Origin of the sequence: Myxococcus xanthus (assembly GCF_006402735.1) — a bacterium.
Classification (GTDB): Bacteria; Myxococcota; Myxococcia; order Myxococcales; family Myxococcaceae; genus Myxococcus; species Myxococcus xanthus_A.
Window position 1 is genome coordinate 8678695 of the sequence record NZ_CP017174.1, and the last position, 57369, is coordinate 8736063.

Consider the following 57369-nt stretch of genomic DNA (forward strand, 5'->3'; position numbering starts at 1 on the left):
CCGCGGGCAGCACGTACTCGGCTCCGTCTACCTTGAACACGACATGCAGCACGCTCATACGAGGCGCCCCTCTTCCCGGACGGAAGCCCTGCGCCGGTGCGGCGCGCCGCCACCCCGCGCCAGCCCGAGCGCGGCCAGGTCCAACACCAGCGTGGGCCGCCCATCCCCCAGGTCCGTGGCGCCCGCCACGCCGGGCACGCGCACCAAAGGGTCCTCCAGCGGACGCAGGACGATTTCCTGCTGCCCCACCAACCGGTCCACGCCGAACGCGACGAGCTCACCGCGCTGACGCACGAGGAGCGCCTTGGCCACCGAGCCTCCGCGGCCGTCCGCTTCCCCGCGCCCCAGCAGCCGGGCCAGCCCCATCAGCGGCACCGAGTTCCCCCGGCGCTCCAGCAGGGCCACGCCCCCCGCGCCCGCGGGCCACACCAGCCGCGCGGCGTCCACCTCGATGAGCTCCTCCACGGAGCCCACCGCCACGGCGTAGCGAAGCCCGGCGCACTCGAAGACGAGCGCGTCCAGCAGCGTAATCGTAAGCGGCACGCGGAGCCGGAAGGTGGTGCCGGCGCCGGGCCGCGTCTCCATCCCCAGCTCGCCGCCCAGCTGGTCCACGATGATGCGGTGGACGATGTCCATGCCCATGCCCCGCCCGCTGGTCGCGTTGGCGGCATCCCGGGTGGAGAAGCCGGGCCGACAGAGCACCTCCAGCAGCGCTTCCGGCGTCGGAGGCACGGGCACGCCCGCGCGCGCGGCCACCGCCCGCGCATCCACGCCGCACCCGTCATCCGCCACGGTGAGGTCCAGCAGCCCACCCGCCCGGCCGTGGCTGGCCACGCGCACCACGCCTTCCTCCGGCTTGCCCGCGGCGCGGCGCGCTTCCGGCGACTCCAGCGCATGGTCCACCGCGTTGCGCACCAGATGCACCAGCGCGGGCAGCAGTCGATCCGCCACGGCCTTGTCCAGCTCCGCGTCCCCCACGTCCAGCTCCAGCCGCACCGACTTGCCCGTGCTGCGGCGCAGGCCGCGCACCAGCAGCGGCAGCCGCTCCAGCACGTCCCCCACCCGCACCATGCGCAGGCGGAGGATGGCCGTGCGCATGTCGCGAAGCTGGCGTGCGTTCTCCTGGAGGATGGCCTGCAGCTCGCGCGTGGGCGCGCCGGCCGCCGTCAGCGCCGCCACCGCGCGGGTCAGCCGCGAACGGTTGACCACGAGCGCCGCCAGCCGCTCCAGCGCATCGTCCAGGCGCGACACGTCCACCCGCAGGGAGCCGCCGCCACGCCGCGCTTCCTCGGGCTCCTCGTCCGCCTGCGCCGACTCGGGCAAGGGCGCCAGGGCGGGTGCCCGCGGGGCCACGGCGGCCAGCGGGCGCACCGACGCGGGAGGTCCCCCCGCGGCCTCCAGCAGCGCGGCGTCAGAGGCCTCGGTGAGCAGCAACAGCACGAAGGTGAGCGCCCCACCGCCCACGGCGGGCCCCGACAGGGGCAGCACCTTCACCGTCTCGCCCAGCGGGGCCACGCGCTCGCGCACGCTGTTGATGGTGATGCCGTTGGCGGCGCGGTCCGCGCCGGGGATGAAGTCCAGCCGCATCGCGCGGCGGCCATCGGTGGCGCCCGTGGTGAGCTGCTCCCGCTCCGCCGCGGAGAGCCGGGAGGCCACGGCCTCCTCCAGCGCCAGCGCGGCGGGCGCGGCCTTCGCGGCGCTCCCACCCGGAGCGTCTTCGGCATCCAGCGCCTCCAGCCGAGACAGCAGGCCCGGTGGCACCGGCGCGGCCTGCTTGCCCGCGGCGAGCTGGCGGACGCGCTGCTCGATTTCGCGCAGCCCCTCCATCAGCGGCTCCACGCTGGCCTCGGGCAGGCGGCCCCCCGCCCGGTCGGCGTGGCGCAGGCACGTCTCCATCCAATGGGCGATGTCGACGATGGGCTCCACATCCACCATGGCCGACAGGCCCTTGATGGTGTGCACGGCGCGGAAGAGTTCGCGCACGGCGCGCGGGTGCGGCAGCCCTCGCCGGATGCTGGCCTCCATGGCCAGCAACTGGCGGTGCCCCGTCCCCAGCAACTCCTCCGCCTCCGCCAGATAGGCGGGAAGGAAGTCCGCGAGGTCCACGGACGCGCTCAAGCGCGCCTCCCCTCCAGCAGCCCACGCACCTCCGACAGGATGGCGTCCGGCGTGAAGGGCTTCGTCATGAAGCGGCTGGCCCCCGCCGCCAGCGCCCGCGTCCGCGAGGCCTCGTCCCCGCGCGTGGTGACGATGATGATGGGCAGCTCGCGCAGCCGGTCCTGCCCACGCACGAACTCCACCACCTCGATGCCGCCGATGTCCGGCATGTTCAGGTCCAGCACCAGCAAGTCATACGGCTGGAGCGACAGCCGCTCGATGGCCTCCAAGCCACTGGAAGCATGCGTGAAGCTGAGGCCCGGATAGGGCCGCAGGCACGCGACCACCATGTCGCGCATCACCTTGCTGTCATCAACGACGAGCACATCTGCCATGGCGTCCCCTGGAAACGGCCACCGAACCTAGAGCGATTCCGCGAAGTTGAAAGACATGGCCGGACATGGGGCCGTTGCAGCGCACACTGGCAGACAGTCCACACCAGCGACGGGCCTCGCCTGGGACCCCTGGTGTCAGCCCCAACGCGCTCGCGGTGCGGACGCCGCCGGCCTGGGCGCCCTCACCCGAGCAATGCGAATGCCCGGAAGTCCGGGACACGGGCGAGCGCCCCCTTGCGCACCGTGCCTTCCGGGGGTATCAGGTCACCCGGTTTTGATTTTGACAAACAATTTCATTTTCCGACACCTGGGATGGGTGCTGTGCACGCTGAGCACGCTCGCGTGTGGAGGGGGCTCCGGGAACGCTCTCCCGCCGCCACCACCTCCACCTCCCGAGGAGCCGCCACCTCCGCCACCACCGCCGCCCCCGTATGAATCGGTGGAGGACGGCGAGGACCGGCCCGGGGGAGACACCAGCGTGGCCACGTCGGGAACCCTGTCCTTCACGCGGCCCGCGGCCAACCTGCCCCTGGCGCGGCGCGCGGAGTTCTTCGTGGGCGAGGCCGTCTTCCAGGCCGACTGGTTCCGCGCGCCCCACGCGCAGGTGGAGCGCGACGGACTGGGGCCCCTCTTCCACTCCGTCTCCTGCCTGGCCTGCCACCTGGGCAACGGCCGCGGCCGGCCGCCCGCGGAGGGCGAGGTGGCGGACACGTTGCTGGTGCGGCTGTCCGTGCCCGGCGTGGATACCCACGGTGGTCCGCTGCCCGAGCCGACGTATGGCGACCAGCTCCAACCCAAGGGCATCTCCGGCGTGCCCGCGGAAGGACAGGTGCGCATCCGGTGGACGGAAGTCCCCGGCGCCTACGAGGACGGAACGCCGTACACGCTGCTCGAGCCGGAGCTGCTGCTGGTGGACCTGGCCCATGGCCCGCTGGCCCCGGACACGCGCACGTCCGCGCGGGTGGCGCAGCCCATGATGGGGCTGGGCCTGCTGGCCGCCGTCTCTGAAGACACCTGGCTGGCGTGGGCGGACCCGGAGGACGCGGACGGCGACGGCATCTCCGGCCGGCCCAACCGCGTGTGGAGCCCGCGCGAGGGACGCGCGGTGCTGGGCCGCTTCGGCTGGAAGGCCAATCAACCGGACCTGGAGCACCAGAACGCGGCGGCCTTCCTGGGGGACCTGGGCCTGACGACGTCGCTCTTCCCCGTGGAGAACTGTGGCCCCGCCCAGCTCGAGTGCCAGGCGGCGCCCACCGGCGGACAGCCCGAGGTGAGCGAGCGGCAGCGACGGGCCTTGGACTTCTACTCACACACGCTGGCGGTGCCCGTGCGCGAGCGCGTGGACGCGCCCGAGGTCCTCCAGGGCAAGGCGCTCTTCCACCGCGTGGGCTGCGCGCGCTGCCACCGGCCGTCCGTCACCACCGGCACGTTGGAGGGCTACCCGGAGCTGTCGGCCCAGCGCATCTGGCCCTATACGGACGGGCTCCTGCACGACCTGGGGGAGGGGCTGTCGGACGGGCGCGAGGACTTCCTCGCCACCGGCCGTGAGTGGCGGACGCCGCCCTTGTGGGGCCTGGGCCGCACGCGCGAGGCCAGCGGCCACACCCGCCTGCTGCATGACGGACGGGCGCGCTCGCCCGCGGAGGCCATCCTCTGGCATGGCGGAGAGGCGGCCTCCTCACGCGAGGCGTTCCGCCGGTTGTCGCCAGAGGAGCGGGACGCGCTCATCACCTTCCTGGACTCACTCTAGTCAGCCGAGGGACGCCGTCAGCCCCTCACCGCGGGCGGGCCCTCGCGCGGCAGGCGGACGCGGAACGTGGCGCCCTCTCCGGGGGTGCTGTCCACGGACACGCCGCCCCCGTGCGCCTCCACGATGCGGCGCAGCCGGTACAGGCCCAGGCCCAGCCCGCCGTAGTGACGCACCGGCACGGCGCGCTCGAAGCGGCGGAAGAGACTCTCCAGCCGCGCGGGCGCGATGCCGATGCCATGGTCCTTCACCATCAGCGTCGCCACGTCCCGCCCGGACTCCAGCGCCACCTCCACCGGCTTGCCCGGCCCGAACTTCATCGCGTTGGACAACAGGTGCGTCATCACCTGGGACAGGCGCGCCGCGTCCCACCGTCCCGGCGTGGGCTCCAGCGGGCTGAGCACCAGCAGACAGCCCGCGCGCGCCGCCGCATCCTCCGAACGTGACACCGCCTCGCGCACCACCAGCGCCAGGTCCACGTCCTCCAGGTGCAGCCGGGGCGCGGCGCCCTGGAGCTGCGACACGTCCAGCAGCGACTCCACCAGGTCCGACAGGCGCTGCACCTGCCGGTCCGCCGAATCCAGCGCGCGCTCCAGCCGCTCCGTCCCGCTGCTCAGGCCCGCGCGCAGCACGCCCTGGGCGCCCTGCACGCGCAGCCGCAACGCCGCCAGCGGGGTACGCAGCTCGTGGGCCGCCACGCTGAGGAAGTCGTCGCGCGCGCGCACCGCCTCCTGCGTCTCGCGGTAGAGGCGCAGCTGCTCCGTCACGTCGCCAATGATGCCGGCCATCCGCACCGGGCGGCCCTGCGCGTCGCGCAGCGCCCGGCCGCGGCTCACGCACGAGCGCCAGGTGCCGGTGACGTGCCGCAGCCGCAGGGACACGTCATAGGGCGTGCCCCGCTCCAGGTGCGCGGACAGCGCGGCCATGACGTCCGGCCGGTCCTCCGGGTGAATCAGCTCCAGGAAGGCGGAGAACGTCCCGCCGAAGTCCCCCGGCCCCAGGCCCAGCATGTCCAGCAGCGGCGGGCTCCAGTAGAAGGCCTGGCCGCGCAAATCCCAGTCCCAGATGCCGTCGTAGGAGCCGCTCACCACCAGGCGGTAGCGCGCCTCGCTCTCCCGGGCGGTGCGCTCCGCCTGCTCCAGCAGCCCCACCCGCCGCTCCAACTGGCGCACCATCCGGTACAGGTGGTCCTCGGTGCTCAGGTCCGCGGGCGGCGACGTGTGGGAAGGTCCGCCGGCGCGCAGCTCACGCAGCAGCGCGCCCACCAGTTCGTCGCCCTCCTGCGTCCTGCGCACGAAGCCGTTGGCCCCCACGTTGTGGGCCATGCGCAAGTCCAGCTCGTCGGGCGCGATGGTGTGCGTGAGGATGACGGGCACCCGGGCCAGCCGCGGGTCCTGCCGGAACCCCAGGCACAGCTTGAAGCCGTCCATGCCCGGCATCAGCGCGTCCGCTAGCACCACGTCCGGACCGCGGCGCCGCGCCAGGTCCAACGCCGTGGCGCCATCCGCCGCCAGCACCACGTCGAAACGAAAGGGCGCCAGGTGCAGCTGCGCCAGCTTGCGGGAGACCGGGTCGTCGTCCGCCACCAGCACGCGGGGCCGCCGTGCCTCCGGCCCTCCGCCCGCCTCCACCGGGAAGGCCTGCCGCGCCCCTTCCACCAGCGCCCCCAGCGACAGGGGCCGGCTCAGGTAGCGCTCCACCGGCAGGTCGAGCGGGCGCAGGGCCTCCCGCTCTGCGGGGAAGGCGCTGATTTGCAACAGGGCGCCCGCCAACGACAGTGCGTGCCGCAGTGACTCCAGGTGCGTCCCATCCGATACCAGCAGGCCGGCCGCCGCCACCACCACCTGCACCGACTGCGTCTGCAGCAGCGTCAGCGCGCCCGGAACGTCCGCGGAAACCCAGACTCGCCAGCCCTGACTTTCCAGGGCAAGCACCTGGAGTTCCCTGGAGGCACCGGGGTCTTCGATGAGCAGGAGGGAGGGCGTCATCACGACGAATCGAAGGCGGGCGGGCGGCCAGGGTGTTCAGACACCCCAGATGAAGGAAAGAGTCGCAGTCTGGGCACCGGACGCAGCGAGTCAAGCAGTCCGGCGGCAAGTGTTCTCCGGTGCAAATGACCGCCAGTCGGTCGCCGGCCCTCGACCTCCCCTCCGGAAACGCACTTGCGTGGCGGATGCATCCACGGCGGCAGCGGTATCTCGTCAACAATCGCATCCGGGCAGGCAGGGGCCACCTGTGGCCAGCCCGCCCCCCCCGAGGTCTTCCTCAGTGACATGCCGCGCGGCTTCCGGAAATCCAGCGTCCCGCACCACCCCCGCCGTCGGGTGACGCCGGACACGCCAGCCACCAGGCACCGGTGGGGGACCTTGGACTCACGGTTCACCCGATCACGGCGGCAACGACGATTCTTCTGCATCCAGATTGCATTGGAAGCAGATACAACCGTGCACCGGGAGCACGCGCGGGAGTCGGGGGAGACCCGCTGGGATGCATGACGCGGAGCGTGAGGACTCAACGCTCCAGGTCTCAGCCGGGTGAAAGTGGCCGTCAAATCGGTTATCGAAAGGGCATCATGGGAGCAAAGAGAAGTGCCGTGCAGCCGAAGCTCACTGAGTTCCAGGACCGGATTCGTTCCGCGGGCCTGCGCAGCACCGCGCCCCGCGTGGCGGTGTTGCGGGAGCTGGAGGACGCCACGTCCCCGATGAGCCACGCCGACCTGGTGGACGCGCTGGGTGACGAGGGCTACGACCGGGTGACCATCTACCGCAACCTGACGGACCTCACCGAGGCCGGGCTCGTGGTGCGGGCGGACCTGGGCGACCACGTCTGGCGCTTCGAACTGAAGCGCGCGGGCGAGGAGCACGGCGGCAGCCACCCGCACTTCACCTGCACCGACTGCGGCACCGTGGCCTGCCTCCCGGAGGAGTCGGTCCGCATCGCGTCCTCGAAGGGCGTGCCCCGCGCGGTGTCCCAGCGCTCGGTGGAAGTGCAGCTTCGCGGTCTCTGCGACGGCTGCAACTGAGTGACGGGGCCACCGCGGCCCCAGGAGCGCGCACCGCGCCCCGCCCCGGGAAGATGATCGGAGAGCGGCCTGGCATGCGTCGGGGGTTGAGCATTTGCCCGCCCCCAGGCCTGCCACGCGCTTCCGCCTTCAGGGAGGCGGACACATCGTGGGGACGGCGTCGCGGGGGAGACTGCCCCGCCTTCGCCGGAGGCTTTGGTGCAACCGCTTCAGACACTGCTGGTCGTCGATGACGACCTCGACATCCGTGACGCGCTCCAGGACGTATTCGAGTTGGAAGGCTACGCCGTCCTGCTCGCGGCGGATGGCCTGGAGGCGCTTACACAGCTCCGCCAGGTCGAATCCATGCCGGACCTCATCCTGCTCGACCTGATGATGCCGCGCATGGACGGCTTCGCCTTCCGTGAGGCGCTGCGTCACGACACGAGCTTCAACCGCATCCCCGTGCTGGTGGCCAGCGCGGACCTGGACGTGAAGGGCGCGGCGGAAGGCCTGGGCGTCGCCGGCTGGCTGCGCAAGCCGCTGGACCTGCGCGAGTTGCTCAACGCGGTGAAGCGGCTCAGTCAGCTGCCCAACTGAGCGTGGGCGCCTGCCCGGCTGCCCTGCGGCCAGGGGCGCCCCTGGGGCACTCGGCCTGGATTGGCGAGAGCAGGAAGCGGCCCCACCCTTGCTCCCAGCAGTCGGTCCAACCGAACTGAACCCAGGGAGAGGGATGATGAAGAAGCTCATCGCCGCAGTCGCATTGTGCGTGGGAAGCGCCGCGTTCGCGCAGCAGCAGCCGTCGCAGACGCAGGTACCCCGCCCCGGTACGGAGAAGAGCACCGGCGTGGACGCCACCGAAGTGGGGCCCGCCATCGGCAAGGCCGCCAAGGACGTGACGGGCGTCCAGACGGAGGATGAAGGCACCTTCAAGATGGACAAGGCCATGAGCCTGCAAGGCACCCTCAAGGATGCCACCGCGGACGGCGTGAGCCTGTCCCGCCCGGGCCTGCCCGACGCGGACCTGGACGTGCGCGACAAGACGGTGCTGATGCTGGACGGCAAGAAGGTCGCCAAGACGGATGAGATTCCGGAAGGCGCCTCGGTGCGCGCGAAGTTCCAACTGGAGGGCGATGAGGTCGTCGCGCTGGAGCTGCGCGCCACCAGCCCCAAGGGCGCCAAGAAGAAGCAGCCGGGCACCGGCGGCGCGGGCACGCAGCCACATGAGTCCGTCGACAAGGAGCTCGACGGCACGCCGACGCGGTAGTCCTGGCGACACGCGCATCGTGCCTCGGAACGGGCCTGCTTCCACACCGGAGGCGGGCCCGTTCGTTTTTCGTCACCGCGAGGCCCTCTTCTTCTCCAGACAGGGAAACGTTTTGCCCACGCTGACCCTGTTTCCCGGGCGGCCAGGCGTCCAAGGCCCGGTATGCGAATTGCTGTGCGTCCCGCAGGAGGAGGAAGCGGTGAATCGACGACTGTGGGGCGGGTGTCTCGGAGCAGTGGTGATGACGGCATGGGCATGCGGTGGCTCGAACGAGCCCACGTCCCCCACGACGGACAGCGATATCGACAACATTCCACCGGTGGCGCGGCCAGAGCCCGACGCCGGCACGCAGCCGGATGCGGGGACGGAGCCGGACGCGGGCACGGAGCCCGACGGGGGCTCGGAGCCGGACGCGGGCAGCGGTCCTGTTGAAGGGCCGTGGCCGACGGACGCGGTGACGAACTACTCGTCCCGCTACAACATCTCCCGGGCGCAGGCGGTGGGCGTGGACGCCGCGCACAACATCTGGCTGCTGGATGGCGACCGGATTGGCGTGCTGCGCGCGGACACGCGGCAGGTCGTCTGGACGCGCTCGCCCATTGGCCAGGCCCAGGGCGGCTTCGGTCCGGACCGGGCGGCCACCGACTCCACCGTCATCTGTGGTGGCAGCGCGGGCCGCGCCTACGTGGGCTACGCGACGACGGACCTGCGCACGGACCCGGACTTCCCGGGCCTGCAGCCCAACTACATCGTCAGCCCCAACGAGTGCTACCAGCCCGACCCGACGCAGCCGTGCTTCCCGTACAGCCACCGCCGGCTCCAGTACTACAAGCAGGGTGACGTGGACGTGGTGCGCCTGGACGGCAGCGGGCAGATTGTCTTCGAGGAGCACCTGCACCAGTCGGTGCGCAACACGACGGACGCGAACGGCAATCCCCGCGTGCAGACCGGCCCGCGCCGGCTGGATGACGTGCACAACCTGGGCATCCGCAACAGCAACGACCACCACTTCGACGAGGACCGCAGCATCCTGAGCTGCGTGACGGTGATGCACGGCCGTGACGAGGGCGACGTCTACGTGGGCTCCAACCACGGCGTCACCCGCATCCGCGGCCTGGAGTACAACTCCCACCGGCACCCGGTGTGGCTCAACGAGAAGGGCAGCCAGATGGCGGGCTACACCTACGGGCTCGGCATCGCGCAGGACGGGGACGTCCTCATCGCCAACGAGTGGATGTTCGGCACCGTCACGCCGACGCCCCACCACGGCGACTGGGACAACATGGACAAGCGCGTCAACCTGATGAAGGTGGAGTCCTCCTACCTGCCCCAGCTCAACGGCATCAGTGAGTTCGACAGCTGGCGCGGCTTCCAGCAGACGACCGACGGCCGCTACTACCTGGGCAGCAAGGACCACGGCCTGTGGGAGATGACGATTACGTGGGCCTCCAATCAGGCCCAGACGGGCACCCGGCTGACCGGCGCCAACGCGGAGCAGAACGCCGCGCTCCAGAACATCAACGCGCTGGCGGCCACGGGTGACGGCTCGCTCTACGTCGGCACGGACCGCTCGGGCCTGTGGCGCCTCACGCCGCAGAAGACGCTGGAGAAGGTGGCGGACGTGAGCGGCTCCCGGGTGCGGCAGCTCATCTACGACCCGCGGGTGACGCCGGCGGCGCTGTACGTCCTCACCGACAGAGGCCTGACGGTCCTCCGCGGCAAATGAAGCACGGGGAAGCCCCCGGGGTGCCCCGCACGGGCGCCCCGGGGGGCGCGTCTTGAATCTACCGCGCGCCCGCGGCGGCCTTGGTGGGCACCGGGGGCCGCGTGGGCAGGCGGAGGATGAACGTGGAGCCTTTTCCCTGCGCGGAGCGCACGGTGATGCTGCCGCCCATGGCCTCCACGATTTGACGGGTGATGTAGAGACCCAGGCCCAGGCCGCCGTAGTGCCGCTCCGACACCGCGCGCTCGAACTTGCCGAACAGGCGCGCCATGCCGTCCTCGGAGATGCCGATGCCCTGGTCCTTCACGGCGAGCACCGCCGTGGGGCCCTCGCTGGCCAGCGACACCTCCACTGGCTGGCCTCCGCCGTACTTCACGGCGTTGGAGAGCAGGTTCACCAGCACCTGCTCCAGGCGCAGCGAATCCCATTCGCCCAGCAGCGGTCCGTCCACGTGCAGCGACAACGTGCTGCCGGCGCGGTTGAACTCCTCGGAGAAGGCCTCCGCCATCTGCCGCACCATCTGCGCCAGGTCCAGCTCCCGGGGCTCCAGCGACAGCCGGCCCGCGGCCAGCCGCGACACGTCCAGCAGCGTGTTGACCAGCCCGACCAGCCGCGACAACTGGCGGTCCAGCACGCGGGCCCTGGGCGCCAGCTCCGCGGGCGGCTCGTGGTTCGAGCCGCCCACCTGGCGCAGCAGCAACTGCAGGTGCAGGCGCAGGCTGGTGAGGGGCGTGCGCAGCTCGTGGGCCGCCACGCTGAGGAACTCATCCCGGGCGCGCACGGCCTCCTGCGTCTCGCGCAGGGCCTGCTCGCGCACCGAGCGCTCCCGGGCCGCGCCCGCGTCGCGCTGGGCCTCCACGCGGCGGCGCTCCGTCATGTCCTCCACGTAGATGCACGCGGCGACGATGGCGCCATCGCGGCGCACGGGGTGGTAGCTGGCGCGGTAGACGCGGGTGCGCTCGCCGTGGGCGCCCGACTCGCGGTGGATGATTTCCACGCCCTCCAGCGCCACGCCCGTCTCCAGCACGCGGCGGACGCGGCGCACCACGTCGGCCGCGGAGGGTTCGGCGCGCAGCACCTCCACCATGGACTGGCCCAGGTGGGCCTCGCGCGACACGCCATGCATGGCGGCCATGGCGTCGCTCACCTCGACGAAGCGCAGCTCGCGGTCGATGATGGCCATGCCCAGCGGCACCGTGGACATGAGCTCGGCCAGCTCCACCGGCCGCGAACCGCCGCCGGAAGGGGGCGCGGCGCTTCCTCCTCCTTCTGGCGTTGTCACGTCCGGCCCCGTGTCCTGGGCGGACCCGAGCCTGGGGGTCATCGTCCCCCCGGGTGTAGCAATCCCAACGGTCACCGTCGTCACTGCACGCCCCCCGGACGTCTGTCCAATGAGGGAAGGATGCCTGAGGACGCTTCGGAATCTTCCTGAAATCGCGCGGGTTTTCCCTGCACCCCGAGCGCCGGCCGCTGGCTGGGCAGGCGTGCGAGGGACACCTGCTTCAACCCACCTCGCCTGGCTCGCTACAATCGAGCCCCTACGCCGTCCCCGGCACCGAAAGGAACCGAACCGCATGCGCCTGAGACGTCTCGCCCGTCGTGACGCCCCCCTGGCAGCTCCGGCCAACAGTTTCCGGCGGAACGTGCAGGAGGACGGGCGCAATGCGCTGGTCGCGCGCAGCGGTGCCGACCCCTTCCGCACGGAGCGGCGCCTGCGTTGGCGGGACCACTTCTCCCTTTCGGAGAACGTGCTGATGGTCCAGCACATGCATGCCGAGCATGACGGCCTGCGCATCGCGCAGCTGTCGGACGTGCACGTGGGGCAGGCCACCTCGGCGCTGCGCATCCGCCGCGCGGTGGAGGCGGTCAACGAGGAGAAGCCGGACCTGGTGTTCCTCACCGGCGACTACGTCACGCACAGCCCCAAGCCGTTGCCGCGCGTGCGCGAGCTGCTGGCCGGCATCCAGGGCCCCGTCTACGTGGTGATGGGCAACCATGACCACTGGGTGAACGCGCCATACCTGCGCGAGTCCTTCGAACGGATGGGCTACACGGTGCTGCAGAATGAGCACCGGCAGGTGAACGTGAAGGGCGCGCCGGTGACGGTGCTGGGCATCGACGACGGGCTCACCGGCCGGGACGACGTGGAGGCCACCTTCCGGGGTGCGCCGGTGTCGGGCACGCGGCTGGTGCTGGCCCACACGCCGCCCACGGCGGAGAAGCTGCCGGCGCACGCGGGACTGGTGCAGTTCTCCGGGCACACGCACGGCGGCCAGTTCGTGGTGCGCGGCCTGACGGAGGCCCTCTTCCGCCGCGCGGGCCAGCCGTACATCCGCGGCCACTACCACGTGAATGGCAACCAGCTGTACGTGAACCGGGGCCTGGGCTTCGGCTTCGGAGGCCCCTACCTGCGCCGGGGCAGCGAGCCGGAGGTAGCCTTCTTCACGTTGCGACAGGCCGCCGTCAGCGCGGGGTAGCGCACGCCAGGCTGGCTTGCGAGCCCGCCGCGCATCTCCTAAGCAGGGAGCATGCACCCGAGGCTCTGGTGGCCTGCATCCCTGCTCCTCGTGTGCCTTGCTTGTGAAAGCGCTCCTCGCAAGGCACACGAGACGGAGAACTACGGCTTCATCAGCGACGACTCGGACTATGTCTGGGCGCGGGGGCCATGGTCTGGCGTCGAGCCATCCCGGGACGTGGATGAGGTCATCGACCGCCTGTGCCCCGCCATCATGAAGCTCCCGGGCGCGACCGACAGGAATTACGGACAGGAGTACTGCGGCCTCATCTACTCCCGAGGCGACGGCATCTACCGCGTCAGCCATCCCTCTCCCCTCGGCCGATGGCAACTGCGCAGGGAAGCGACGAAGAAGTCCTGCTTTCCCGTTCGCAAGGTCATCGACCCCGAGGCCCGGTCTCTCTCCATCCTCGCCGACTACCACAGTCATCCCTGGCACCCTTCGCCGCTATCCGAGCCGGACCGGCGCGCAGCCAATCAACTCTGGCTCATCAAGATTCAGTTCGATTCGGCGTGCCACATCCAGAAGCTGATCCCCCACCTGGATGATGTAGACAGGCCCGGCGAGGTCTACTCGCGTCGAGGGAAGCAGTGGGTCCGCATCGGGCTCATCAAGCCCGCAGACAAACCGTTCGGCTTCATCACCCCCGTCGGACGCGAGGACTGACAGGAGACATCATGATGCCAAAGTGGTTGCCCCTGATGTGCCTGTGCACGCTCCCGGCATGCGCCCTCTTCAAGAAGCCGCCTCGTCCTGTCCATGTGCCCGCGGAGGAAGCCTCAAGGTTCGAGTTCCCCGTTGGAATGCCGGAAGAGGGACGCGTCATCATCCGGCGCCCCCTGGCCCAGGCTGTCCAGCTCGCCATGGAGGACTACCTGCCATGGGACCTGAAGCTCCCGCCGGGCGACCGGCCCGGAGGGGAGTGCCTCTATCGGCGAGAGTCCTACGACGTGACAGCGGCTCCGTACGAAGGCGGAATCATCCTCGTGAGCATCTCGCTGGACCCCGACGCATGCGAGAGAAAGGGTGCCCCCTACGACATGGGAGCGCGGTATGCGATTGACTCGAAGACTTGGCGAATCCTTGCGGTCCAGCGCTGAGGATTCCCAACTCAGATGGTGCCGCACGGCCGGAGCAGGTAACATTCGCCGCATGCGCAAATCACTGCTCCGGTGTGCCGTGCTGCTCCTGCCGCTCGTGGGCTGCGTTCCGTCTCACTTCGACTACGTCAAGCTGCCGGAGGCGGGGAAATTCGCCCTCATCAACATCGACGGCCGGAACGCCTATCTCATCGACCCGCGCACGGAGAGCTGTTTCCTCATGACGGCGGGCTCGGACAACCACACGACCGTGCACGTCCCCTGCGACAAGCTGAAGCGGAACCTGCCCGAGGCCTCCGCCTTCATCACCTGGATTCCCGACAGCGCGGAGGCCCCGGCCGTCAGCGCCCCCACGCCCTGAGCCTCAAGACCGCAGCGGAACGCCCAGCCTCCCGCTCCCCAGCCCTTCCGCCTTCTTGCGCCGCAGGCTGAAGGGCCCGGACCCGAAGTAGACGATGAGCAGCGCGCCACCCGCCATGGAAAGGTTCTTCATGAAGTGGGTGAGCTGGTCCTGCGCCTGCACCGGGTCCGTCACCAGCCAGAACCTGTGGACCATGAAGGCGGCGGACAGCAGGAAGATGGCGATGGCCGCCGCGCCCAGGCGGGCGAACACGCCCAGCAGCACGGACAAGCCGCCCACCACCAGCGCCACGCCGGACCCCAGCACCGCCATGCGCGGCTCCGGCACCCCGGACGCCTGGGCCACGCCCGTCAGCGCCTCCAACTGGAAGAAGTGGTTCAGGCCGCTGGTGATGAAGATGGCCGAAAAGAGCAGCCGGCCAATCGGCGCTAGCACGCCCATGAATCCTCCCTGTCGTCCCTCCTCCCAGCCCCACAACGCTGGCAGGACGTCGCCATTCTCAACGTGGGCATCGATTCCTGCGTGACACCGGCCGCTCGCCTGCCTGCTCGCCCTTCGCCGCCAGCCCTCCCTGGCCATGGCACGCTGCGACAACACGCCACACGCGGGCCTCCAGGCCAGCACGTATGGTGCGCGGGCCGTGAAGAACGCCCTGACCGTCAGCCTCCTGTTGTCCAGCGCCCTGCTGCTCGTCCCCACTTCGAGCGCCTGGGCCTGCGCCACCTGCGCTTGTGGCGACCCCACGCTCATGTCCATGGGCACCGAGCAGCCGTTCTCCGGCCGCCTGCGCCTGTCTTCCACCGTCCGGGGATGGGGCCACACGGTCGGTGAGGAGGGAGTGGACGCCCTGCGCCTGCGCGAGGCGCGCATGGACCTGGCGGTGGCCTACGCGCCGCTCCCCTGGCTGTTCCTCTCCGCCACCCTGCCCCTGCAGGCCCGCGAGGTGCGGCACGTCAGCCTCGCCCGGGACCGCGGCTGGGGCATTGGCGACGTGGAGGTCGCCGCGAAGGTGTTCCTCTTCCAGGACAAGGCCTTCTCCGCGGACCACCTGTTCAGCGTGCTGGGCGGCGTGAAGCTCCCCACCGCGCCCGTGCTGCGCGGTCCGGGTGGCGCCCAGTTGGCCCTGGACAGTCAGCTGGGCAGCGGCTCGGTGGATCCACTGGCCGGCCTCGCCTATCAGCACTTCCGCGGCAACTGGTCCTTCCTGGCCAGCGCCACCGGCTTCCTCCCCACGCGCGGCATCCAGGGCTTCCGCGCGGGTGCCTCCCTCCGCACCACGCTCGCCGCGCAGTACCAGCCGTCTGCCCGCTGGGCCCTGCGCCTGGGCTTCGACAGCCGCCTGGAAGCGCCGGCCGACACGGAAGGCGAGCACCAGGGCCACACGGACAGCGAGCGCCATGAGCACACGGGCGGATTCATCGGCTACGCGTCTCCCGACGTGATCTTCAGCCCGGGCATGGACGTCGTCGTCGCGGCGGGCGTGCGCGTGCCCTTCATCAACCAACTGCGTGGCCGCGTCGTCCCCACGCCCATCGCGATGTTGTCCGTCGCCTACGACCTCTGAACCATGCGCTCCTTCCTCAAGCCCGTCACCGTGGGCGCCGCCGCGCTCCTGTCTCTCGCCGGCTGCGGCGGCACCAACGTCCAGGACGGCATGACGCTCGACCTCGCGCTCATCACCGCCCGGGCGCGGCCCATCTCGGGTGCGGCCGGCGCGCGCGAGCTCATGAACGACCAGGGCACCCGCGCCGTCCTCACCAGCGGCTTCGTCACGCTGGGCAGCGTGGAGCTGCTCCCCTGCGCGGAGGTCGGCTGGAAACGCTTCCTGCGTCAGCTGTCCCCCGTGGGCACGGCGTGGGCCCACCACACGGTGACCCACCCCACACGGCTGGACACCGCCCACGTCGTGAACCTGGGCGGCGAGGATGGAACGGTCATTCCGCTGGGCGCGCTGCACCCGCCGCCGGGCCGCTACTGCCACGCGCGCCTCAACTTCGAGCCCGCAGGCAACGACGCGCAAGGCCTGGCCGCCGCCGCCCAGGGCGACGCGCCGGTGGACATGGTCGGCCGCAGCCTGCACCTGCGTGGCACCCTGAGCACCGGACAGGACAGCGAGCCCCAGCCCTTCGAGGTGAGCTTCCAGACGCGTGCCTCGGTGGACGTGCTACTGGAGTGGGTGACGCTGTCGGAAGCCAATCCTCACACGCAGCTCGTCTTTGCGCTCTCGTGGGATACGTGGCTGGATGGCGTCAGCGCCGAGCAGCCGCCCGCCAACGTGGACCTGGTGGGCAACGTGGCCCGCTCGGTGGTGCCTCCCTCCTCCGTCGCACCATGACGCCTCCGCCCCAAGCCGCCCCGCCGCTCCCAGAGCCCGACTCCCGAGCCCGCATCAACCTGGAGTGGCTGCTGCGCTTGCGATGGGGCCTGCTGCTGGGCCAGACGCTCGTCATCGGCGTGGCCGCCTTCGGGTTGGAGCTGGCGCTGCCGGTGTCGGTGTTGTTCGCGCTGCTGGGCCTGGAGGCGCTGACCAACGTGTCGGCGCGGGCGTGGCTGGCGCGCGGCCTCCGGGTGACGGAGGGCACCCTTGGCAAGCTGATGCTGTGGGACACGCTGGTGCTCACCGGCTTGCTGGCCCTCAGCGGGGGCACGCACAACCCCTTCACCACGCTCTACCTGGTGAACGTGGCGCTGGGCACCGTGCTGCTGCCCTCGCGGTGGATGTGGGGTCTGCTCGGCTTCACGCTGACGGCCTTCGGCTCGCTGTTCGTGTTGCAGGACGTGGAGCTGCCAGCGGGCCTGTCGCGGCCGGACCACGCGGAGCTGATGCGGCTGCACATCAACGGCATGTGGGTGGCTTTCGCCGTGGCCGCGGGCTTCATCGTCTACTTCGTCCAGCGCGTCACGCGGGCACTCGGGGCGCGGGAGCAGGAGCTGGCGCAGGCGCGCGCGCTGCACGCGCGGCGGGAGAAGGTGGCCTCGCTGGCGACGCTGGCCGCGGGCGCCGCGCACGAGTTGTCCACGCCGCTGTCCACCATCGCCGTGGTGACCAAGGAGGTGGAGCGCGCGCTGGCCACCGCGGGCACCTCCGAGTCCGTTCGCGAGGACCTCCGCCTCATCCGCCAGCAGGTGGACCGCTGCCGCGACGTCCTGGTGCAGATGTCCGCGGACGCCGGGCAGACGACGGGTGAGCCCTTCCACCCCGTGCCCCTGAGCCGGCTGGTGGAGGACATGCTGGCGGAGCTTCCCGGCGCGGAGCGGGTGAATGTCGAACTGCCCACCGAGGCCCGCGACTGGCGCGTCCACGGCCCGCCCCGGGCACTGGCCCGGGTGCTGCGCGGGCTGGTGAAGAACGCGCTCCAGGCGTCCCAGGTGTCACGTCCCGTGGAGCTGCGCGTGCGAGCGCGCGGCGAAGGTGCCCTGCTGGAGGTGCGCGACGCGGGCACGGGGATGGCGGCGGACGTGTTGTCCCGGGCGGGCGAGCCCTTCTTCACCACCAAGCCACCGGGCGAAGGAATGGGCCTGGGGCTCTTCCTGGCGCGCACGCTGGTGGAGCAGCTAGGCGGCTCGCTGGAGCTGCGCTCGACGCCGGGCCGGGGCACCACGGCGAGCCTCTCGCTGCCGGTGACGGAGGGCGCGCCATGAGCATCGCGAGCGCGGGCACGGAGCAGCGTCCCAGCCTGTTGCTGGTGGATGACGATTCCACCCTGCGCGAGCGGCTGGCCCGCGCCTTCCGCGAGCGCGGCTGGGACGTCACCACCGCGGGGGACTACGACGAGGCCCTGGCCGCCGCGCGCCGCGACTCACCCGAGTACGCGGTGGTGGACCTGCGCATGCCGGGCCGCAGCGGCCTGGAGGTGGTGAGGGATTTGCTCGCGGTGGATGCCTCCACGCGCGTCGTCGTCCTCACGGGTTACGGAAGCATCGCCACCACGGTGGATGCCATCCGGCTGGGCGCGGTGAACTACCTTCCGAAGCCCGCGGACGCGGATGACCTGCTCGCGGCCTTCGCACGTGCGTCCGGCGAGCCCTCCGTCGCGACATCGGAGAGCTTCGAGGCCCCGTCCCTGGCGCGCGCCGAGTGGGAGCACATCAACCGCGTGCTGGCGGACTGCGGCGGCAACATCTCCGAGGCGGCGCGCAAGCTGGGCATCCACCGGCGCTCGCTCCAGCGCAAGCTACAGAAGTACCCGCCTTCCCGTTGAAGCGCTCACGCCTCGCGGGAATTACCGGGCTCGCAATGAGCGAGTGCCCCGTGCCAGTCACTGGCGACCTTTGCTATGGGTGGCGGAATGTCGACCGCACTCCAGACCCGTCCTCCCAGCCACCTCGCCCCCGGCCGCTTCGGCCAGACGCGCTACATGATTCGCCGCAAGTTCTTCAAGCTGTTCGGCGACGCGTTCCACATCTACGACGAGGCGGGCAACCTCGCCTTCTACTCGAAGCTGAAGGCCTTCAAGTTGAAGGAGGACATCCGCATCTACAGCGACGAGGAGATGCGTGAGGAGCTGCTCACCATCAAGGCGCGCGGCATCCTCGACTTCGGCATGACGTACGACGTGACGGATGCCACCACGGGCGCGCGCGTGGGCGCGCTGCGCCGCAAGGGCCTGCGCTCCCTCCTCCGCGACCAGTGGCTGGTGCTGGACGCGAATGACCAGGAGGTGGGGAAGATTGAAGAGGACAGCATGATGATGGCGCTGGTGCGCCGCTTCCTGACCGCGCTGATTCCCCAGTCCTTCACCGGGACGATGGGCCTCAACCAGGTGCTCGCCTTCCACCAGCGCTTCAACCCGTTCATCCAGAAGATTGATTTGGACTTCTCCATGGACACCGACCGCCAGCTGGACCGGCGGCTCGGCATCGCGGCGGCGGTGCTCATGTGCGCCATCGAGGGCCGGCAGCAGTAGTCCCTGAACCTTCTCCCAGACTGGCGGCGGCGGCCTTCCTTCAGGGAGCCGCCCGTCACGTCACGCCGAGAGGGCCTCAGCGGGAGCGCGAGCTTCGACCCGCCAGCAAGCGGCGGTGAACCGCACCTCGTCGCCGTGCACATAGGGGTTGAAGGCGGCGCGGACGGTTTCGATGACGTGAGTCCGGGTCCTCTCGTCGGCTTCGTGAAGAACGCGACCGAGGGGCCCAAGCCGGGTCACGTACTGGACCAACCCCCGCTCGGGCAGGGTGCAGGTGGCATCAATGGGGTGGATGTCGATGTCCCTCCAGCCGCTCTGCTCCAGGATGCGATGGACCCGGTCCCCATCCGCGAAGGCGAACTGGCCCGGCGCGTTCGGCTGGCGGGCGGGCATGTTTGGAAGGAGGGGCGCCGCGGCCCGCTCGGCGGTCGTCATGAACGGGTTCTCCGAGGGGCTTCGCCAGGCGATGAAGGTCAGCCTGGCATTCTCTCTTGCGGAACGTCTCAGGTTCACGAAGGCCTGGACGGCATCGTCGAAGAACATCACGCCGAAGCGTGAAATCACCATGTCGAAGCGCCCTCGCTCGAAGGCGTGGTGCTCCGCGTTGGCCTCGATGAAGCTGGCGGCCACATGCTCCGCTTCGGCCCGGGCCCGCGCCGCCGCGAGCATGGGTGCGGAGATGTCGATGCCGACGCAGTGTCCCTGGGCACCGAGCCGCCGCGCGACGGCGAGCGTCGTGCTGCCCGTCCCACAGCCCACGTCGAGCACCTGACGCGCGCCGCGGGCTTGGACGGCCTCGACGAGCAAGTCCTCGAACGGCTTGAACATCCCTTCGAGCAGGTCCCGGCTATCGACCCAGGCCTGTCCCGCGGGGCCATTCCAAAGTGCTGCCTGCCCCTCCGGGGGCTGGTGACCAGATGCCATCGCGCGTCTCCCTTCACATGCCTTCAAGAAGTGAAGGCCGTACAGTGCCAGTTCAAGTCGACTTGAGGTCAACAGGTGAGAGACCTGGACATCACCGAGGTTGCCCGGCGCACGGGCGTTCCTGCCTCGACGCTGCGTTTCTATGAGGCAAAGGGCCTGCTCTCCTCGACGGGCAGGCGAGGCCTGCGCCGCCTGTTCAACCCCGACGTGCTGGAGCGGCTCGCACTCATCGCCTTGGGACGCGAAGCCGGCTTCTCACTGGATGAGCTGGCTCGGATGTTCGCGCCGGACGGGCAACCGCGCATTGACCGGGAGCTGCTGACCGCGAAGGCGGAGGAACTCGACAGCACCATCCGGCGGCTGAGCGCCATGCGCGATGGCTTGCGGCACGCGGCGAACTGTCCCGCGCCGAGCCACATGGCATGTCCCAGGTTTCGCCAGCTCCTGGCGGCTGCCACTGCCTCCAGACAAAGGCGGGCGCACGCGCCGCACGGGAGCGAAGGCGGTCGCACGCGCCGCCGGAAGCAAGCTCCATAATCGCCATTGCGTTGCAAATACAAGATAAGAACCATATACTCCTCACCCACGAGGAAGAACGGGGATTCTTCCCGCTGCGTTCCTCCTGCATGTGAGACATCCCCCCTGCCATCCAACGCAGCCCCCAAGGGCGCTACCAGGGCAGCAGGCCAGGGCAAGGAGCGCATGCATGTTCCACGAGCCACCGCGCGGATGGCCTTCTCCCCTCGCTCGCGATGACACAACTCGCTCAGACACCACTCCCCGCCTTCGCCGCCCCTCCCGCTGCCTCGTCGCGTGAGACGGTGGGCTCCAAGGGCCGCCGCATCGTCGGCATCGACGCCCTCCGAGGGCTGGTCATGGCGCTGATGATTGTCGACCACGTGCGGGAGTACTTCTACCTGCACGCCCAGGTGAGCGACCCGGTGGTGATATCCACCACGCCGCCCAGCCTCTTCTTCACGCGGTTCGCCGCGCACCTCTGCGCGCCCGTGTTCGTCATCCTGACGGGCGTGGCGGCCTGGCTCTACGGCCAGCGGCACGGAGGGCGCAAAGCGGCCTCCAGCTTCCTGTTCAAGCGCGGCCTCTTCCTGCTCGTGCTGGAGCTGACCGTCATCAACTTCGCCTGGACCTTCACGCTCCTGCCCCGGACCTATTACTTCCAGGTCATCGGCGCGATTGGCCTGTCGATGATGGTGCTGTCCGCCCTGCTCTACCTGCCACGACCCGTGCTGCTCACCTTCGCGCTGCTCGTGATTTTCGGCCACAACCTGCTCGACCCGATTCACTTCGAAGCAGGCCAGCCGGGACAGGCCCTGTGGGCGCTGCTGCATGACCGGGGCTTCATCGCCCTTCCCTGGGGCGCGCAGCTCAAGACGTCCTACCCCGTCCTGCCGTGGATGGGCGTCATCGCCCTGGGCTTCGCGGTAGGGCCGTGGTTCTCGTCCCAGGTCGCCCCAGCGGCGAGGCGCCGCCGCCTGCTGCTGGCGTCAGCATCCTCGGTGGGCCTCTTCGTGCTGCTGCGGCTCATCAACATCTACGGCGAGCCCCTGCCGTGGTCGCCCGGCGCTACGCCGATGGAAACGGCCATGTCCTTCGTCAATCTGACGAAGTACCCGCCGTCGCTCGACTTCCTGCTGCTGACACTCGGCGTGGGCGCGGGCCTGCTGGCGCTGCTGGACAAGGCGCCTGCGTCACTGACATCCACCCTGGCGGTGTTCGGCGCCGCGCCGCTGTTCTTCTACGTCGTCCACCTGTACCTGCTGCACGCGATGAACAAGCTCGCGCTGTTCACCTTCGGCCCCAACCAGGGCGCGCTGTTCAGCCTGCCGAACGTCGGCGAACTCTGGCTCATGGCGCTGCTGACCACGGTGCCCATGTGGTTCGCCTGCCGCGCCTTCGCCGCGCTGAAGGCCCGCTCCTCCAGTCCCTGGATGAGCTACCTCTGACAATCGGCCCTGGGCTCAGGTCCGCGCCATGACGGGAAGGAGGTTCGCCTCACGTGGGGACGTCAGTCCCCGCACGAACAGGTCCGCCTCCGTGTCCTCGCCCGCCTCCACCGCGCCGGGCCACCAGCGCTCCGGCGTGAAGCCGAACTGGATGGACGAAATCGGCCGGTCGATGAGCCGCGGCAGCGCCGCCCGTAAATCAAAGGGCGCACGCGCGAAGATGTCGTCGACGAACAGCGTCTCGCCCTCCACCTCCGCGAACACCCAGGCCTCGTCGCTCAGGGCGCGCAGTGGCCGCGCGAACCCATTCGCCGCATACCAACTGGCGATAGAGGCCGTGCCCCGCGCGCCGAAGCGCTCCGTCACCGGCAACCCCTCGTCAGAGAGCATTCGGAGCCGCGCCCGCACGTCCGCCTCCGCCAGGTCGAGCCGCGGCGCCGCTGTCCCTCCCGGCCGCGCCATGTGCGAGGCGGAGAACAGCGTCTGGCGCCGGGGCTCGAAGCCGAAGCGCGGGTAGAACTCCAGCACGCTCTTGTTGGCGAACAGCAGCACGGGCGCGTCACCACAGTGCGCCAGCGCCGCGTTCATCACCTCGCGCGCCAACCCCCGCCCGCGCTCGGAAGGCAGGCTCCCCACGGCGCCCAGCTGGTAACCCGTCACCTCCCGGCCTTCGAGCAACAACCGCATCCGCGTCACCGAGGCATTGGCCAAAACCCGGCCGTCCTCCACCACCGCGAACGCGCGGTAGTCGTCATTCCATTCACCCCACTGCGTCCAACGCCGGAAGTCGGCGCGAGTGAAGACTTGCGGCACGTAGTCGCAGAACGCGGCCTGGAGCCCCGAGTTGCCGGGCCCGATTTCAGTGACGGAGGGAACGCGCTTCGAAGCCATCCATCCACCCTACGCGATTCCCACCAGCCGCCAACGGACGCGAGCCCGCACCGGGAATCCCTAACGCGCTGCGTATTGTGAGCCTTCACCCGGAAGCCTACTGGTTGCTTGTTGTCACCACGCCAATAAGCAACTGGAGGGTTGCGCGCATGCGACTGCATTGGAGTCGTCCGTTGGCCGTTTCGAGTACCTTGCTCTGGGCCATCAGCGCGGGGCCGGCAGCAGCGGAGCCGTTGCCGCTGTTGGACATGACGCCCCTTCGCGCGCCCTTCGCGGCGGCGTGCCAGGGGAAACCGGATTCCACACCGCTACCGGTGGACCCACGCACCCTGGTGGTTCCCGGCGTCAACAAGCCCGGCGCCGCGGTGCAGTTCAACGCCTACTGGGTGGACCTGCACTCACCGCCGCCGCCGTTCGTCTCCAACCTGCCACCCAACCCGAAGAACTGCGGCGAGTTCCGCGCGAGCGCCCACCGTGGCCGGGTGAACATCGAGACGCGCGCCTATTTCCAGCCCTTCACGACGTCACTGGCCTACTACAACATGTATCTCCAATGGGGCTACCTCTTCCGCCCCTCGGACTTCGACGAGCAGGTCATCAACCGCTTCGGGCTCTCGAAGGCGCCGTTCCGCAATCCCTACCCGATGCCGTGGGAGAACCCCAACCTCACCAACGGAGGCAGCGGTCAGCTCCCACTGGGGCTCGTGCAGGAGCGAGATTCCAATGGCCGCTTCACGGGGATGATTGCCTCCAGTTGCTCGGGCTGCCACGACTCGAAGCTGGGCAACGACCAGGAATCCTCCTTCGTCTGGGGACGCTCCACGGACGCCAGCGATCCGGGCCTCATCCAGTCCGACATGTTCCGCTCCACCGTCGTGGGCAACGTGTTCCAGATTGTGCCCGTGCCCTGGAGCGTGGGCCGCGGCATGAGTGACGCCATCGGCATCGTCGACCTGCTGCCCGCCCTCTTCGACATGGACTCCCTGGCGCTGGCCCCCAGCCTGCTGGAGTACTTCCCCACGCACGCGGGTGGCATGTCCCGCGCGCCCAACTGGTGGTACCGCGCCTTCAAGACGCGCCAGTTCTGGGACGGCGCGCTCACGTCGGACAACGTCCGCTCGGAGATGGCGTTCGGCGTCGCGAACATCGGCCGCTCGGCCTCGGAGCGCCGCGCGCTCACCGCGGAGTTCGAGGACAACGACAACTTCTTCCTCTCGCTCTCGCCCCCCACCTACCCCAAGCCCATCAACACCGCGCTCGCCGAACGCGGCGCCATCCTCTTCCACGAGCGCGACCTCTGGGCCAATGGCGCCAACGCCAACATCCCGAAGACGCCCGGCAACGGCTCGTGCGCGAGCTGCCACGGCGTCTACGCGCCGCGCTACGCGGCCAACCCCGCCTACCTGCCGGACCCGCGCCTCAAGGGCATCTCCGGCGTCATCACGCCCATTGAGACCATCCGGACGGACCCGGCCCGCAAGGACCTGATGGCGGACGAGCGCAAGCGCCGGGCCTGGAACACGTCCTTCCTGGCCTACAACGACATGCACCCCGACCACGGGCCCTTCTACGACGACCCCATCATGAGCGCCCTGCGCCGCGTGCCGCGTGCCGCGTATGACCGGGGGGTGGGGCCCATCTACTCGCCCGAAGGGCCGAACATCTGGATTGAGCCGTTCGGCTACATCGCGCCGCCGCTCTACGGCGCGTGGGCCTCCGCGCCCTACCTCCACAACAGCAGCGTGCCCACCCTGTGGGACGTGCTGAAGCCGTCGGACCGCCCGAAGGTGTGGCAGCGCCAGCAGACGGAGCCCAACAACCGGGGAACCAACGCCGGCTACGCCATGGACTTCGCGGCGTACGACTTCAACAAGCTCGGCTGGAAGGTGACGCGCCTGGCCTGCGGCGACGTGCCCAGCAGGGACCCGTTCATCCCCTGCAGCCAGCACATGGCGACCATCGACATCGCCTTCGCCAACATCGCCAACGTGGTGGCCAACTACAACTCGCTGGCCTACCAGTCACCGCCGCCCATCACCCAGAAGCAGATTCGCTCGCGGATGATTTTCAACTCGCACCTCTACGGGCTCGGCAACGAAGGCCATGACTTCAACCAGTCGCTCACGGACGACGAGCGCTGGGCCATCATCGAATACATGAAGACGCTCTGACTCGCTGAAGCGATGCGGCTCGTGAGGAAGGAAGGGAGCGGGCTCCCTTCCTTCCCAGGACTTCAGCGGCTACGGGCTGAACATGCCGGTGAGCACGCTGGCGCGGCCTCGAGGCAGCGAGCGCTTGAACGGGCTCGTCGCGAGGCTCGAGCCGGGCTGGTACCAGCTCTGGATCTCCGCGAAGTACGTCTGGCCCGCCCGCAGCACGTCCGGGGGCAGGTACACGCTCTGGAGATCCGTGTGCAGCACCGCCACGCGCGTCGCGGTGGTGGAACCGTTGCTCGCGCCCAGCCGGTAGATGTTCACCACGTAGTTCGTGGCCGTTCCGACCAGCGGCTTCGACCAGCGCAGCGAGGCGTCGGTCCCCACGCCCGTGAGGTTCTGGAATGCGCCGCGCGTGTTCACCTGGGGCGCCTGCACCGGCCCGACGAGGGGCTGCACGGGCGCGGCGGTGAACGCGCTCGCCTCTTGCTCCACGCGGATGTCCACGCTCATGGTGTAGGGCGTCGCGGTTCCCAGCGCGTAGCTCTTCGTGAAGCCCGCGACTGCGAACGCCACCTTCTGCCACGTCGCCGGGAGCGGGTTGTTGTAGGTCATGCTCCCCGTGACGATGTCGGTCCGCTGCGTGTCAGGATTGAGCTTCACGAGCAGTGGCGGCCCGCTGATGGACGCGAGCGCCGAGCTCAGCGCGGCCGGCCGGGCGGACATCCAGATCTCGTTGTACGTGCTGACCGCGTCCGGGTTCACCTGGGTGCGAATGGCTTCGAAGGCCGAGCGTCTCCAGTCCACCGCGAAGGTGCCTGTCGCGACGGGCTGGGTGAAGGTTCCGCTGACGGTGACGGGCTGGCCCTCCACCTGCGTCATGCTCGTATCGAGCACCTTGTGCATCGCGCGGTAGGGCACTCCATTCGCGCTCGTCTGCAACCGCATCTGCGCCAGCGAGAACACATCCCCGCGGCTGCTGTCGAGCAGCACCGGGTTGAGCATGTTGGCGTAATCGAAGCTCAGCCCGGAGAGCGACGTGGCGCCCGCCAGGGGGCGCCCCGTGGCGCTGCCGTCGATGTAGCCGAACGCGCCCGGGTTCAACGAATACATGTCCAGGAAGTCCCCCGGCTGCCAGGGAGACAGGCCGGTGGCGGACACCATCACGGGAGTGGGCAGCGAGGCGAAGGTGCCATCGCGTCCCCACTCCGTGGAGCCCAGATCGAACGCGCGGCCGGTGCTCACCAGGTAGCGCGAGCCCAGCTTCAGGTAGATGCGGCCGGAAGGGACGTTCGGCACGGAGATGGTGCCGTCCGCGGAGCCCGTGCCCGGATAGGCCGTGAACGCCCCGGTCGTTGAGTCCCGCATGTATGCCACCACCGACGTGGCGGACTGGTCGTATGGCTTCGTCTCGTTGCCCGACGTGGCGACGAAGGTGACCGGGCTGGTACCGGTGACATGGGTGACCAGGCCCTGGGCGACCTGGGAGGTCGCGTCCGTCGACACGGAGGAGTCCACCGCCTCTGCCTCGTCGAGCCCTGCGCAGCCGACCCCTGTCATGCCGACCAAAAGCCCGAGGGAAATCAATGACATATTCATTGTGAAGACAACCCTTTCGGCGACGCCCTGAATGGCGCTGCGCAGGGAGATTCATACCGGGCCGATCTGACATTTCCGGGAGCGCTTCGATTCCAAATTTCCTTAGGGGCTGTGAAAGCAAACGCGCTTGTCGGCAGGTGAGCCCGGCAACGGACTCCGTGATGACTGGCGCCATCCGCCTGGTGACTGCGGTCACCGCCGGGGGCCTGGAGCGCGTTGCGTGGTGCCATCCCCTCGCTGAGAAATCCACGACTTGCCAAGGCCCGCCTGGGCGGCATGCATCCGCTTCCGGTTTACTCCTACAGCTGGAGTTTGAGTCGCGCTCCTCGGGCCCGATAGTGACATTGCATGGCGACGGCTTGGTGGTGGCGTCGCCAGCGACTCCAGGCCAAAACGTGCGCGAGTGGAGCCACGGTCCGTGCCGTACTCCCCAGCAGAATGGCGAAAGTCGAGTCTGAGCGCGGGCGCCGGCCTCCTGGAGCATCCGCCAGGAGGCCGCGACCTTCGCGTCACAGGAAGCGTTTGAAGAGGTCCAGCTTCCCTGTGTAGGGCGGGTAGCGCAGCTTCATGTCGAGCAGGAAGGGCCGCTTCACCACGCCCTTGCGGTGGCTGAAGGCGTCGAAGCTGGCCTGGCCGTGGTAGCCGCCGGTGCCGGACTCCCCCACGCCTCCGAAAGACAGGCCCTTCGCCGCGAAGTGGACGCACACGTCGTTGGCCACCGCGCCGCCGCTCGACGTCTCCGTGAGGACGCGCTCGTTCACCGCCGCGTCCTTGGAGAAGGTGTAGAGCGCCAGCGGCTTCGGCCTCGCGCGGACGAAGCGGATGGCCTCGTCGATGCTCGGACAGTCCACCAGCGGCAGCAGGGGCCCGAAAATCTCCTCCTGCATCAGCGGGCTGGACAGCGGCGCGTCGGTGATGACGGTGGGCGCGAAGAAGCGGCTGTCCGCGTCCCGCTCACCGCCAAATGCCACGGTCCCGTCCTGCGCCAGCTTCGAGACGCGCTCGAAGTGCCGCGAACTGATGAGGCGGCCATAGTCGCGGCTCTCACGCGTGTTCGCGCCGTAGAAGCCGGTGACGGCCTTCTGGACCAGCTCCGTGAAGCGGCCCTTGAGCTCGGGCGGAATGAGCACATAGTCCGGGGCGATGCAGGTCTGCCCGGCGTTGAGGTACTTGCCCCAGGCGATGCGGCGCGCGGTGACTTCCAGGTCCGCGCTCTTGTCGATGATGCAGGGGCTCTTGCCGCCCAGCTCCAGCACGGTGGGCGTCAGGTGCTTCGCCGCGGCTTCCGCCACCACCCGGCCCACCTGGGGGCCGCCGGTGAAGAAGATGAGGTCCCAGCGCTCGTCGAGCAGGGCCCGGCTCACCTCCGCGCCGCCCTCCACGACGGCGACGACGTCCTCGGGGAAGGCTTCTTTCAGCATCCGCGCGAGCACGGCGGACGTCGCCGGGGACAGCTCGCTGGGCTTCAGCACGGCGGTACAGCCCGCAGCGAGCGCCCCGATGAGCGGAGCAATCGCCAACTGATAGGGGTAGTTCCACGGGGAGATGATGAGCGTCACGCCCAGCGGGTCCGAGTACTGCCAGACGCGCGCGGGTTGGATGGCGAGCGGCGCCGCCCCCTTGCGCGGCGCCATCCACGCCTTCACGTTCTTCAGCGCGTCCTTCAGCTCCCCGTAGATGCTGCCCACCTCCGTGAGGTAGGCCTCCTCGGGGCTCTTGGAGAGGTCCGACTGCAGGGCGGCGAGAATCTCCGCCTCGTACTTGCGTGCAACCCGTTCGAGCACCTGCAACTGCTCCCGTCGCCACGCCAACGGCAGCGTGGCACGGGTCTCGAAACGGGCTCGCTGCTTCTCGACGAGCGCCTTCGCATCGAACGAAGGTGGAACGGCGGCGAGACGGCTGGAGCCCTGACTCATCGGACCTCTCCTTGTGTGAACTGCTACTTCAAGAGTTCGCCTCGTTCGGCCTTCTCGACGAGCGACGCCGGCGGCTCGAAGTGCGCGCCGTAGCGCTGCGCGAGCTCACGCGCGCGGGCGATGAAGCCCCGCGGCCCGTTGCCCGTCCGTCCCTCGTAGCCGTTGATGAACTGCGCCACGCCGCCCGTCCACGCAGGGAAGCCGATGCCGAGGATGGAGCCGATGTTCGCGTCCGCGGCGGAGCGCAGCACGCCCTCGTCGAAGCAGCGCACCGTGTCGATGGCCTCGGCGAACAACATCCGCTCCTTCATGTCCTCGAAGGGGATGGTGTGGCCGGGCCTGGTGAAGTGCTGCGCCAGTCCCGCCCACAGGCCCGTGCGCTTGCCGTCCACGTAGTCGTAGAACCCGCCGCCCGTGGAGCGGCCCTTGCGCTGGTGCTGGTCAATCAGCGCGTCCATCACGGCGTAGCTGCTGTGCTCCGCCCAGGGCTTGCCCTCCGCCAGGGTGGCCGCCTTCGTCTCCTGACGAATCTTGCGCGGCAGCGTCAGCGTGAGTTCGTCCACCAGTTGGAGCGGGGCGGCGGGGTAGCCCGCCTGGAGGCCCGCCTGCTCGATGGAGGCGGGCGAGATGCCCTCACCCACCATGGCGATGGCCTCGTTGAGGAAGGTGCCGATGACGCGGCTGGTGAAGAAGCCCCGGCTGTCGTTGACGACGATGGGCGTCTTCCCAATCTGCACCGCGATGTCGATGGCCTTCGCGAGCGTGGCGTCGCTCGTCTTCTTGCCCGCGATGAGCTCCAGCAGCGGCATCTTGTCCACGGGGGAGAAGAAGTGCATGCCCACGAAGTCCTCCGTCCGCTTCACGCCCTCGGCGAGCACGGAGATGGGCAGCGTGGACGTATTGGACCCGAGCACCGCGTCCGGGGCGACCACGTCCTGGACCTCCTGGAAGACCTGGTGCTTGAGCTTCACATCCTCGAACACGGCCTCGATGACGAGGTCACACCCCTTGAGGGCGGCGGCGTCCGCGGTGGGCGTGATTCGCGCCAGCAGCGCGTCACCCTTCTCCTTCGTGGACTTGCCCTTCTGGATGGCCTTCTCCACCAGCTTGACGGAGTACTCCTTGCCCTTCTCCGCCGACGCGAGGCTCACGTCCTTGAGCACCACGTCGATGCCAGCCTTGGCGCAGACGTAGGCGATGCCCGCGCCCATCATCCCCGCGCCCAGCACGCCCACCTTCTTCGCGGTGTGCTGCGGGTAGTCCTTGGGACGGCCGCCACCGGAGTTGATGTGCTGCATGTCGAAAAAGAACGCCTGAATCATGTTCTTCGCGACCTGCCCCGTGACGAGCTCGGTGAAGTAGCGCGACTCCACGGTGAACGCGGTGTCCACGTCCACCTGCGTGCTCTCCACCGCCGTGGCCATGATGGCGCGGGGCGCCGGCATGTTCGCGCCCTTGAGCTGCTTGCGCAGGTTCGCGGGGAACGCGGGCAGGTTCGCCGCCAGCCCCGGAGACGACGGCGTGCCACCCGGAATCTTGTAGCCCTTCTGGTCCCACGGCTGCTGCGCGGTGGGATTGGCCTTCACCCACGCCTTGGCCGCGGGCAGGAGCGCCTCCACGGAGTCCACCACCTCGTGGACCAGGCCGGCCTCCTTCGCCTCCTGCGGACGGTAGCGCTGGCCCTGGAGCAGCACCTTCATCAGCGCGTCCACGATGCCCAGCATCCGCACCGTGCGCACCACGCCGCCGCCACCGGGCAAGAGGCCCAGCGTGACCTCCGGCAGGCCCACCTGGGCGCCCTTCACGTCCGCGATGATGCGGCGGTGGCACGCGAGCGCGATCTCCAGCCCGCCGCCCAGCGCCGCGCCGTTGATGGCCGCGACCACGGGCTTGCCCAGCGTCTCCAGCGTGCGCAGCTGCGCCTTGATTTCCTGCCCCAGCTCGAAGGACTGCTTCGCGTCCTCCTTACGCACCTTCAGCAGGTCCTTCAAATCACCACCGGCGAAGAACGTCTTCTTCGCGGAGGTGAGGATGACACCGGTGAGGGTGTCCTTCTCCTTGACCAACCGGTCCACCGTCGCGCGCATGGACTTCAGATACGCGGCGTTCATGGTGTTCGCGGACTGGTTCGGGTCATCCAACGTCAAGACGACGATGCCGTCGGCGTCCTTGTCCCAGCGGATGGTGTTCTGCTCGCTCATGGGGTTCGCTCGAATCCTATCGAAGTGTTGGAAGAGAAGCTCAGACGCGTTCGATGAGGGTGGCCACGCCCATGCCACCACCCACGCACAAGGTGATGACCGCGCGGCGCGCCTTGCGTCGCTCCAGCTCGTCCACCATCGTCCCCAGAATCATCGCGCCCGTGGCACCCAGCGGGTGCCCCATGGCGATGGCGCCGCCGTTCACGTTCAGCTTCTCATCCGGAATGCCGAGGTCCTTCTGGTACTTGAGCACCACCGAGGCGAAGGCCTCGTTGAGTTCGAACAGGTCGATGTCCTTCACCGACAGGCCGGCAATCTCCAGCAGCTTCCGGGTGGCCGGAATCGGACCGGTGAGCATGATGGTGGGGTCCGAGCCGGACGTGGCCACCGCGGCGATGCGCGCGCGCGGCGTGAGCCCCAGCGACTTGCCCACCTGCTCCGAGCCGATGAGCACCAGCGCCGCGCCGTCCACGATGCCCGACGAGTTGCCCGGCGTGTGGACGTGCTCGATGCGCTCCACGAAGTGATACTTCTGCAGGGCCACCGCGTCGAAGCCGCCCGCCTCGCCCATGACGGTGAAGGACGGGTTGAGCTTGCCGAGCGACGCCACGGTGGAGTCCGGGCGCATGAGCTCATCGTGGTCCAGCACGGTGAGGCCGTTCTGGTCCACCACCGGGACGACGGAGTTCTTGAAGTACCCGCCGGCCCACGCCTGGGCCGCCAGCTGCTGCGAACGGGCCGCGTAGCGGTCCACGTCCTCGCGCGTGAAGCCCTCGATGGTGGCGATGAGGTCCGCGGAGATGCCCTGCGGGACGAAGTAGGTGTCGAAGTTGGTGGCCGGGTCCATGGCCCAGGCGCCGCCGTCCGAGCCCATGGGCACGCGCGACATGCTCTCCACGCCGCCCGCGATGACCAGGTGCTCCCAGCCCGAGCGCACCTGCTGGGCGGCCATGTTCACCGCCGTGAGGCCGGACGCGCAGAAGCGGTTGAGCTGCACGCCGCCCACCGTCTCCGGCAGCCCCGCGGCCAGCACCAGGGTACGAGCGATGTCCGCGCCCTGCTCCCCCACGGGCGACACGACGCCGAGCACCACGTCGTCGATGCGCTTGGGGTCCAGGTTCGGGTGGCGCTTCTTGAGCGCGTCCACCAGGCCGGTGAGCAGCGTGATGGGCTTGGTGCCGTGCAGCGCGCCTTTCCTACCCTTGCCGCGAGGGGTCCGGACGGCGTCGAAGATGAATGCTTCCTGGCTCACGAAGAGCCTCCTTGGGACGGGGATGTGGGTCTACAGGGAACGGGCGACGAGCTCTTTCATGACCTCGTTCGCGCCGGCAAGGATTCGCAGCACACGCGTGTCCGCGAACAGGTGGGCGATGGGGTACTCCTTCATGTACCCGTACCCTCCGAACAACTGCAAGCAACGGTCGGCGACGATGCACGCCTGGTCCGTCACCCAATACTTCGCCATGGCCGCCGTCGTCACATCCAACCCACCCTCCAGGTGCGACACGATGCAGTCGTCGATGAAGGTGCGACACACCCGCCGCAGCGTGGCGACCTCCGCCAGCTCGAAGCGAGTGTTCTGGAGGGCGAAGAGCGGCTTTCCGAACACCTGGCGTTGTTTCGTGTATTCGACCGTCACGTCCATGGCCCGCTCCAGGCTGGCCATCGCGATGAGCGCCGTGCTCAGCCGCTCCTGGGGGAGCTGCTGCATCAACTGGACGAAGCCCCGGCCCTCCTCGCCGCCCAGCAGGTCGCTGGCGGGGACCTTCAGGTCGTCGAAGAACAGCTCCGTCGTGTCCTGTCCCTTGCCGCCCAGCTTCTCCAGGATGCGCCCGCGCTCGAAGCCCGGCGTCGTGTCGGAGACCTCGGCACACAGCAGGGAGATGCCCGCATGGCCCTTCGCGTCCCCCGTGCGCACGGCGATGATGAGGAAGTCACACACGCGGCCGTTGGAGATGAACGTCTTCGAGCCACTCACCCGGTAGAAGTCACCGTCACGTACCGCGCGGGTGGAGATGGCCTGGAGGTCGGAGCCCGTCCCCGGCTCCGTCATGGCGATGGCGCCCACCCACTCGCCGCTGGCGAGCTTGGGCAGCCACTTCTTCTTCTGGGCCTCGGACGCGTAGGCCAGCACGTAGTGCGCGACGATGGTGCAATGCACCGCGAAGCCCATGGACGGGTCGCCCGCGCGGACCTGCTCCTCGATGAGGACGGCCTCGTGGGCGAAGGTGCCGCCGCCTCCGCCGTAGGCCTCCGGGATGGACATGCACAAGAGCCCCAGCTCGCCCGCCCGGCGGTACAGCGCCTTGTCCGGGTACCCCTGCTCCACGTGCTTGGGGACGTTGGGGAGGACTTCCTTCGTGAAGTAGCTGGCCGCGAGCGCGCGGACCTGCTCGAGCTCGGGTGAGCCCCATCGGGTTGTCGCCGTCATGTCCGCCTCCTAGAGCCCGAACGTCTTGCCGATGATGTCGCGCTGGATTTCGCTGGTGCCGCCGTACACAGTGGAAATCACCGTGGCGCGCAGGTGCGACTCCATGTCGTATTCGGTCGCGTAGCCGTAGCCGCCCATCATCTGCACGCCCTCGAGCGCCACGCGCTTGGCCGTCTCCGTCGTCTTCAGCTTCGCCATCGACGCCTCGCGCGGAAGCATCCGCTCCGGGGCCTCGTCCGCCATCGCCGCCACGCGGTAGATGAGCAACTCACAGCAATCCAGCTCCGTGGCCAGGTCCGCGATGCGGTGCTTGAGCGCCTGGAAGGAGCCAATGGCCTTGCCGAACTGCTTGCGCTCCTTCACGTAGGCCACCGCGTCGTCGAACGCGCGCCGGCCCCGGCCCAGCATGGTGGCCGCCAGGATGAGGCGCTCGCTGTTGAGCCCCGACATCACCTGGGGCCACGCCTGGTCCACGCGGCCCACCACGGCGCCCTCCGGCAGGAAGCAGTCGGTGAAGTAGACGTCGTTGACGTCCTTGCCGTTGAGCGTGGGGATGCCGCGAATCTCCACGCCCGCCATGCCCGTGGGGACGCAGAACATGGTGAGGCCCTCGTGCCGGGAGCCCGCCTGCGTGCGCGCCACCAGCAGCACGTGGTCCGCGAGGTGCGCGTTGGAGCACCACGTCTTCTGCCCGTTGATGATGAAGCCCCCGTCGACCCGCTTCGCGCGGCAGGCGATGGCGGCGACGTCGGAGCCCGCGCCCGGTTCCGAGATGGCAATGGCCTCCACGCGGCCCCGGACGATGCCGCCCAGCACCTTCTCGCGCTGAGCCTGCGTCCCGAACTTCGCGTAGGGCCCGGCGGCGACGGCCGTGGTGACGTACCCGCCCACCGGCGCGAGCCCATACGCGGTGCGCTCCGCGAAGAGGCAGACCTCCGACAGTCCTCCGCCCGAGCCGCCATATTCCGGCGAGATTCCCACGCCGAGCCAGCCCAGCTCGGCCATCTGCGCGTAGAGCGCGCGGTGGTGGAATTCAGCGCCGTGCTGGGTCAGCGCATCACGCTGCGCGCGGGTGCCCGTCCTGTCACGACAGAAGGCGTCGATGGCGTCGGCGAACGACGCTTGCTCCGAAGTTCTCGCATGCATGGGGGCTCTGGGGGGAGACGCTGCGGGTGAGACGTCAGGCGCCTTCGTAGAAGGCGGAGATGCGCGCGGCGTACTGCTGGAGAATCACGCGGCGCTTGAGCTTCAGACTGGGCGTCAGCTCGCCCGTCACCGGCGACCAGTTCTCCGCGACCACATCGAAGCGCTTCACCTGCTCCGCGCGGGAGAGCCGGACGTTGATGGAGGCCACCAGTGCCTCCAATTCGGCGCGGATGGCGGGCGCGTAGGTGAGCGCCTCCAGCGAGCTCGCGTCCAGTTTGTGGGCCTTGGCCCAGACAGGCGCGGCGTCCGCGTCCAGGCTGATGAGCGCCGTCACGTAGGGCAGGTTGTCACCAATGGCGATGGCCTGGCCCACCAGCGGGTGCGCGCGCAACATGCCCTCGATTTTGGACGGCGCGATGTTCTTCCCGCTGGAGGTGATGAGCAGCTCTTTCTTGCGGTCGGTGATGGTGAGGTATCCCTCCGCGTCCACCGAGCCGATGTCGCCAGTGGCCAGCCAGCCGTCCGCGTCCACCGCGCTCACAATCTGCCCATCCGCGGACAGGTAGCCCATGAACAACACCGGCCCCCGGACGAAAATCTCTCCGTCCGCGGCCAGCCGCAGCTGCAAGCCGGGAATGGGCCGCCCCACGGAGCCGACGCGGAAGTCCTCGGGCGTGTTGATGGTCGCGCAGCCGGTGGTCTCACTCATGCCCCAGACCTCCAGCACCTTGAAGCCGAAGCCGCCGAGGAACTCCAGCACCTCCACGGGAATGGGCGCGGAGCCGCTGCTCGCCCAGGTGAGCGCATCCAGGCCCAGCGCCGCCCGCAGGGGCTTGAGCACCTGCGCCTCCGCCTCGGCCGCCTTGCGCGTGAGCTCGGGTGGCACTTCCCGTCCCGAGCCCTCCATCCGGAAGACCTCCTGCAGCGCCGCGTGTGCGGCCAGGACGGGCGTCCGCAGCTCAGGCTCCATCGCGTCCAGCTTCGCCTTCAGTCCCGCAGCGAGCTTCTCCCAGACGCGCGGCACGCCGAAGAAGGCGGGAGGCCGGGCCTTCGCCAGCAGCGGCATCACCCCCGCGGGGTCCGAACAGACGTAGACGTGCAGCGCCTTGTAGAGAGAGCGGTACAGCCCCAGCTCGCGCTCGGCGATGTGCGCCAGCGGGAGATAGGCGATGGAGGTGGAGCGCATCGGCGTGGGGACCACCGCGTCCACTGCGATGGCCTCATAGAAGGCATTGCGGTGGCTCAGCACCACGCCCTTCGGGTCACCCGTGGTGCCGGACGTGTACATCATCGCGATGGGGTCCTCAGGCCGGATGCGCTTCCAGCCGTCCTCGAAGACAGAGGCATCTTCCTGGTGCAGCGCGCGTCCCTTGGCCTCCACCTCCGCGAAGGAGATGAAGCGCGCATCCCCGGAGGGAATCGCCGAGGCGTCGACGACGATGACGTGCCTGAGCGCGTCAAGCGACTCGAGCACCGGCTGCCATCGCGCGACCTCGATGGCGCCCTCCAACACGACGATACGGGCCTGGCTCTGCTTCGCCACGTAACCTATCTGCTCGACGCTCAGCGTCTGGTACGCGGTACAGGAGATGGCGCCCAGGTGCACGGCCGCATAGTCGATGAGCCAGTGCTCCGGCCGGCTGGACATCATGATCATCATCCGCTCGCCGCGCCGCAGCCCGAGCGACCCCAGTCCACGGGAGAGCGCGGCGGTCCGCTCGCGGAGCCGGGTCCAGGTGAGCGTCGTGTCGCCCGCGGTGAGCGCGGGCGCGTCCGCGTACTCGTCGGCGTTGCGCTTCAAGAGCAACGGCAGCGTGAGCTTGCTCGCCAGGGAATGGCACTGCGCTTCCAGGTCTGCGAACGACGGACGCATAGGCATCTCCTCGGTTCACTGTTTCACTGGACTGCAATGACAAACCGCGCCGGAGCGCCCTGGGTCAGGGGTCGACGTAGAGGTCGAGCAGGACGTCGGAGCCGCCACCGTAACCACTGAAGTCGGTGACACCCTCGGCGCGCAGGACGTCCTCGTCGATGAAGGCCTGTCCGGTGCAGTCGCGAGGCGAGCGCCGCAGGACGGCCATGGCCGCGTCCGCCATGACTTCAGGCGAGCGGGCCCGCTGCATCGACTCGTCGCCCCCAAGCAGGTTCCGCACCGCCGCGGTGGCGATGAGCGTCCGGGGCCAGAGCGCGTTCGCCGCGATGCCAGCCTCAGCCAGCTCCGCGGCCCAGCCGAGCGTGAGCAACGTCATCCCATACTTCGCCATCGTGTAAGCCGGGTGCAGCCCCAGCCAGCGCGGCGAAAGGTTGACCGGCGGAGACAGCGACAGGATGTGCGGGTGCGGCGAGCGGCGCAGGTGGGGAATCGCCGCGCGCGTGAGGAGGAACGTCCCCCGGAGCTGAATCTGCTGCATCAGGTCGAAGCGTTTGACCGGCAACTCCTCCGTCTTCAGCGGCGCCAGGGCGCTGGCGTTGTTCACGCAGAAGTCGATGCCGCCAAAGCGCGCCACGGCCTCGTCCACGGCGCGCTGCACGTCCGCTTCCTCCCGCACGTCCCCCACCACCGCGAGCGCCTGGCCCCCCGCGTCCTGGATGGCCTGCGCCGCCGTGTGCACTGTCCCGGGCAGCCGGGGGTTGGGCGTGTCTGTCTTTGCCAACAGCACGACGTTGGCACCCAGCCGTCCGGCGGCGATACCAATGGACAGCCCGATGCCACGGCTGCCTCCCGACATCAGCAGCGTGCGCCCCGCCAGTGTCGAGTTGGCGGTCATTGCGCGTCCTTGCCTCGCCTGGCGCCAGCCTTCGCCGCGCCGCGGTCGGGCCCTGGCTGCTGGTGGAGATGGGGGAAGACGTCGCGAACGATGGTAATCAACGCCTCGCTCAGCAGCAGGTGCGCGTCCTCGCGGGACAGCGTTCCCCCGCGAATCCACTCGCGGATGGTGGACTTCACCAGACCGCCGTAGGAACGCATCATCGCGCGGTGCCGCGCGTCGCTGCCGACCTCCACCTTGAGGCCGAGGAACTCGAGCGTCTTCGCGGCGGCCACGTCGTCGGCCTCGGCGATGATGCGCTCGACCTCCGGGTCCGCGATGCTGCCCGCACCGGTGACGGCCACGTACGTCTTGCCGTGGGCGGCCACGGTGTCCAGGTACCACTCGACACTGCGCTCCACCCGCTGCCGCAGGGTTCCGGTCGCACTCACCTTCTCTTCCAACCCGGGCATGAGCAGCATCCTCTTCACGACCTTCAGGTAGAGGTCGCGCTTCTGGCCGAAGTAATGGTTGAGCAGGCCCCGGGCCACGCCGGCTTCCCGGGCGATGTCCGTGGTGGAGACCTCCGCGTAGGGGCGCTCGCCGAACAGCCGCGTGGCACACTCCAGAATCTGCTCGCGGCGTTCGTCCGGCTCCAACCGCTTCCAGCGGGGTGCGTCGGCCGAGCTCATGGCGTCACCTCCCGCCACGGCAGGAACGAGGGCAAATCATGCGCCACGGTCCGGGTGAAGCGAGGCGGCCGTTTCTGCAGGAAGGCCGACACCCCTTCCAGCGCGTCCGCGCTCCGGCTCAGGCTGGCGATGAGCTGGCTGTCCAACTGGAACGCGGGCTCCGGTGAGGGCAGCGCGCTCATTTGGTAGAGCGCCTGACGGATGACCGCCACGGACACGGGGGCCGTCGTCTCCACCAACTCCCGAGCCAGCGCCTCCGCGGCGTCCAGCACCGCGTCCGGCTCATGGAGGGAGCGGACCAGGCCCGCGCCCAGCGCCTCATCGGCGGGAATCAGGCGGCCGCTCACCATCCAGTCGAGCGCGCGCCCCAGACCGACGATGCGGGGCAGGAACCACGATGAGCCCGCCTCCGGGTAGATGCCGCGCCGGCTGAAGACGAAGCCGAAGCGGCTGTCCTTCGCGGCCAGGCGGAAGTCAGCGGGCAGCAGCATCGTCGAGCCCACGCCCACGGCGGCGCCTCGGATGGCGGCGATGACAGGCTTGCGCATCGCGAACATCCGCCGCGTGACGCGCGTGGCGGGCTCCACCCACGCGCCCCCGGGCGGCTCCGTGTTCGTCACCTCGAGCGAGCTGCCGCTCAGGTCCGCGCCCACGCAGAAGTCCTTGCCCGCGCCGGTGAGGATGACGACGCGGACGTCCTCGTCCGCATCGGCCGCGGCGAGCCCTGCTTCGAGCTCATCCGCCATGGTCACCGTGAATCCATTCCGCGCTTCGGGCCGGTGCAGCTCGAATGTGGCGACCCGGTCCGTCACCGAGGACCGGATGTGTTGGTAGGTCATGGAAGGTGCCCCGATGCTGCTGTGAGGGTGATGATGGGCACCTGTTGGCAGACTGTCAATAGTGGGCTTCGTCTGGATTTCCAAACACTTCCAACGTGTTGCGTCATCCCTCCCAGGTGCGGCCATCCTGGCGTTCGCGTCTGTGCAAGTCATTCCGGAGCGGGGCACTGCTGGTCTGTAAAAAGACGCCAGTGCTGCTTTTGAAGTTTTCCCTGCTCGACTCGATACTGCGGGGTGCCGGGACACACTTCGTGGTCCGGCCACCCGTCGTCGTGGAGTCACCATGAACCTGCTTTCGAAGACGCTGTTCGTGAGCGCCGCGGCCCTTGTCACGCTCTCCCCGCTGTCTGCGTCGGCGCTGCCCCCGGACTGCGACGTGCAGTGTGCCGACGAAGCGCCCTGCTCGCTCGTTTGTGCGGTGCCCTGGGGGAGTCGCATCATCACCTGTGAGCGGTGGTTCAGCGACTACGAGCTGGGCGGCACATGCACGCCGGACGCCCAGATTCCTTCCGAGGAGGAGGATGAGCTGTCGTCGGTGGAGCCGCGCCAGAGCAGCATGCCCGGCATGGCGGCCTGCCTGTCCGCGCCGGTGAGCGCCCGGTAACACGCGTCACCCCGGGCCGGCCCGCTCCGCGCATCCTGGCGTGGGGCGGGCGCCGCCCGGTGAACTCGGCAATGTCGCGGCTGGAGTTGATTCGCCCTCTCGCACGCCATCAGCGCCGCGGGAAACACGCCTTCCGGAGCCCTGCGTGCGGAACCCTGTCCTGTCGTGGTGCGTACTGCTCGTGGTCTGGCTGGGCGTGGCGTGCGCCGCTCGGCCGCCGCTGGTGCAGGCTTGGGAAGCGATGGACGCGGCCCGCTGTGCCGCGCCCGGTGAGGACCACTGCGTGGTGCTCGGCTGCGAGGAAGGCGTTTGCGGCTTGTTCGCCTGCGAGGATGTGCGCCAGTCCGACACGCCCGCGACCTCGTCCGTGAGCGCACCCGCCGCCGGGCACGTGCTGGCCCTGCGGCCGGGCTTTCCCATGGGTTCGGCCAGGCCCGGACGGTGGTGGCGCAGGGCGCATTGGCTTCGTCAGGGTGCGGAACCGGTGATGACGTTCCGCTGGTACCCGGAACGCCCGCCGCTAAGGCCGCCGCCCGTCCTGCCCGCGCCCCAGTTGCAGAAGCACCATCTGTTCCCCCAGGCCCCAACACTCTCGGCGTGGTTCAAGGAACGTGGCATCAATATCCACGACTACACGATATTCATCCCCACGCATGTCCACCGGCGCATCCATGGCGGCGGCGCATCCGGAGGCCTGTGGAATGAAGCGTGGCGCCAATTCATCGAGACGCGAGGCAACAAGGTGCGGCGAGAAGACATCTTCCGGCATGCCGGTGAACTCATCTACCGCTTCGAGCTCACCGGTCCCGTGCTCCCCTACTTCCGGCGGGCGCCGTGACACCCGAGGAAGAGGCCGGATTGCGCATCTATCAAGTCGAGGCGCCGCGACCGTCGCGCTACACGGGGAACCTACATGCCGCGCATCGATGGAGCCTGCCTGGACTCGCGGGCTGTCCCGGATGTAGTGCTGCCTGGAGCACCGCCGGGCTTCACTATCCATGTGTGGACCTGACATCGCTCCCGACACGGCACGAGTACGAAGAACCCCGCCCTGAGCCATACGAGGAGTGGGCTCGATTGCGCGAACAGGTACGGCCCAAGGTGCCCCCCGGGTTCGCGTTGATGCCCGGGACCAAGTTGGGCCCGATGACCGGACGCGCCTCCGGAACCTTTGGACAGCTACATCTTCAAGCGTGGACCCTGAGCCTCCGCCGTGAAGCACTGGAACAACTGCGGCAAGCAGGATTGCAAGGGCTGAACGGCTGCCCGATGCAACTCAAGGGAAGTGGAAGGAACCCGCCCGAACTGCTCGAACTCCAGCTGACGCCCTGTGGACACTTCCACCCGGACTGCCTTCCATCCGACCGAGAGCCTCCGTGCCCCACATGTGGCGTTGAGAGCTACGGTCTCCCCGACCCCTACCTCCTCGACGCGGCCTCCATCCCCACCACAGTGGACGTCTTCCGCCTCGCGGACTGGCCCACGCTCATCCTGGCCACGCAGCGCTTCGCGGACGCGGTCCAGCGCCTGGAACTCGACGGTGTCACGTTCCGTCAGGTCGCGGTCCGCTGACCCACGGCCACGAACAACGATGCATCAGGCAAACCGCTCCCTGCCCCCAGCGAAGCGCGGGCGGTGTGGATGCATATCGCGGACAGCCATTTGAATGAGCCGGGCGTGCGGGGAAGGCCCGGGGACAACCCACAGCTTCAGCCTGGATGCAGCCGACCGCCGCGCTCGGACAGGCTGGGACTTCCACGGCATCCTCCCGAGGGGTAGGAGGAAAGGCCGCCACTGCGCGCGGCACGGGGGGGCCGCGAAGACGTCAACGCCTAGCAGGCGCCGCAGTCCGCGGCGCAGCTGTCCGGCGTGTTGCTGGTGCCGCAGCTCTCGGAGAGCTGGCACGTCCCGTCACCACACTTGTAGATGTCCTGGGGACGGATGCGGGTGGTGAGCGGGCGGTACGTCACGCCGTTGTACGTGCAGCGCGCGTAGTACGTCCTCATGGAGTCCTGCTGGCAGTACGTCTGGGCAGCCCCCACGTGGGTGATGACGGCCGCGCAGTCCGGGTCCCCGCTCCACGACGACAGGCCGCACGCGCGCACCGTGCTCTCGTCGTAGGCCAGATAGGGCGCGTCATTGGCCGCGAAGAGCCCCTGACCATTGAAGAGGTTGCCGAAGAAGACGGCCTCATTCTGATTGTAGGTCTGCAGTTCCTCGGCCGTCGTCGGAATGGCGGTGCCCTGCGAGTCCTTGCCCTGCACGGAGATGTTCAGGTGCACACCGTACTTGTTCACGTGTGCAGCCAGGCAGCTCGACACCAGTTGCTGCTCGGACTCCGGGGCAACCGGGGCGCCCGGGCTCGACGGAGGAGGCGGCGTGGGGTTCGACCACGTCGGCGCCAGCCCCAGGGAACCCTGCCAGGTGTGCGTGGTGCCCGCATGCGTGTACGTCAGGGCCTGGCCGGAGGCGAGCGCGCACCGGACGATGTATCGCATCACCTCCTCGGCCTTGACGGGGTCCGCGCTGAACCACGTATTGAAACCATTCGTCGACAAGCCGTTCGTCGACAGGCCATTCGTCGACAAGCCATTGGTGGACAGGCCGTTTGTCGACAAGCCGTTCGTCGACAGCCCGTTCGTCGACAAGCCATTGGTGGACAGACCATTGGATGACACCAACTCGTCCGACTGGGTGCCCAGCGTCTCGCTCGCCGTCTCCATCGGCTCCGCCGGGCCACACCCCACGGCGGCGACAAGAAGCAACGCTGGCAGCAGCTCCCACCGGTGCGCACAACGGCGTCCGGCGTAGGTGACCTTGGGGCTGGAACAGGTCTTCGAGGTGGGGTGGTGATACATGGCTGCCTCCGGTTTTTGGGGGTAGCCGCGTTTCTCGCGGCCAAGATAACCGGTAGTCCTTCTTTTCCCCTCTGACAGGTGCCCTCTCGGGCAGTTCGCGCACGTCGGTCATGCGGCAAACACGTAGTCCGTGCGCCGGCTGACGCTCAGCGTCCGTTCCGCCCAGCCGCCAACGTTGCAGTCACACGCGATGTCTCACGCCCGAGGGTGCGGGCGCCTGCGACTGTCGCGCGTCTCGTGGCATTTTCACCGTAAAGGTCGTTCCCTCTGCCTCGGAGGAGGACACGCACACAGCTCCTCCGTGCGCCTGGACGATTTGTTTCACGATGAAGAGTCCCAGCCCCAGGCCACCGGCGCCGCGACGGTGGCCCTTCTCAGGGCCGGTGCCCACCTGGCGGAACGGGTCGAACAATGTCTCCAGCTGTTGAGACGGAATGGGCGTCCCGGTGTTGTGGACCTCCAGGACCTGCTCACCGTCCACGGCGATACATTTGAGCCGGACGGGCGTGTCCTCGGCGCCGTGCTCCAGCGCGTTGCTCACCAGGTTGCTGAGCACCTGCGCCAGCCGGTCCGCGTCCCAGAAGCCCTCCGACGCGCCCTCCACGTCCAGGGTGATGTGCCGGTCCGGATGCGCGGCGGACAGCTCCTCCACCACCATCCGGCAGACGATGGCCAGGCTGACCGTCCCCAGGTGCAGGGGGATGCCGCCCGCCAGGCGCGCGCGGGTGAGGTCGAGGATGTCGGAAATCATGGCGCCCATCCGCGCGGCGCTCGCCTCGATTCGCTGGGCGCACTGCTGCTGCTGGGCCGCCGGCAGCGTGCGTTGCGCCATGGCTCGCGCGGACAGGGCAATGGCATTCAGGGGGTTGCGCAGGTCGTGCCCGAGGATGCCGATGAACCGTTCACGAAACTCGGCCTCCTCGGTCAGCCGCTCCAGCGCGAGGTGGCGCGCGTTGCCATCCAGGGCCTCGCGGGTCAGCCGGGCCGTGGCGTGCTCCAGCGCGCCCTCCGCCCGGAGGCGGGCCTCGCGCTCACGCGCCAGCGCCTCGCGAAGCGCCTGCGCATCGTCCGCGTCATCGGGCAGCAGCCACAGCACGAAGGCATCCAACGCCTTCATGCCCACGGCCCGGAAGCGCGCCTCCATGCCCTCGCGGGTGATGCGCAGCACGACGGACACCGGCTCGCCCGTGTCCACCACGCGCACGCAGTCCTCCAGGCGCAGCCCTCGCACGCCCTCCTGCTCCCAGCACGACACACATGAAGGCAGGACCCAATCGTGCGCCTCCGGCTCGGCGGACGCCTCGAGCGCGGTCTGGCGCAAGTCGAGCACCTCCCCCGCCGTCCCTCGCACCGTCTCGAAGCGCAGGCAGGGCGCGGCGCCTCCCGCATGCGTCGTCCAGGTCCAGGCGGAGCCCCACTTCGACGACAGACACACCCCCATCGACGTCCCCCTGGCACGCGCTCCAGCCCCGATGCTCGACGCTCGGTCGCGGAACGCACACGAGACAAGAGTGACAAATCTCCGGGAGCGCGAACTTGTACGTGGGTACCGGCGCGGCCTTCAGTGCTCACTCCGCGCCAGTGCCAACGCGCCACGCGGCCCGGCACCCGCCGCGGTGTCCTCATTCCGCAATGGCCCTGCGCGAACGGCCAGGGCCTCGGCGTGTTCGCCCAGGACTCCGGCTCAATGCATGATGGCGAGGTCGCGCAGCTCGGGTCCGGAGGCACCGCGCGGGGAGAACGACGTGGCACCTGTCATCAGGTTGACCTGGTACAGGACGTACGGGCCGCTGGTGGAAGTGCTCGCCCGACAGCTCCCTGAAGGGCTCCGAGGTGTCACTGGCATCGGCCGTCTGAGCCGGTGAGCCATCCCGCCTGTTTCAATGTCTGACGTGAGACATGAACACGCGGGATTGCACTCCGAGCCGCACGGCCCTGCGTCTCACCGTGCGGCTGACAAACGGACCGGGGAGGCCAGGCGTTCCAGGAACGGGCGACTCAGCCCGCCGCACGCGGCAGGCGCACGGTGAAGGTGGTGCCGTGCTGCTCGGAGGACACCACCTCCACGCCGCCGCCGTGGCCGCGCACGATGTCCTGCACGATGTAGAGCCCCAGGCCAATGCTGCGGGTGGACTGGCCCTCCTTCAACGCGCCCCGCGTCAGCGGCTCGAACAGGCGAGGCAGCAACTCACGGGGGATGGGGTCGCCCCCGTTGAAGACAGACAGCAGCGCGGCCTCGCCCTCCAGCCGCGTGTCCACCCGCACCGGGGCGTCCGCGGGGCTGTAGGCCAGGGCATTGCCCAGCAGGTTCGTGAGCACCTGGGCGATGCGGTCCGAATCCCATTCGCCGCGCACCTCGCCCTGGACCTCCACCTCCACGCGACGCCCGGGGTTGGCCACCAGGAGCTCATCCACCACCTGGTGCACCACCTCCCGCAAATCGGTGGCCTGACGGTGCAGGGCAATGCCGCCGCCCAGCCGGGCCTTGGTGAAGTCCAGCAGGTCGCGAATCATCCGGGCCGCGCGCTCGGTGGCCTGGCCAATGCGCCACACCATGCGCTTCTGCGGCTCCGTCAACTCACCCTTCTTCTCCAACAGCCCCGCCGACATGGAGATGGCCGCCAGGGGATTGCGCAAGTCGTGGGAGACGATGCCCACCAGTTGCTGTTCGAACTCGGCGCGCCGGCGCAGCTCCTCCTGCGACCGCTGCTGCTCCGCGAACAGGCGCGCGTTCTCGATGGAGAGGGCCGCCTTCGCCGCCAGCTCCTCCACCAGCTCCTGGTCCTCCTGGGTGAAGCTCCGGCCCGGGCCCATGCGCCCCACCGACAGCGTTCCCACCACCTTGCCCTGCGTCCGCAGCGGCACGCACAGCAGGCTGCGCAGCGCCTCGCCCTGTCCCAGCTCCCGCTGTTGGTCCTGCGACAGCTCGGGCACGAGGAGCGGCCGTCCGCCACGGAGCACGAAGTGGCGCAGCCCCTCGCCGGGGAGCAGCGGCGCCCCATCCTCCCCCTGATTGGAATGGCTGGCCGCCACCTCCAGCCGCGTCCCGTCGTCGGACAGCAGGCACAGCGTGCACGTGTCCCCCAGGAAGTAGGCGACCTGGCGGGTGATGGTGTCCAGCAGCACGGACAGGTCGCGGTTCGTCGCATCGAAGGCGTCGGACGCTTCCGTGAGCATCTGCAGCCGGGCGGCGGCGGCCCGGGCCACGGCATGGGCCCGGCGCTCCTCCGCCGTCAGGTGCACCCGGTCCAACGCCTGGGCACACGCATGCGCCAGCGCGGTGAAGAAGGCCCGGTCCATCTCCGTGAAGGTCCGGGGCCGCGCGAAGGACAGGCCAATGGCGCCCAGCGCCCGTCCCTTCACCAGCAAGGGCAGCGCGAGCGCCGCCTCGTGAAGGCCTCGCGTATCCATGAGCGGATAACGCGCGCTCCACTCCTCCGGCGACCCCACCCAGATGGCCTGCTGCTCCCGCAGCGACTCCACCAGCGGCATGCCCGCCGTCATCGGGATGCGCCGCCACCGGCTCAGCACGCTCTCCGGGTAGCCAATGGCATCCACCACCTCCAGCGCCTCGCCCTCCACGTCCAGGAGGTTGACGGTGCCCGCCTTCGCGCCTGCGGCCACCAGCCCTTGTTCGAAGAGCGCGCGGCACACCTGTGGCACGGTGGCCGCCTCCGACAGCCGGGCGGTGAAGTCCCGCAGCCGGTCGATGTAGCCCGCGGCCCTCAGCGCGGCATCCCGCGCCTCGGCTTCCTTCTGCCGCAGCAGCTCCGACTGGCGCCGCACCTGCTGCTGCGCGCGGAACAGCTCCACGAAGACGGACACCTTCGAGCGCAGCACCTCCGGCGGAAAGGGCTTCTGGAGGAAGTCCACCGCGCCGGTGGCGTAGCCGGTGACGAGCTCCGCGTCATCGCGGCCGTAGGCGGTGAGGAAGATGATGGGGACGTTGCGCGTGCGCTCACGCTGCTTGATGAGCGCCGCCGTCTCGAAGCCGCTCAGCCCCGCCATCCGCACGTCCAGCAGGATGACGGCGTAGTCCTCGCGCAGCAGGAAGCGCAGGGCCTGCTCCCCCGAACAGGCCTTGTCCATGCGCACGCCCAGCGGCTCGAGGATGGCCTCCAGCGACACCAGGTTCGACACATGGTCATCCACCAGCAGCACGGCGGGGGCCTCCGAAACGGCCTTCGCCTGGCGATGGGGGGCTTCATCCGAAATCCGCAGGTGCGTCAGCGCCAGCCGGCTGGCCGCGGTAGCCCCCCGACTGAAAGGGATGCCCCCGCGCTGCAACGGCACCATCGTTGGAATCCCGTCCTGCGACATGAAGAAGTCACCTGGTGTGCGGTGGTCAGGAACTCGGCCCGACGTCTCCGGGCCCCCAGGAGCGGACCGGCCCCCGGAACAACTGGCGGCGCGGGATTACACCGTGTGGCGCGCCATCGTGCCCAGATGAAGGCGGAGGCGCGGCGCCAAGCGTGCGCTATCCATCAGTCCGCGTGCTCAGTAACGACCCTTCACGCCCAGGATGGGTAGGGCGATGGGAAGCCCCACCGCTTCCTTGCGCAGCGGGAAGCCGTTGCCACCCTCGTACTCGAAGCCCAACGTCTCCCGGCGGAGCGTGACGTTGAGCATGTCCAGGTACGCCTCCAGGCTGAAGGTGTCATGGACCCACGACTTGGACAGCCGCACGTCGAACCGGAGGAAGGCCGGCAGCCGGTCCACGCGATCTCGGTCTGCCTTGACCCAGGCTGGCCTGCCGGAGGCGTCTTCGCCAGGGCGGTGCGTCTGCGTGCCCAGGGTGCCGTATTCAGGGCGCCCGGTATTGAAGTGCAGCACCCCGCCCAGCGTGATGTTGTTGGCGAACTTGTAGCTGAGCACCAGGTTGAGGATGTGCGTCTGGTCAAAGGCGAAGGGCAGGTCCGCCTCCGCCTCGCCCACCCGGTGGCCCTCCGCGTCGTAGCGGTGGAAGCGCGTGCGGCGCGTGCTGCGCTGGAGCGAATACGACAGCCAGCCGAACCAGTTGTCGCCCAGCGGGTGGCGCAGCAGGAACTCCATGCCGTAGGCCATGCCGCTGCTGCGGAAGTCCGGGAAGTCGAAGTCCGAGCGGTCGGGGATGCCGCCGCCGTCCCCCAACTGCATGCCGCGGCGCAGGCCCGCTGGAGGAGTGCCGGTGTCCGGCGGGTCGTCGTCCACCATGCCTTCGTCGGCGAAGGGCGTCAGCTCGAGGGTCCGCAGCATGGGGTTGAGATAGACGTCCAGCCCCACCTCCAGACCGCGCCACGCCTTCCATTCCGCGCCGACGGAGAACTGCACGCCTTGCTGGAGCCCCAGCAGCAGGCTTCCCACGTCCACCACGGGCAGGCTGATGAGGGTGGTGGGTGGCTGATGGAAGAGGCCCGCCCCGCCCTTGAGCGTGAGCGTTTCCGACACCTTGTGACGCACGGTGAGGCGCGGCTCCAGCGCGCGCCGGTCAATCCCCGGCGACAGGTGGTAGCTGTCCACGCGCAGGCCGGGCACCACGGCCCACTTCTCATGGGGCTGCCACACCAGCTCCGTCCACGCGCCCATGAAGGTCCCCAGCGCCACGGGCGCCACCTCCACGTCCGCGTCGGAGCCGCCGTCCTGCTGGAGCAGCTCGACGATGGCGCGCTTGTGCTCCACGTCCGCCCCGGCACGCAGCGTGGCGCTGGGTGACAGCGTCGCGGTGTAGCCCAGGCGCGCGGACCAGTGCCCCTGGTCGATATGGATTTCGGTGGCCTCGCCAGGGGGACTGCGGCTGACGATGGCGAAGCGGTCCAACCCCCACGTCCCGCCCACCTCCAGCTCACCGGGCCCCACGGGGTGCCGGTGCCGCAGGTCCACCCGGTGGAAGATGATGGATTGCATCGCGGTGTCGCCCCATTCGTCCTGGGCCTCCGAACCGAAGGTGTCCGAGGAGCCAAAGGCAAACAGGCGCAGCGTGCCCTCGCCCAGCCGCTGTTCCACCCGGCCCTGATAATCCCAGAAGTCGAGCACCACCTTGGGGTTCTCCCGCCCGGGAGGGGGCGGTGCCTGGAGCTGGTTCGCCGCCAGGGCGATGAGCCAGGGCGTATAGGAATAGCGGCCGGCCAGGCTGACGTTGGTGCCGGTGTCCTTGAACGGCGTCTCGATGAAGAAGCCCGCGTTGATGAGGTCCGCGTAGGCGCTGCCGTGGACGCCGTCATCCCGCGGGCGGCTGAGACGCCCGTCGATGGCGCCCCCCATCAACCGCCCATACCGGGGCGGCGGCGAGCCCGGATAGAAGTCGATGGCGTCGATGAAGTCCGGGTGGATGACGGCCGGGCCCAGGAACAGGTGGAAGAGGATGGGGACGCGGATGCCATCCAGGAAGTAGCCGGTGGCCGCGGGCTGGCTGCCGCGCACCACCGGGTAGGCCACGCCGGACACCATGCTGCCCACGCCGGGCAGCAGCATGACGACGCGGAAGGGGTCCCCCATGGTGCCAGGCACCTCGCGCAGCTCCGCGTCATGCAGGGTGACGCGGCTCACCTCCGTGCGCTCGCGGTCTCCCCGCACCACCGTCTCGTACGGGTTGATGATGAGCGGCTCCAGCCCGTACACCACCTCCAGCGCCTCGTTCGCCTTCAGTCCCTCGCGGAAGACGCCGGACTTGTGGCCGGGGGCGGTGATACGCACCGCATGCACGCCCGCGGGCCAGCGCGCCTCGAAGCGCCCGTCCACGTCCGTCTGCACCGGCGCGTCCGGATGCGCGTCCGACACCAGCGTGGCCCCCACCAGCGGCCGGCGGTTGCCCTTGGTGCGCACCAGGCCCTTCAGGGTGATGGGCGCCGCGGGCGTGGCACCCTCGGACATGCCCGGCGCGGGCGCCTCGAAGCGGTACTCGAAGAAGATGCGCACGGCCACCGGCAGGCCGTCCAGGGTGGCGGGGGCGAAGCGCAGCGACGGCGCCGCGTGCAGCGCCGCCCGGTCCAACAAGGGATGCAGCCCTTCCATCAACGTGGCGGACTCCACCTCGCCCGCGTCGTCGATGAGCAACTCCAGCTTCACCACCCCCGCGACGCCGTCTGACGCCAGCCCGGGCGGATAGGGAGCGGGCGAGTCCCGCACCATCGCGGGCGGAATGAACGCGGGCTCGGGCACGCCCGCGTCCTCCGACAAGGGCGCATCCGTCTCCACGGCCCAGCCCGCGTCGGTGCGTTGCAGCTCCCGCTCGGCCCGGGCGGCGCCCCCGTCCTCCGGCGTCCCCGCGTCCTGTGCGTGCGCCCGAGTCCCGGGCATGAACAGGGCCACAACGGCGACCGCCGCGCGCGCTGCTGGCCTGACTGTCCACCACCCAAGTCCGCGGGTCATTCCCTCACCAAGCGGGGCACTGCGCACCCTGTCCCCCATGAGGCCAGGGAGACGGCGGAGTGACAAGCGCCTCGGGGTGGACCCACGCGGGCCGCGTCAGCCCTGGGCGCGGCCCGTTGCCAGCCGTTCTCCCGACGCAATGGCAATCACAGCCAGTGGTTCCTCAACATGCCCGGAGTCCCGGATGCTGCTCGCCAGCTATCAGCGCACGCTGGATGAAGGCGCTCCCGTCGGTTGCTCGCCGCCCTACACGGTGTCCAACCTGTCCGCGGGGACGCACCGGATGCAGGTGCGCTCACACCCTTCGTCAGCCTGACGCGGCTGGACGGCACGCACACCGTCACCGCCCTCCACACCTGGCGCGCGGACTCCCTGCTTCCCTCAGCCCGGACCCTGGCAGTGGAATGGGAGTGCTGGACTGCGAGGCGGTGGAGCGGGCGACTCGAGCACAGCGCGGCCAGGAGCCACCGACGGGCGACTACACCTTGCGCGGCCCAGCGCCTGAAGCGCTGAACCCTCAGCAGCGCCCCCAGCGTCAGGCAGTACGTCACAACCCCGAGCGGCGGCAGCCTCACCGTCCGGGGCCCGACCCTCACCGCTCAGGCAGGATGGCGGCCGCGACCTGGTTCATCAGGTTGAGCTGGCTGCGCGACATCCGCCGCAGCGTTCGGAGCACCTTCCGCATCTCCGGCAACTGGTCCCTGTGCCCGGAGTCCCCTTCCCAGAGCGCGGCGCCGACACTGGCCGCCGTGGCGAGTCCCAGCCCGACGTCCGCCGACAACCGAAGTGCCAGACACAGCCGGAACAGGGTCGGCACGCTGGGCATCATCTTCCCCCGCTCCATGCGCCCATAGACTTCCGCGGCGATACCCACACGCTCCGCGACATCCGCCTGGGTGAGCCCCGCGAGCAGCCGCGCGCCTCGCGCCGCCTCGCCAACGCTCTCCGCCAGACGGCTCTCCAGTTGCTCGCGCGACTTCCGGGCGCGATCCGCTGGGCTTCGAGGCTGGGGCCGGGGCCGCTTGCGGGGAGGAGCAGGACCTTCAAGGTGGGTCTTCACTGCGTCAACCTTGTGAGTACGGGCCAAGCTCACGCCCTGCCCGGGAACAGGTCGCGCTCGGTCACGAGTTTTCCTGTGACTTATAACCCAGCACGTCCTCAGGCGAAATACCGATATGGAGGGTAGTCCCCCGCCCCGCACCCCCAGCGAAAAGTATCGCACCCGGCACCACACGGACGCGCTCCGGATGCGCCGCCACGCACCAGGCAGACGTCCAGGCGTCAGCCCGCGTGGCCCGTACGGCACCGGGTCCGTCCGGCCCTACTCGCCATGTCTGTCATTGAGGGGGGCGGCCAATCCCTTCACCAAAATTCGCGGACCAGGGTTGCCTCGCGAAACCACTCCATGCAATGTGCATCATTACGGCAACACTTCCGCGACCTGTCTATGCAGCCTCCTGAACCGGAGGCCCGCGGCCGGACGCGTGAGTTTGGGCATGGGCGGCCAAGGCTTTCGCCGCCCATGTGGGGGCCAGCATCCACCTTGGAGCACAGCACGTCTGGCTTCGGCCTGACGGCGCCCCCTTTTCTTCTGGAGTCCCCCCGCAATGGAATTGAGATTGACCCCGCGCCTGGTGCGAGAACCCGCGCCGCCTCAGCCCCTGGGACCGGATGCCATGCGCGAGCTGCGTCAGCGCTGCGCGCTCGCCACCCCCGAGGACACCGCGCGCGGCATGTTCTTCCGGGGGGTCCTGGAGACGGTGCGGCGCGTGGGAGGCTCCGCCATGGAGCAGCTCTGCCGCCAGTCCCTGCCAGAGAAGCGCTACATCGACTTCTTCAGCTACCCCATCACCCAATTCCTGCCGCTGGCCTTCCAGGCCGCCGGCCTGCTCTCCGAACACTGCGGGGGCATGGCCGCCGCTCATCGCGTCATGGGCCAGAAGGCCACGCAGGACTTCCTGGAGTCCGTCGCGGGCCGCACCCTGCTGATGCTCGCCTATGACGAGCCCCGGCTGCTGCTCGGACAGCTTCCCACCGGGTTCCTCGCGGCGGTGAGCTACGGCGAGCGGAGCATGGTGTGGACGGGGCCTCGCAGCGGCCGCTTCGTCATGAAGCGGGACTTCATGCCCACCGCGTACCACGAAGGGGTCCTGCACGCCGCCCTGGAAGCCGTGGGCGCGCGCGACATCGGGGTGCAGGGGCGCGAGCTGGGCCTGCTCGACACGGAGTACGCGCTGTCCTGGCGCTGAGACACAACAACGCCGGCGGCCCATTGCTCCGGGCCCCCGGCGGAAGAAGGGCCCCGCCCCACTTCCAGTGGGACGGGGCGGCGCTTCGACTACAGCAGCGAGCAGAGCAGCCCGGGGAAGCGTGAACCGGAGGGGCAGTTGTCGCCCTGGCAGTACACGACGCCCGAATCGATGGCGGGGTTGGCCAGCAGCGCGGGAACCTTCACGTTGCAGGTGCCAATGGCGCTGTTGCCGGACGCGTCCTGCACGGCGTACGTGAAGTTGTAGACACGGCCGTTGCCCAGCAGGGCCGCCTCGGCGCGAACCATCGCGGACTTGCGGTCCGGGGTCAGCTTGATGTCGTCACACGCCAGCAGCCGCAGCAGGGACAGCGCGTCGTTGGACTCGTCGGAGGTCACGCGGATGATGCTGGCTGACGCATCCAGGTCGAGCTCGCCGCCGCAGTTGTCGACGGCCGGCATCGCGCAGTCAGACAGGGGCACCAGCACGTAGTCGGAGCCCAGGACCGGCTGGATCACCAGGCCGCGGTTGGCGCCCGGCGTGGGGGCGCTGACGTCGACGACGGTCACGTTCGCCGAGCACGTGCTGGAGGCCGCGCCGTCGGAGACCAGGAGCTGCGCGCTCGTGGTGCCCAGCCCATAGGGGCCCGCGGGCGACTGCTCCACGGAGAACGGCCCCGGGAAGCCGTCCGGGTCGAACGAGCCGTTATCGATGCTGGCGCTGCCCTGACAGGCCGCGTTCGCGGGGACGGTGACGCTCTGACAGCTGGCCACCGGCTGCTGGTTGGTGGCACAGGGAATCTCGAAATCGATGGAGGCGAAGTTGTTGTCCTCGTCATCCTCCGGATAGGTGCCGTCCTCGTCCGCGACGACCACCACCTTCGTGGTGCCCTCCGGCACCGTGTACGACAGCGAGAAGGGGAAGGTCTCACCGCCCACCAGCCAGGGGACGCTGATGGTGCCCAGCCGCACGCCGCCAGCGCCCGGCGTCCCCGCGTACACCGCCGCGGTGGAGTTCCCGATGCCCGTGGGCCGCTCGTTCTTGATGGCCGCGGAGAGCGTCAGCGCCGTCGCCGCGCACGATGCGGACAGGTCCACCACGCTCAGGTCCAGCCCCGTCTCCTTCGCCTCCTGACGCTGGACCTCCATGTCGATGGTTGCAGGGCTCTCCTCGGGAAGGGTGCCCTCACAGCCCGTCAGAAGAAACAACGCCGTCAACGTCGAGACGCCATGATTCCGTGTCATGTCTGGTTCCTGGCATGCCGGGAGCACGCCTGCTCAGCAGGGGGGGAATGCCTCTCAACGAGGCAACTCTTTTATGTCGAGTCGATTCCCCGGATACCACGGACTCCCAGTGTATGTGGAGACAATTATTTTCACCAGCCTGTATGAAGTCTGCGCTCCCACCAGGGTGGCTGACGACACCTCGCCTTGATTCTTGATAATCCAGACAGGGAGCGATGCATGCCTGACACCCCTGGGTGTCATTATCGACGATGAATACACACGTCCCCAAGACAGGCGCCGTGTAGCCACGGCCCCATGAGTCAAACAAGACATATCCAAGCAAAAGCCGACATCATGGCCAAACCCCGCATCGTGTCGCGGTGGACACCCGGGGCGTCCACGGGCGGACGCATCGCCCTGGGGCCCTGGCGGACATTGGACTTCAGTACAAGGCTACGGCCTCATGTCCACGCCCAACCTCGTCCTCCTCGTGGAAGACCATGCCGACAGCCGGGAGCTGTTGGAGGAGTTCCTCACCCTGGAGGGCTTCACCGTGGAGACGGCGGGCAACGGACTGTCCGCCTGGGAGCGCCTGAGCCGCCCGCCCCTGCCGGATGCCGTCCTCCTGGACCTGATGATGCCGGTGATGAGCGGCTGGGAGCTGATGCGCCACGTGCGCGAGGACGCGCGGCTGAGCACCCTGCCGGTGGTGGTGGTCTCCGGGGCTGGGAGCTCCCAGCCCCTGCCGGAGGGCATCCGGGCCACGGTGCCCAAGCCCGTGGATTTATTCGAGCTGCGCGCCACCCTGGAGCGGGTGGTGAGCCCCAGCTGAGCGCGTCAGCCCGTCGGCAGGCGGGGCAGCGTCACCCGGACGGTGGTGCCCGCCTGGGCGGTGGAGGTCACCTCGATACGTCCGCCGTGGCCCTTCACCACCTGCTCGACGATGTAGAGCCCCAGCCCCAGCCCACTGCTGCTCCCTCCGCCGACACCCTCCATAGCGCCGCGCCGGAAGGGGTCGAAGAGCCGGGGGAGCATCTCCGGGGAGATGGGCTCGCCGGGGTTGTGGACTTCCAGCACCACGAAGTCGCCACCGTCATACAACTTGAAGGACACGGGCGCGTCCGCGGGGCTGTATTGGAGCGCGTTGCCCCCCAGGTTGCTGACCACCTGGAGCAGCCGGTCCTCGTCCCACTCCCCTTCGTAGCGGCCCGGCTCCACCCGGAACGCCAGCTTGCGCTCGGGCCAGGCCGCCTCCAATTCATCCACCCCCAGCCGGACCACGGACCGCAAATCACCGGCCGTGCGTTGGATGGGAATGCCGCCGCCCAGCCGCCCGCGCGTGAAGTCGAGCAGCTCTGAAATCATGCGTTTCATCCGGTCACCGGAGCGGGCGATGCGCGTCACCAGCCGGCGCTCGCGCTCCGGAAGCGCCTCGCTGTGCAACAACTGCGTCGCGGACAGCTGGATGGCATTGAGCGGGTTGCGCAGGTCATGACTGACAATGGCGATGAGCCGCTCGCCGAAGCGGACCGCCTGTAGCGCGGCCTCCTGGGCTCGGCGCCGTTCGGAGACATCCACCATGGTGGCCACCGCCGCGATGATGGTGCCCTCCCGGTCCACGATGGGCGAGCTGGACAGGAGGACCGTGACGTACTGGCCATCCTCGCGGGGGATGAGCATCTCCTCGCCCTGCACCACCTCGCCGTGGCGCAGGCTGCGCGCCAACGGCAGCGCCTCCATGGCGTAGGGCCGCCCGTCCGGGCGCAGCGAGACGCCATAGTCCTCCACGTAGTCCTGCATCGACGCGGAGGGATGAAACGGCTTGCCGGTGATGACCTCCACCTGGCGGCTGGCCATCACCAACCGGCCGGACGGCGCGTCCGCGATGAAGACGCCCGCGGGCATCTGGTCCAGCACCGACGCCAGCCGCGCGCGCTCGGCCTCGATGGCGCCCAACAGCCGCTGCCGGTCCATCTCCATGGCGCGGCGCTGGGTGATGTCCACCACGGTGGCCACCCGCTGCACCACGCGGCCGACCTCATCCTTGAAGGCCGTGACGTGCGTGAAGGCGGGGAAGCGGGTGCCATCCTTCCGGATGTGCAGGGATTCGTATTCGTGTGACGGCTTGGAGTTCGCCACCGCCACGTGCCGGGGCAACACGCCGCGCGCTTCCGGCGCATAGGTGTCCTCCAGCCGCCGTCCGGTCAGCTCCTCCGGCGAGTAGCCATGCATGCGAGCGAAGGCGGGGTTCACCTCGCGCAGCCGCTCCTCGGCCGCGTCCACCACCGCCACGCCCACGCCCAGCCGCTTGAAGACCTGCGCCCACCGCCGCAGGCCCGCTTCACTCTCCCGGAGGCGCTCCAGGGACGCCTCCGCCACGGCGCGCGCCTCGCGCTCGCGGGCATGCGCCTGGGCCTGCAGCAGCAGCGCGGTGGTGCGAGCCGCCATGGCCCGGAAGAGGAACTGGTCCTCTTCCGACAGTTCATGGGTGGCGCGGCTGCCCATCAGCACCACGCCCATCAACTGCTCTCCCAAGAGCAACGGCACACCGAACAACGCGGACAGGTCCGCATCGCGCAAGGACGGCTCGCTCACCCGGCTGTCCGTGCGCGCCGCGCGCACCAGCAGCGGCTGTCGCGTGGCCGCGATGGTGCCCGTGAAGCCCGCCCCCATGTGCACCACGTCCCCCACGGCCATCCCCGTGCCCACCACGCTCTCCACCCGCAGGACGTCCTCTTCCAGCAGCAGGACGGCCGCCACGTCCACCACGGCCACGGTCTCCCGCAGGACCTGTAGGAGGGCCGGCAACAGCTCCGCGGCGTCGGCGCTGCCCAGGGCCGCGGTGCTGATGCGGTCCAGCGCCTGCAACGTGCGCTCGCGCGCCAGCGAGTAGCGGCTGACGGAGGCCGCCACCGCCTCATCCATGGCCTCGTGGAAGACGAGCTCCGCCTCCGGGCGGTGGGTGGCGTTCTCCCGGGACGTCCACAAGCGCAGCACGCACGCGCGCAGCAGCCGGTACTCCGTCACCACCTGCCGCAGGTCGAAGCCTTCCCCCAGCCGCTCAATGGCGTGCCGGTCCGGAATGTCCCCCAGGCCGTCCTCCACGCCGCCGGGCGAGTCGCGGCGCATCAGCGAGGCGACGACCTCCAGCAGCCGGGGCAACCCGTCTCGCAGCGCGAGCCTTGGCAGCGCCTGGGCCGCGGGGATGCGGCGCACCTCCACCTCCCACGCGGACATGATGGATTCCCGCTGCTGTAGAAGGAACTCGGCCAGGAGGATGGGCACAATCTCGTGGATGTAGGCGTCAGAGCCATCGACGACAACAGCAAAGCGCTCCGAGTGCCCGGCAGCGGAAATGTCCGAAAGCGTGCAGCCACCTCGCACGTCCGGAGTGCGTGTCACGGACACTCCTTGAAATGAGCGCTGGAGGCCGCCAGGGGTGGCGCTGTTAGGGTCCCTTCGACATGAGCGGGCGCGCACGGTTTGCCTGGGCGCTGGTGGTGGGGCTGTTGGGCCATGCGCTCAACCGATTTCCCGTGGAGCTCATCCCAGGCATCGACATCCTGCTGGGCTTCTTCCTCATCATCCCCGCGGCCCCGCTGCTGGGGCCCTGGTGCGCGGGGCTCGCGGCCGGCATCGCCATGTCCGTCACCGTCCAGATGTGGGGCCACCCCTGGAGCATGCTGGGTTCGATGATGGAAGGGGTCGTCCTGGGCGCGCTGACCCGGCGCTACTGGCCCCTTCAGGCGGACGGGATTTTCTGGCTGGGAGGCATCCCCTACCTCATCGTCAGCTATCACCTGGGCGAGGACGTCACGGCGACGAGCACGTTCGCCATTGCCTTCAAGCAGGCGCTCAACAGCCTGGTGCCGGCGCTGCTGACGCAGGTGGTGCTGATGACGCCCATGGCGCGCGCGCGGCTGTGGCCCCTGCTGACGCCCGCGCTGCGCACCTTCACCTTGTCGTCGGCGGTGGGCTCGGCGCTGCTGCTGGCGCTGGTGCTGCCGTTGCTGATGGTGGGGACGCTGGAGGGTCGCGCCCGCTATGCCGCCGAGCGGCGGCGGATGGATGACCAGGGCCTCTCCACCGCCCACCTGCTGGCGGAGACGGTGGACGCGGAGCTGTCCACCGCCCAATCCCAGACCGCCTTGCTGGCGAGCGTCGTCATGGATTGGTGGGAGCGCGAAGGGGAGCGTCCGCCCCAGCCGCAGTTGGAGGAGCTGCTGCGGGACTGGGTGTATCACTCCGCGTTCGCGCTCAACTGCAGCATCGGGGACAGCGACGGCAGCCTGGTGGCCATCTGGCCGCCGCTGGGCGTGGCCGCCCAACCGGTGGCGGGCTCCAACTTCGCCGACCGCGCCTACTTCCGGGACGTCCGCAGCAAGCGCGCGCCCGTGGTGAGTGGCGTGTTCGCGGGCCGGGCCACGGTGACGGGCCCCGTCATGGTCGCCGTCGCGCCGTTGCTGCG

The 57369-nt window shown here is 69.4% G+C and carries 49 protein-coding genes (2 of these 49 cut by a window edge); 24 read left to right on the forward strand and 25 right to left on the reverse strand.

Annotated elements, in window-relative coordinates; genetic code table 11:
* The 3 genes in view from BHS09_RS35830 to BHS09_RS35840 are tightly spaced (each overlapping or abutting the next) and all read right to left on the reverse strand, a layout consistent with a single transcriptional unit that may run on beyond the window.
* Positions 1-58: the start of a chemotaxis protein CheW gene (locus BHS09_RS35830; RefSeq protein WP_011556884.1), read on the reverse strand. Its footprint begins 389 nt before the window's first position; only the first 58 of its 447 coding nucleotides appear in the window; the start codon lies at positions 56-58; its stop codon lies beyond the left edge, outside the window.
* On the reverse strand, positions 55-2118 hold the full coding sequence (locus tag BHS09_RS35835; RefSeq protein ID WP_140800303.1) for a chemotaxis protein CheA: 2064 nt from the start codon (positions 2116-2118) through the stop codon (positions 55-57). Before BHS09_RS35835 ends, BHS09_RS35830 begins: the two co-directional genes overlap by 4 nt.
* Positions 2115-2492: a response regulator gene (locus BHS09_RS35840; protein ID WP_140795843.1), complete on the reverse strand. Its 378-nt coding sequence runs from the start codon at positions 2490-2492 to the stop codon at positions 2115-2117. The genes BHS09_RS35835 and BHS09_RS35840 overlap by 4 nt, the downstream gene beginning before the upstream one ends.
* Positions 2493-2808: 316 nt before the next feature.
* Here BHS09_RS35840 and BHS09_RS35845 point away from each other — a divergent pair, with 316 nt between their 5' ends.
* The gene (locus tag BHS09_RS35845) at positions 2809-4242 is read left to right on the forward strand and encodes a di-heme oxidoreductase family protein (protein WP_257792128.1); all 1434 of its coding nucleotides are present in this window, start codon (positions 2809-2811) and stop codon (positions 4240-4242) included.
* A gap of 17 nt (positions 4243-4259) precedes the next feature.
* On the opposite strand, the gene BHS09_RS35850 is transcribed toward BHS09_RS35845, so the two are convergent.
* Positions 4260-6227 carry an ATP-binding protein gene (locus BHS09_RS35850; RefSeq protein ID WP_237080037.1) on the reverse strand — a complete coding sequence of 656 codons (1968 nt, stop codon included), beginning with the start codon at positions 6225-6227 and terminating at the stop codon, positions 4260-4262.
* A gap of 584 nt (positions 6228-6811) precedes the next feature.
* On the opposite strand from BHS09_RS35850, the gene BHS09_RS35855 reads away from it, so the two are divergent.
* The 4 genes from BHS09_RS35855 to BHS09_RS35870 all read left to right on the forward strand — a co-directional run bounded on the left by BHS09_RS35855 (position 6812) and on the right by BHS09_RS35870 (position 10233).
* Positions 6812-7261, forward strand: coding sequence for a Fur family transcriptional regulator (locus BHS09_RS35855; protein ID WP_140795846.1), 450 nt, complete (start codon positions 6812-6814; stop codon positions 7259-7261).
* Positions 7262-7459: 198 nt separating this feature from the next.
* Positions 7460-7840 carry a response regulator gene (locus BHS09_RS35860; protein WP_174258992.1) on the forward strand — a complete coding sequence of 127 codons (381 nt, stop codon included), beginning with the start codon at positions 7460-7462 and terminating at the stop codon, positions 7838-7840.
* A 133-nt stretch (positions 7841-7973) separates the two neighbouring features.
* A complete protein-coding gene (locus BHS09_RS35865) occupies positions 7974-8507 on the forward strand; it encodes a hypothetical protein (RefSeq protein WP_140795848.1) in 534 nt (177 codons plus the stop codon).
* Positions 8464-10233: a hypothetical protein gene (locus tag BHS09_RS35870; RefSeq protein ID WP_140795849.1), complete on the forward strand. Its 1770-nt coding sequence runs from the start codon at positions 8464-8466 to the stop codon at positions 10231-10233. Before BHS09_RS35865 ends, BHS09_RS35870 begins: the two co-directional genes overlap by 44 nt.
* Before the next feature lie 58 nt (positions 10234-10291).
* Here BHS09_RS35870 and BHS09_RS35875 read toward each other — a convergent pair whose 3' ends face one another.
* On the reverse strand, positions 10292-11452 hold the full coding sequence (locus tag BHS09_RS35875) for a sensor histidine kinase (RefSeq protein ID WP_140796729.1): 1161 nt from the start codon (positions 11450-11452) through the stop codon (positions 10292-10294).
* Between the two features lie 352 nt (positions 11453-11804).
* Here BHS09_RS35875 and BHS09_RS35880 point away from each other — a divergent pair, with 352 nt between their 5' ends.
* Genes BHS09_RS35880 through BHS09_RS35895 form a run of 4 tightly spaced genes read left to right on the forward strand, consistent with a single transcriptional unit; the run spans position 11805 to position 14207 of the window.
* A complete protein-coding gene (locus BHS09_RS35880; protein WP_140795850.1) occupies positions 11805-12707 on the forward strand; it encodes a metallophosphoesterase in 903 nt (300 codons plus the stop codon).
* 51 nt (positions 12708-12758) lie between these two features.
* Positions 12759-13412 (forward strand): Mov34/MPN/PAD-1 family protein, encoded by a 654-nt coding sequence (locus BHS09_RS35885; RefSeq protein WP_140800306.1) that lies wholly within the window; start codon positions 12759-12761, stop codon positions 13410-13412.
* Between the two features lie 14 nt (positions 13413-13426).
* Positions 13427-13846: a hypothetical protein gene (locus tag BHS09_RS35890; protein WP_140796730.1), complete on the forward strand. Its 420-nt coding sequence runs from the start codon at positions 13427-13429 to the stop codon at positions 13844-13846.
* A 52-nt stretch (positions 13847-13898) separates the two neighbouring features.
* Complete coding sequence (locus BHS09_RS35895; protein ID WP_237077792.1) at positions 13899-14207, forward strand: hypothetical protein; 309 nt, start codon at positions 13899-13901, stop codon at positions 14205-14207.
* Positions 14208-14210: 3 nt separating this feature from the next.
* Here the strand turns inward: BHS09_RS35895 and BHS09_RS35900 are convergent, their stop codons facing one another.
* A complete protein-coding gene (locus BHS09_RS35900; RefSeq protein WP_140800307.1) occupies positions 14211-14648 on the reverse strand; it encodes a DoxX family protein in 438 nt (145 codons plus the stop codon).
* 199 nt (positions 14649-14847) lie between these two features.
* Here BHS09_RS35900 and BHS09_RS35905 point away from each other — a divergent pair, with 199 nt between their 5' ends.
* From BHS09_RS35905 to BHS09_RS35925, 5 genes are all read left to right on the forward strand, one after another.
* Positions 14848-15771, forward strand: a complete 924-nt coding sequence (locus BHS09_RS35905) for a transporter (protein WP_174260617.1) — start codon at positions 14848-14850, stop codon at positions 15769-15771.
* A gap of 3 nt (positions 15772-15774) precedes the next feature.
* On the forward strand, positions 15775-16542 hold the full coding sequence (locus BHS09_RS35910; RefSeq protein WP_140800309.1) for a hypothetical protein: 768 nt from the start codon (positions 15775-15777) through the stop codon (positions 16540-16542).
* Positions 16539-17849: an ATP-binding protein gene (locus tag BHS09_RS35915; protein ID WP_140800310.1), complete on the forward strand. Its 1311-nt coding sequence runs from the start codon at positions 16539-16541 to the stop codon at positions 17847-17849. Before BHS09_RS35910 ends, BHS09_RS35915 begins: the two co-directional genes overlap by 4 nt.
* Positions 17846-18409, forward strand: coding sequence for a response regulator transcription factor (locus tag BHS09_RS35920; protein ID WP_140800311.1), 564 nt, complete (start codon positions 17846-17848; stop codon positions 18407-18409). Before BHS09_RS35915 ends, BHS09_RS35920 begins: the two co-directional genes overlap by 4 nt.
* Positions 18410-18496: 87 nt before the next feature.
* Positions 18497-19114, forward strand: coding sequence for an LURP-one-related family protein (locus tag BHS09_RS35925; protein WP_174258994.1), 618 nt, complete (start codon positions 18497-18499; stop codon positions 19112-19114).
* 60 nt (positions 19115-19174) lie between these two features.
* Here the strand turns inward: BHS09_RS35925 and BHS09_RS35930 are convergent, their stop codons facing one another.
* A complete protein-coding gene (locus BHS09_RS35930) occupies positions 19175-20038 on the reverse strand; it encodes a class I SAM-dependent methyltransferase (protein WP_140795858.1) in 864 nt (287 codons plus the stop codon).
* 75 nt (positions 20039-20113) lie between these two features.
* Between BHS09_RS35930 and BHS09_RS35935 the strand changes: the two genes are divergently transcribed.
* Positions 20114-20575, forward strand: coding sequence for a helix-turn-helix domain-containing protein (locus tag BHS09_RS35935; protein WP_140800313.1), 462 nt, complete (start codon positions 20114-20116; stop codon positions 20573-20575).
* A 215-nt stretch (positions 20576-20790) separates the two neighbouring features.
* Positions 20791-22002 carry an acetyltransferase domain-containing protein gene (locus BHS09_RS35940; protein WP_140800314.1) on the forward strand — a complete coding sequence of 404 codons (1212 nt, stop codon included), beginning with the start codon at positions 20791-20793 and terminating at the stop codon, positions 22000-22002.
* Between the two features lie 15 nt (positions 22003-22017).
* On the opposite strand, the gene BHS09_RS35945 is transcribed toward BHS09_RS35940, so the two are convergent.
* Positions 22018-22893: a GNAT family N-acetyltransferase gene (locus BHS09_RS35945; protein WP_140795861.1), complete on the reverse strand. Its 876-nt coding sequence runs from the start codon at positions 22891-22893 to the stop codon at positions 22018-22020.
* 149 nt (positions 22894-23042) lie between these two features.
* On the opposite strand from BHS09_RS35945, the gene roxA reads away from it, so the two are divergent.
* Entirely contained in the window at positions 23043-25064 is a 2022-nt protein-coding gene (gene roxA, locus BHS09_RS35950) for a rubber dioxygenase RoxA (RefSeq protein ID WP_174259385.1), read from the forward strand.
* A gap of 69 nt (positions 25065-25133) precedes the next feature.
* Here the strand turns inward: roxA and BHS09_RS35955 are convergent, their stop codons facing one another.
* The 10 genes from BHS09_RS35955 to BHS09_RS36000 all read right to left on the reverse strand — a co-directional run bounded on the left by BHS09_RS35955 (position 25134) and on the right by BHS09_RS36000 (position 38617).
* Positions 25134-26645, reverse strand: a complete 1512-nt coding sequence (locus BHS09_RS35955; protein ID WP_140800315.1) for an ABC transporter substrate-binding protein — start codon at positions 26643-26645, stop codon at positions 25134-25136.
* A gap of 509 nt (positions 26646-27154) precedes the next feature.
* Entirely contained in the window at positions 27155-28561 is a 1407-nt protein-coding gene (locus tag BHS09_RS35960) for an aldehyde dehydrogenase family protein (protein ID WP_140800316.1), read from the reverse strand.
* Positions 28562-28584: 23 nt separating this feature from the next.
* Positions 28585-30762: a 3-hydroxyacyl-CoA dehydrogenase NAD-binding domain-containing protein gene (locus BHS09_RS35965; protein WP_140800317.1), complete on the reverse strand. Its 2178-nt coding sequence runs from the start codon at positions 30760-30762 to the stop codon at positions 28585-28587.
* Between the two features lie 40 nt (positions 30763-30802).
* Positions 30803-32014 (reverse strand): acetyl-CoA C-acetyltransferase, encoded by a 1212-nt coding sequence (locus BHS09_RS35970; protein ID WP_140795865.1) that lies wholly within the window; start codon positions 32012-32014, stop codon positions 30803-30805.
* A 30-nt stretch (positions 32015-32044) separates the two neighbouring features.
* The gene (locus BHS09_RS35975) at positions 32045-33193 is read right to left on the reverse strand and encodes an acyl-CoA dehydrogenase family protein (protein WP_140800318.1); all 1149 of its coding nucleotides are present in this window, start codon (positions 33191-33193) and stop codon (positions 32045-32047) included.
* 9 nt (positions 33194-33202) lie between these two features.
* A complete protein-coding gene (locus BHS09_RS35980; RefSeq protein ID WP_140800319.1) occupies positions 33203-34339 on the reverse strand; it encodes an acyl-CoA dehydrogenase family protein in 1137 nt (378 codons plus the stop codon).
* 34 nt (positions 34340-34373) lie between these two features.
* Positions 34374-36212 carry an AMP-dependent synthetase/ligase gene (locus tag BHS09_RS35985; RefSeq protein WP_140800320.1) on the reverse strand — a complete coding sequence of 613 codons (1839 nt, stop codon included), beginning with the start codon at positions 36210-36212 and terminating at the stop codon, positions 34374-34376.
* Positions 36213-36276: 64 nt separating this feature from the next.
* Positions 36277-37107, reverse strand: coding sequence for an SDR family oxidoreductase (locus BHS09_RS35990; RefSeq protein ID WP_140800321.1), 831 nt, complete (start codon positions 37105-37107; stop codon positions 36277-36279).
* Positions 37104-37778 carry a TetR/AcrR family transcriptional regulator gene (locus BHS09_RS35995; RefSeq protein ID WP_140795869.1) on the reverse strand — a complete coding sequence of 225 codons (675 nt, stop codon included), beginning with the start codon at positions 37776-37778 and terminating at the stop codon, positions 37104-37106. The genes BHS09_RS35990 and BHS09_RS35995 overlap by 4 nt, the downstream gene beginning before the upstream one ends.
* On the reverse strand, positions 37775-38617 hold the full coding sequence (locus tag BHS09_RS36000) for an enoyl-CoA hydratase-related protein (protein ID WP_140800322.1): 843 nt from the start codon (positions 38615-38617) through the stop codon (positions 37775-37777). Before BHS09_RS36000 ends, BHS09_RS35995 begins: the two co-directional genes overlap by 4 nt.
* Before the next feature lie 283 nt (positions 38618-38900).
* Here BHS09_RS36000 and BHS09_RS36005 point away from each other — a divergent pair, with 283 nt between their 5' ends.
* The 3 genes from BHS09_RS36005 (at position 38901) to sitI6 (ending at position 40793) form a co-directional block, all read left to right on the forward strand.
* Positions 38901-39221, forward strand: a complete 321-nt coding sequence (locus BHS09_RS36005) for a hypothetical protein (protein WP_140800323.1) — start codon at positions 38901-38903, stop codon at positions 39219-39221.
* Positions 39222-39366: 145 nt separating this feature from the next.
* The gene (gene sitA6 / locus BHS09_RS36010; protein WP_161604946.1) at positions 39367-40059 is read left to right on the forward strand and encodes a SitA6 family polymorphic toxin lipoprotein; all 693 of its coding nucleotides are present in this window, start codon (positions 39367-39369) and stop codon (positions 40057-40059) included.
* A 20-nt stretch (positions 40060-40079) separates the two neighbouring features.
* Entirely contained in the window at positions 40080-40793 is a 714-nt protein-coding gene (gene sitI6, locus BHS09_RS36015; RefSeq protein WP_472796563.1) for a SitI6 family double-CXXCG motif immunity protein, read from the forward strand.
* Between the two features lie 260 nt (positions 40794-41053).
* On the opposite strand, the gene BHS09_RS36020 is transcribed toward sitI6, so the two are convergent.
* The 4 genes from BHS09_RS36020 to BHS09_RS36035 all read right to left on the reverse strand — a co-directional run bounded on the left by BHS09_RS36020 (position 41054) and on the right by BHS09_RS36035 (position 49354).
* The gene (locus BHS09_RS36020; RefSeq protein WP_140800325.1) at positions 41054-42079 is read right to left on the reverse strand and encodes a hypothetical protein; all 1026 of its coding nucleotides are present in this window, start codon (positions 42077-42079) and stop codon (positions 41054-41056) included.
* Positions 42080-42260: 181 nt separating this feature from the next.
* Complete coding sequence (locus BHS09_RS36025) at positions 42261-43520, reverse strand: sensor histidine kinase (protein ID WP_140800326.1); 1260 nt, start codon at positions 43518-43520, stop codon at positions 42261-42263.
* Between the two features lie 557 nt (positions 43521-44077).
* Positions 44078-46399 carry a hybrid sensor histidine kinase/response regulator gene (locus BHS09_RS36030; RefSeq protein WP_140800327.1) on the reverse strand — a complete coding sequence of 774 codons (2322 nt, stop codon included), beginning with the start codon at positions 46397-46399 and terminating at the stop codon, positions 44078-44080.
* A 177-nt stretch (positions 46400-46576) separates the two neighbouring features.
* The gene (locus BHS09_RS36035) at positions 46577-49354 is read right to left on the reverse strand and encodes a TonB family protein (protein WP_140800328.1); all 2778 of its coding nucleotides are present in this window, start codon (positions 49352-49354) and stop codon (positions 46577-46579) included.
* Positions 49355-49610: 256 nt separating this feature from the next.
* Here BHS09_RS36035 and BHS09_RS40015 point away from each other — a divergent pair, with 256 nt between their 5' ends.
* On the forward strand, positions 49611-49742 hold the full coding sequence (locus tag BHS09_RS40015) for a hypothetical protein (protein WP_257792129.1): 132 nt from the start codon (positions 49611-49613) through the stop codon (positions 49740-49742).
* Between the two features lie 276 nt (positions 49743-50018).
* Here BHS09_RS40015 and BHS09_RS36040 read toward each other — a convergent pair whose 3' ends face one another.
* Positions 50019-50486: a helix-turn-helix domain-containing protein gene (locus BHS09_RS36040; RefSeq protein ID WP_328285488.1), complete on the reverse strand. Its 468-nt coding sequence runs from the start codon at positions 50484-50486 to the stop codon at positions 50019-50021.
* Between the two features lie 547 nt (positions 50487-51033).
* On the opposite strand from BHS09_RS36040, the gene BHS09_RS36045 reads away from it, so the two are divergent.
* The gene (locus BHS09_RS36045; RefSeq protein WP_140800329.1) at positions 51034-51675 is read left to right on the forward strand and encodes a DUF2378 family protein; all 642 of its coding nucleotides are present in this window, start codon (positions 51034-51036) and stop codon (positions 51673-51675) included.
* Between the two features lie 89 nt (positions 51676-51764).
* Here BHS09_RS36045 and BHS09_RS36050 read toward each other — a convergent pair whose 3' ends face one another.
* Positions 51765-52919, reverse strand: coding sequence for a CARDB domain-containing protein (locus BHS09_RS36050; RefSeq protein WP_140795880.1), 1155 nt, complete (start codon positions 52917-52919; stop codon positions 51765-51767).
* A 445-nt stretch (positions 52920-53364) separates the two neighbouring features.
* Here BHS09_RS36050 and BHS09_RS36055 point away from each other — a divergent pair, with 445 nt between their 5' ends.
* Positions 53365-53733, forward strand: a complete 369-nt coding sequence (locus BHS09_RS36055) for a response regulator (protein WP_140795881.1) — start codon at positions 53365-53367, stop codon at positions 53731-53733.
* Between the two features lie 5 nt (positions 53734-53738).
* Here the strand turns inward: BHS09_RS36055 and BHS09_RS36060 are convergent, their stop codons facing one another.
* Positions 53739-56138 (reverse strand): sensor histidine kinase, encoded by a 2400-nt coding sequence (locus BHS09_RS36060; RefSeq protein ID WP_174260664.1) that lies wholly within the window; start codon positions 56136-56138, stop codon positions 53739-53741.
* Between the two features lie 227 nt (positions 56139-56365).
* Between BHS09_RS36060 and BHS09_RS36065 the strand changes: the two genes are divergently transcribed.
* On the forward strand, positions 56366-57369 hold the beginning of the coding sequence (locus BHS09_RS36065) for a sensor histidine kinase (protein ID WP_140800331.1). The gene runs 1294 nt beyond the window's last position; the window shows 1004 of its 2298 coding nt (coding positions 1-1004); the start codon lies at positions 56366-56368; its stop codon lies off the right edge, out of view.

Coding starts and splice junctions, on each gene's coding strand:
- BHS09_RS35915 (WP_140800310.1), top strand. CDS start 16,539: ATGACGCCTCCGCCCCAAGCCGCCCCGCCGCTCCCAGAGCCCGACTCC.
- BHS09_RS35890 (WP_140796730.1), top strand. CDS start 13,427: ATGCCAAAGTGGTTGCCCCTGATGTGCCTGTGCACGCTCCCGGCATGC.
- BHS09_RS40015 (WP_257792129.1), top strand. CDS start 49,611: ATGCTGCTCGCCAGCTATCAGCGCACGCTGGATGAAGGCGCTCCCGTC.
- BHS09_RS35990 (WP_140800321.1), bottom strand. CDS start 37,107: ATGACCGCCAACTCGACACTGGCGGGGCGCACGCTGCTGATGTCGGGA.
- BHS09_RS35925 (WP_174258994.1), top strand. CDS start 18,497: ATGTCGACCGCACTCCAGACCCGTCCTCCCAGCCACCTCGCCCCCGGC.
- BHS09_RS35980 (WP_140800319.1), bottom strand. CDS start 34,339: ATGCATGCGAGAACTTCGGAGCAAGCGTCGTTCGCCGACGCCATCGAC.
- BHS09_RS35965 (WP_140800317.1), bottom strand. CDS start 30,762: ATGAGCGAGCAGAACACCATCCGCTGGGACAAGGACGCCGACGGCATC.
- BHS09_RS35985 (WP_140800320.1), bottom strand. CDS start 36,212: ATGCGTCCGTCGTTCGCAGACCTGGAAGCGCAGTGCCATTCCCTGGCG.
- BHS09_RS35945 (WP_140795861.1), bottom strand. CDS start 22,893: ATGGCTTCGAAGCGCGTTCCCTCCGTCACTGAAATCGGGCCCGGCAAC.
- BHS09_RS36035 (WP_140800328.1), bottom strand. CDS start 49,354: ATGCCCGGGACTCGGGCGCACGCACAGGACGCGGGGACGCCGGAGGAC.
- BHS09_RS36055 (WP_140795881.1), top strand. CDS start 53,365: ATGTCCACGCCCAACCTCGTCCTCCTCGTGGAAGACCATGCCGACAGC.
- BHS09_RS35920 (WP_140800311.1), top strand. CDS start 17,846: ATGAGCATCGCGAGCGCGGGCACGGAGCAGCGTCCCAGCCTGTTGCTG.
- BHS09_RS35865 (WP_140795848.1), top strand. CDS start 7,974: ATGATGAAGAAGCTCATCGCCGCAGTCGCATTGTGCGTGGGAAGCGCC.
- BHS09_RS36005 (WP_140800323.1), top strand. CDS start 38,901: ATGAACCTGCTTTCGAAGACGCTGTTCGTGAGCGCCGCGGCCCTTGTC.
- BHS09_RS36050 (WP_140795880.1), bottom strand. CDS start 52,919: ATGACACGGAATCATGGCGTCTCGACGTTGACGGCGTTGTTTCTTCTG.
- BHS09_RS35880 (WP_140795850.1), top strand. CDS start 11,805: ATGCGCCTGAGACGTCTCGCCCGTCGTGACGCCCCCCTGGCAGCTCCG.
- BHS09_RS36060 (WP_174260664.1), bottom strand. CDS start 56,138: ATGTCCGCGTGGGAGGTGGAGGTGCGCCGCATCCCCGCGGCCCAGGCG.
- BHS09_RS35975 (WP_140800318.1), bottom strand. CDS start 33,193: ATGACGGCGACAACCCGATGGGGCTCACCCGAGCTCGAGCAGGTCCGC.
- BHS09_RS35855 (WP_140795846.1), top strand. CDS start 6,812: ATGGGAGCAAAGAGAAGTGCCGTGCAGCCGAAGCTCACTGAGTTCCAG.
- BHS09_RS35895 (WP_237077792.1), top strand. CDS start 13,899: ATGCGCAAATCACTGCTCCGGTGTGCCGTGCTGCTCCTGCCGCTCGTG.
- BHS09_RS35850 (WP_237080037.1), bottom strand. CDS start 6,227: ATGACGCCCTCCCTCCTGCTCATCGAAGACCCCGGTGCCTCCAGGGAA.
- BHS09_RS35910 (WP_140800309.1), top strand. CDS start 15,775: ATGCGCTCCTTCCTCAAGCCCGTCACCGTGGGCGCCGCCGCGCTCCTG.
- BHS09_RS36030 (WP_140800327.1), bottom strand. CDS start 46,399: ATGTCGCAGGACGGGATTCCAACGATGGTGCCGTTGCAGCGCGGGGGC.
- BHS09_RS36000 (WP_140800322.1), bottom strand. CDS start 38,617: ATGACCTACCAACACATCCGGTCCTCGGTGACGGACCGGGTCGCCACA.
- BHS09_RS35930 (WP_140795858.1), bottom strand. CDS start 20,038: ATGGCATCTGGTCACCAGCCCCCGGAGGGGCAGGCAGCACTTTGGAAT.
- BHS09_RS35885 (WP_140800306.1), top strand. CDS start 12,759: ATGCACCCGAGGCTCTGGTGGCCTGCATCCCTGCTCCTCGTGTGCCTT.
- BHS09_RS35870 (WP_140795849.1), top strand. CDS start 8,464: ATGAGTCCGTCGACAAGGAGCTCGACGGCACGCCGACGCGGTAGTCCT.
- BHS09_RS35840 (WP_140795843.1), bottom strand. CDS start 2,492: ATGGCAGATGTGCTCGTCGTTGATGACAGCAAGGTGATGCGCGACATG.
- roxA (WP_174259385.1), top strand. CDS start 23,043: ATGCGACTGCATTGGAGTCGTCCGTTGGCCGTTTCGAGTACCTTGCTC.
- BHS09_RS35900 (WP_140800307.1), bottom strand. CDS start 14,648: ATGGGCGTGCTAGCGCCGATTGGCCGGCTGCTCTTTTCGGCCATCTTC.
- BHS09_RS36020 (WP_140800325.1), bottom strand. CDS start 42,079: ATGTATCACCACCCCACCTCGAAGACCTGTTCCAGCCCCAAGGTCACC.
- BHS09_RS35960 (WP_140800316.1), bottom strand. CDS start 28,561: ATGAGTCAGGGCTCCAGCCGTCTCGCCGCCGTTCCACCTTCGTTCGAT.
- BHS09_RS35955 (WP_140800315.1), bottom strand. CDS start 26,645: ATGAATATGTCATTGATTTCCCTCGGGCTTTTGGTCGGCATGACAGGG.
- BHS09_RS36025 (WP_140800326.1), bottom strand. CDS start 43,520: ATGGGGGTGTGTCTGTCGTCGAAGTGGGGCTCCGCCTGGACCTGGACG.
- BHS09_RS36045 (WP_140800329.1), top strand. CDS start 51,034: ATGGAATTGAGATTGACCCCGCGCCTGGTGCGAGAACCCGCGCCGCCT.
- BHS09_RS35940 (WP_140800314.1), top strand. CDS start 20,791: ATGACACAACTCGCTCAGACACCACTCCCCGCCTTCGCCGCCCCTCCC.
- BHS09_RS35995 (WP_140795869.1), bottom strand. CDS start 37,778: ATGAGCTCGGCCGACGCACCCCGCTGGAAGCGGTTGGAGCCGGACGAA.